Origin of the sequence: Alteromonas sp. MTD1, assembly GCF_042848195.1 — a bacterium.
GTDB lineage: Bacteria > Pseudomonadota > Gammaproteobacteria > Enterobacterales > Alteromonadaceae > Alteromonas.
Map to the genome: position 1 here is coordinate 115344 of NZ_BTGG01000004.1, position 57671 is coordinate 173014.

47 protein-coding genes (2 of these 47 cut by a window edge) are annotated in these 57671 nt (G+C 43.5%); 28 read left to right on the forward strand and 19 right to left on the reverse strand.

Annotation, left to right across the window (positions count from 1 at the left end):
• The 5 genes in view from ACGHAV_RS06595 to ACGHAV_RS06615 are tightly spaced (at most 4 nt apart) and all read right to left on the reverse strand, a layout consistent with a single transcriptional unit that may run on beyond the window.
• A protein-coding gene (locus tag ACGHAV_RS06595) for a VWA domain-containing protein (RefSeq protein ID WP_390378097.1) crosses the window boundary here: on the reverse strand, window positions 1–309 show its 5' portion. Its footprint begins 1689 nt before the window's first position; the window shows 309 of its 1998 coding nt (coding positions 1–309); it begins with the start codon at window positions 307–309; its stop codon lies off the left edge, out of view.
• Entirely contained in the window at window positions 309–1346 is a 1038-nt protein-coding gene (locus ACGHAV_RS06600; RefSeq protein WP_390378100.1) for a VWA domain-containing protein, read from the reverse strand. The genes ACGHAV_RS06595 and ACGHAV_RS06600 overlap by 1 nt, the downstream gene beginning before the upstream one ends.
• Window positions 1339–1995, reverse strand: coding sequence for a DUF4381 domain-containing protein (locus ACGHAV_RS06605; RefSeq protein ID WP_390378103.1), 657 nt, complete (start codon window positions 1993–1995; stop codon window positions 1339–1341). Before ACGHAV_RS06605 ends, ACGHAV_RS06600 begins: the two co-directional genes overlap by 8 nt.
• Window positions 1995–2957, reverse strand: coding sequence for a DUF58 domain-containing protein (locus ACGHAV_RS06610; RefSeq protein ID WP_390378106.1), 963 nt, complete (start codon window positions 2955–2957; stop codon window positions 1995–1997). Before ACGHAV_RS06610 ends, ACGHAV_RS06605 begins: the two co-directional genes overlap by 1 nt.
• A gap of 4 nt (window positions 2958–2961) precedes the next feature.
• Window positions 2962–3918 (reverse strand): AAA family ATPase, encoded by a 957-nt coding sequence (locus ACGHAV_RS06615; protein ID WP_390378109.1) that lies wholly within the window; start codon window positions 3916–3918, stop codon window positions 2962–2964.
• Between the two features lie 408 nt (window positions 3919–4326).
• Between ACGHAV_RS06615 and fadI the strand changes: the two genes are divergently transcribed.
• The 3 genes from fadI (at window position 4327) to ACGHAV_RS06630 (ending at window position 8200) form a co-directional block, all read left to right on the forward strand.
• Window positions 4327–5637, forward strand: a complete 1311-nt coding sequence (gene fadI / locus ACGHAV_RS06620) for an acetyl-CoA C-acyltransferase FadI (protein ID WP_390378112.1) — start codon at window positions 4327–4329, stop codon at window positions 5635–5637.
• 19 nt (window positions 5638–5656) lie between these two features.
• Entirely contained in the window at window positions 5657–7795 is a 2139-nt protein-coding gene (gene fadJ, locus ACGHAV_RS06625) for a fatty acid oxidation complex subunit alpha FadJ (RefSeq protein WP_390378630.1), read from the forward strand.
• Window positions 7796–8002: 207 nt separating this feature from the next.
• Window positions 8003–8200, forward strand: coding sequence for a hypothetical protein (locus tag ACGHAV_RS06630; protein ID WP_334013016.1), 198 nt, complete (start codon window positions 8003–8005; stop codon window positions 8198–8200).
• A 125-nt stretch (window positions 8201–8325) separates the two neighbouring features.
• Here the strand turns inward: ACGHAV_RS06630 and ACGHAV_RS06635 are convergent, their stop codons facing one another.
• The 3 genes from ACGHAV_RS06635 to ACGHAV_RS06645 form a co-directional block, all read right to left on the reverse strand.
• Entirely contained in the window at window positions 8326–8493 is a 168-nt protein-coding gene (locus ACGHAV_RS06635; protein ID WP_390378116.1) for a hypothetical protein, read from the reverse strand.
• 430 nt (window positions 8494–8923) lie between these two features.
• Window positions 8924–13468, reverse strand: a complete 4545-nt coding sequence (locus tag ACGHAV_RS06640; RefSeq protein WP_390378119.1) for an EAL domain-containing protein — start codon at window positions 13466–13468, stop codon at window positions 8924–8926.
• A 197-nt stretch (window positions 13469–13665) separates the two neighbouring features.
• Window positions 13666–16413 (reverse strand): insulinase family protein, encoded by a 2748-nt coding sequence (locus ACGHAV_RS06645; RefSeq protein ID WP_390378122.1) that lies wholly within the window; start codon window positions 16411–16413, stop codon window positions 13666–13668.
• A gap of 179 nt (window positions 16414–16592) precedes the next feature.
• Here ACGHAV_RS06645 and sixA point away from each other — a divergent pair, with 179 nt between their 5' ends.
• Both sixA and ACGHAV_RS06655 read left to right on the forward strand, forming a co-directional pair.
• A complete protein-coding gene (gene sixA / locus ACGHAV_RS06650; RefSeq protein WP_390378125.1) occupies window positions 16593–17108 on the forward strand; it encodes a phosphohistidine phosphatase SixA in 516 nt (171 codons plus the stop codon).
• A 133-nt stretch (window positions 17109–17241) separates the two neighbouring features.
• Window positions 17242–17427: a hypothetical protein gene (locus tag ACGHAV_RS06655; RefSeq protein ID WP_334013024.1), complete on the forward strand. Its 186-nt coding sequence runs from the start codon at window positions 17242–17244 to the stop codon at window positions 17425–17427.
• 95 nt (window positions 17428–17522) lie between these two features.
• On the opposite strand, the gene ACGHAV_RS06660 is transcribed toward ACGHAV_RS06655, so the two are convergent.
• Complete coding sequence (locus tag ACGHAV_RS06660) at window positions 17523–18815, reverse strand: HlyC/CorC family transporter (protein ID WP_390378128.1); 1293 nt, start codon at window positions 18813–18815, stop codon at window positions 17523–17525.
• A gap of 158 nt (window positions 18816–18973) precedes the next feature.
• Window positions 18974–19765: an inner membrane protein YpjD gene (locus ACGHAV_RS06665; protein ID WP_390378131.1), complete on the reverse strand. Its 792-nt coding sequence runs from the start codon at window positions 19763–19765 to the stop codon at window positions 18974–18976.
• A 252-nt stretch (window positions 19766–20017) separates the two neighbouring features.
• Here ACGHAV_RS06665 and ffh point away from each other — a divergent pair, with 252 nt between their 5' ends.
• The 7 genes from ffh (at window position 20018) to ACGHAV_RS06700 (ending at window position 31594) form a co-directional block, all read left to right on the forward strand.
• A complete protein-coding gene (gene ffh / locus ACGHAV_RS06670; RefSeq protein ID WP_390378134.1) occupies window positions 20018–21448 on the forward strand; it encodes a signal recognition particle protein in 1431 nt (476 codons plus the stop codon).
• A 182-nt stretch (window positions 21449–21630) separates the two neighbouring features.
• Entirely contained in the window at window positions 21631–23715 is a 2085-nt protein-coding gene (locus tag ACGHAV_RS06675) for a hypothetical protein (RefSeq protein WP_390378137.1), read from the forward strand.
• 305 nt (window positions 23716–24020) lie between these two features.
• Window positions 24021–27719, forward strand: a complete 3699-nt coding sequence (locus tag ACGHAV_RS06680; protein WP_390378140.1) for an ATP-binding protein — start codon at window positions 24021–24023, stop codon at window positions 27717–27719.
• Window positions 27716–28351 (forward strand): hypothetical protein, encoded by a 636-nt coding sequence (locus tag ACGHAV_RS06685; RefSeq protein WP_390378143.1) that lies wholly within the window; start codon window positions 27716–27718, stop codon window positions 28349–28351. The genes ACGHAV_RS06680 and ACGHAV_RS06685 overlap by 4 nt, the downstream gene beginning before the upstream one ends.
• Window positions 28348–29565, forward strand: a complete 1218-nt coding sequence (locus ACGHAV_RS06690) for a phosphoenolpyruvate carboxylase (RefSeq protein ID WP_390378146.1) — start codon at window positions 28348–28350, stop codon at window positions 29563–29565. The genes ACGHAV_RS06685 and ACGHAV_RS06690 overlap by 4 nt, the downstream gene beginning before the upstream one ends.
• 359 nt (window positions 29566–29924) lie before the next feature.
• On the forward strand, window positions 29925–30341 hold the full coding sequence (locus ACGHAV_RS06695; protein ID WP_390378148.1) for a TerB family tellurite resistance protein: 417 nt from the start codon (window positions 29925–29927) through the stop codon (window positions 30339–30341).
• 38 nt (window positions 30342–30379) lie between these two features.
• A complete protein-coding gene (locus ACGHAV_RS06700; protein ID WP_390378151.1) occupies window positions 30380–31594 on the forward strand; it encodes an alpha/beta hydrolase in 1215 nt (404 codons plus the stop codon).
• A 32-nt stretch (window positions 31595–31626) separates the two neighbouring features.
• On the opposite strand, the gene ACGHAV_RS06705 is transcribed toward ACGHAV_RS06700, so the two are convergent.
• From ACGHAV_RS06705 to ACGHAV_RS06725, 5 genes are all read right to left on the reverse strand, one after another.
• The gene (locus ACGHAV_RS06705; RefSeq protein WP_390378154.1) at window positions 31627–34740 is read right to left on the reverse strand and encodes an efflux RND transporter permease subunit; all 3114 of its coding nucleotides are present in this window, start codon (window positions 34738–34740) and stop codon (window positions 31627–31629) included.
• Window positions 34733–35788, reverse strand: a complete 1056-nt coding sequence (locus tag ACGHAV_RS06710; RefSeq protein WP_390378157.1) for an efflux RND transporter periplasmic adaptor subunit — start codon at window positions 35786–35788, stop codon at window positions 34733–34735. Before ACGHAV_RS06710 ends, ACGHAV_RS06705 begins: the two co-directional genes overlap by 8 nt.
• A gap of 91 nt (window positions 35789–35879) precedes the next feature.
• Entirely contained in the window at window positions 35880–37607 is a 1728-nt protein-coding gene (locus ACGHAV_RS06715; RefSeq protein WP_390378633.1) for an ABC transporter transmembrane domain-containing protein, read from the reverse strand.
• A gap of 237 nt (window positions 37608–37844) precedes the next feature.
• Window positions 37845–38330 (reverse strand): hypothetical protein, encoded by a 486-nt coding sequence (locus ACGHAV_RS06720; RefSeq protein WP_390378160.1) that lies wholly within the window; start codon window positions 38328–38330, stop codon window positions 37845–37847.
• 91 nt (window positions 38331–38421) lie between these two features.
• A complete protein-coding gene (locus ACGHAV_RS06725; protein WP_390378163.1) occupies window positions 38422–38916 on the reverse strand; it encodes a hypothetical protein in 495 nt (164 codons plus the stop codon).
• A 300-nt stretch (window positions 38917–39216) separates the two neighbouring features.
• Between ACGHAV_RS06725 and ACGHAV_RS06730 the strand changes: the two genes are divergently transcribed.
• From ACGHAV_RS06730 to rplS, 6 genes are all read left to right on the forward strand, one after another.
• Window positions 39217–39582: a response regulator gene (locus tag ACGHAV_RS06730; RefSeq protein ID WP_390378166.1), complete on the forward strand. Its 366-nt coding sequence runs from the start codon at window positions 39217–39219 to the stop codon at window positions 39580–39582.
• Between the two features lie 27 nt (window positions 39583–39609).
• Window positions 39610–42192, forward strand: coding sequence for an ATP-binding protein (locus tag ACGHAV_RS06735; protein ID WP_390378169.1), 2583 nt, complete (start codon window positions 39610–39612; stop codon window positions 42190–42192).
• A 204-nt stretch (window positions 42193–42396) separates the two neighbouring features.
• Window positions 42397–42648: a 30S ribosomal protein S16 gene (gene rpsP / locus ACGHAV_RS06740; RefSeq protein WP_131095552.1), complete on the forward strand. Its 252-nt coding sequence runs from the start codon at window positions 42397–42399 to the stop codon at window positions 42646–42648.
• Between the two features lie 23 nt (window positions 42649–42671).
• A complete protein-coding gene (rimM, locus tag ACGHAV_RS06745) occupies window positions 42672–43193 on the forward strand; it encodes a ribosome maturation factor RimM (RefSeq protein ID WP_390378173.1) in 522 nt (173 codons plus the stop codon).
• Complete coding sequence (trmD, locus tag ACGHAV_RS06750) at window positions 43194–43955, forward strand: tRNA (guanosine(37)-N1)-methyltransferase TrmD (protein WP_390378176.1); 762 nt, start codon at window positions 43194–43196, stop codon at window positions 43953–43955.
• 18 nt (window positions 43956–43973) lie between these two features.
• Window positions 43974–44333, forward strand: coding sequence for a 50S ribosomal protein L19 (rplS, locus tag ACGHAV_RS06755; protein WP_024015986.1), 360 nt, complete (start codon window positions 43974–43976; stop codon window positions 44331–44333).
• 78 nt (window positions 44334–44411) lie between these two features.
• Here the strand turns inward: rplS and ACGHAV_RS06760 are convergent, their stop codons facing one another.
• Window positions 44412–45296: a hypothetical protein gene (locus tag ACGHAV_RS06760; RefSeq protein WP_390378179.1), complete on the reverse strand. Its 885-nt coding sequence runs from the start codon at window positions 45294–45296 to the stop codon at window positions 44412–44414.
• 422 nt (window positions 45297–45718) lie between these two features.
• Here ACGHAV_RS06760 and ACGHAV_RS06765 point away from each other — a divergent pair, with 422 nt between their 5' ends.
• The 8 genes from ACGHAV_RS06765 to ACGHAV_RS06800 all read left to right on the forward strand — a co-directional run bounded on the left by ACGHAV_RS06765 (window position 45719) and on the right by ACGHAV_RS06800 (window position 53310).
• Entirely contained in the window at window positions 45719–45937 is a 219-nt protein-coding gene (locus ACGHAV_RS06765; RefSeq protein ID WP_390378182.1) for a hypothetical protein, read from the forward strand.
• A 249-nt stretch (window positions 45938–46186) separates the two neighbouring features.
• Complete coding sequence (locus tag ACGHAV_RS06770) at window positions 46187–47275, forward strand: 3-deoxy-7-phosphoheptulonate synthase (RefSeq protein ID WP_390378185.1); 1089 nt, start codon at window positions 46187–46189, stop codon at window positions 47273–47275.
• A gap of 73 nt (window positions 47276–47348) precedes the next feature.
• The gene (gene tyrA, locus ACGHAV_RS06775; RefSeq protein WP_390378188.1) at window positions 47349–48503 is read left to right on the forward strand and encodes a bifunctional chorismate mutase/prephenate dehydrogenase; all 1155 of its coding nucleotides are present in this window, start codon (window positions 47349–47351) and stop codon (window positions 48501–48503) included.
• Window positions 48504–48509: 6 nt separating this feature from the next.
• Window positions 48510–49847 carry a pepsin-like aspartic protease gene (locus tag ACGHAV_RS06780; RefSeq protein ID WP_390378191.1) on the forward strand — a complete coding sequence of 446 codons (1338 nt, stop codon included), beginning with the start codon at window positions 48510–48512 and terminating at the stop codon, window positions 49845–49847.
• Between the two features lie 59 nt (window positions 49848–49906).
• Entirely contained in the window at window positions 49907–50674 is a 768-nt protein-coding gene (locus ACGHAV_RS06785; protein ID WP_390378194.1) for an SAM-dependent methyltransferase, read from the forward strand.
• Between the two features lie 68 nt (window positions 50675–50742).
• Window positions 50743–51192 carry a GNAT family N-acetyltransferase gene (locus tag ACGHAV_RS06790; protein WP_390378197.1) on the forward strand — a complete coding sequence of 150 codons (450 nt, stop codon included), beginning with the start codon at window positions 50743–50745 and terminating at the stop codon, window positions 51190–51192.
• Window positions 51193–51310: 118 nt separating this feature from the next.
• Window positions 51311–51523 carry a hypothetical protein gene (locus ACGHAV_RS06795; protein WP_390378200.1) on the forward strand — a complete coding sequence of 71 codons (213 nt, stop codon included), beginning with the start codon at window positions 51311–51313 and terminating at the stop codon, window positions 51521–51523.
• Between the two features lie 20 nt (window positions 51524–51543).
• Window positions 51544–53310: a diguanylate cyclase gene (locus ACGHAV_RS06800; protein WP_390378203.1), complete on the forward strand. Its 1767-nt coding sequence runs from the start codon at window positions 51544–51546 to the stop codon at window positions 53308–53310.
• 24 nt (window positions 53311–53334) lie between these two features.
• Here the strand turns inward: ACGHAV_RS06800 and pheA are convergent, their stop codons facing one another.
• The 3 genes from pheA to yciH form a co-directional block, all read right to left on the reverse strand.
• Window positions 53335–54516: a prephenate dehydratase gene (gene pheA / locus ACGHAV_RS06805; protein ID WP_390378206.1), complete on the reverse strand. Its 1182-nt coding sequence runs from the start codon at window positions 54514–54516 to the stop codon at window positions 53335–53337.
• A 457-nt stretch (window positions 54517–54973) separates the two neighbouring features.
• On the reverse strand, window positions 54974–55774 hold the full coding sequence (locus ACGHAV_RS06810; RefSeq protein ID WP_390378209.1) for a response regulator: 801 nt from the start codon (window positions 55772–55774) through the stop codon (window positions 54974–54976).
• 49 nt (window positions 55775–55823) lie between these two features.
• Entirely contained in the window at window positions 55824–56156 is a 333-nt protein-coding gene (yciH, locus tag ACGHAV_RS06815) for a stress response translation initiation inhibitor YciH (RefSeq protein ID WP_334013067.1), read from the reverse strand.
• 188 nt (window positions 56157–56344) lie between these two features.
• On the opposite strand from yciH, the gene ACGHAV_RS06820 reads away from it, so the two are divergent.
• Together ACGHAV_RS06820 and ACGHAV_RS06825 are read left to right on the forward strand one after the other, a co-directional pair.
• A complete protein-coding gene (locus tag ACGHAV_RS06820; protein WP_390378212.1) occupies window positions 56345–56650 on the forward strand; it encodes an STAS domain-containing protein in 306 nt (101 codons plus the stop codon).
• 19 nt (window positions 56651–56669) lie between these two features.
• A protein-coding gene (locus tag ACGHAV_RS06825) for a SpoIIE family protein phosphatase (protein WP_390378215.1) crosses the window boundary here: on the forward strand, window positions 56670–57671 show its 5' portion. It continues 672 nt past the right edge of the window; 1002 of the gene's 1674 nt are visible here — the first part of the coding sequence; the start codon lies at window positions 56670–56672; its stop codon lies beyond the right edge, outside the window.

The following is a 57671-nucleotide window of genomic DNA, read 5'->3' on the forward strand; positions in this document are numbered from 1 at the left end:
CCCCATTTTTAATTGATAAACAGGCTGGGGCAAGCGTTCCCATGTTGGCCCTGCTAACGAGATAGTTAGCATTAACCATCCTGTTGCAAGAAGCCAAAAAGGAGGGCGCTTACCTTTTTGTGTTTTACCCACAACCATGTGCTGATATAAGTGAGAAGGGATAACAGATTGCCAGCCAGAGCTATTACTGGCTGTACGTTTCAGCCAGAGATACAAACCCATTAAAGGGATGAGTGCAAGGAACCACTGCGGGCGAATAAAGTGAAATTGCTCAATAAAGGTATCAAGTGAAAATGACGAAAAGTCCATTAAACCTTGGCTCCTTCAGTGGTATTTTTATACTTTAATTTTTTCGCCACACGACTAAGCAGTGGTGACAGAACTGCAACCACTGCCCACAAAATGCTCAGTAACAAAGCAAATGCCGCAGGGTAGAAGTAAAGCGCTGTAAGCGGGCGCATTTTACGTGTCTCACCTTCTATGGGTTCAAGCGCATCTAATTGTTGATAGATGGCTTGAAGTTCCTCTGCATTTCGCGCTCTAAAATATTGCCCACCGGTTGAAGTAGCAATGTCTGTTAACATGCCCTCATCGAGTTCTTGAGACGGGTTTACTTGTCGACTTCCGAAAAAGCTCTGAATAAGCATTTTGTCTGCACCAACACCAATGGTGTAAACCTTTATGCCCTTACTTATAGCCAAACTCTTCGCTTGTTCGGGGGTAATATTTCCAGCGGTATTTTGGCCGTCAGTGAGCAAAATAAGCACATTGTTTGACTGTTCTTTTTCGTCGAAGCGTTTAACTGCCAATCCAATAGCGTCGCCAATAGCGGTTTGTTCACCCACAAGACCTATAACAGCCTCGCGAAGTAGGGTAGATACGGTATCCCTATCGTAAGTAAGAGGGGCCTGTACATAAGCAGTATCAGCAAACAGAATAAGGCCTAGTCTGTCGCCCACACGGCGTTGAATGAAGTCGTAAAGAACTGACTTAGTCATAGTAAGACGATTAACTTGGCGACCGTTTAACTGCATGTCGTCAATTTTCATGCTGCCAGAGAGGTCTACTGCAAGCATCATTTCTCGCCCTTCATTGGGAATGCTAATAGGCTCACCAAGCCATTGTGGCCTGGCGGTAGCACATATCAACAAGATCCAAATAATCGTAGCCACCAACATGGGTATTTTACCATTTTTAGTAATCGATAAATGTTCTGTTTCGTTAGGCTTGAGTCTTGGCACTTTTAACGCTGACATTGCCGTTTCCTGCGCTCTGGACGAAAAAAAGCGAACTAATAGAGGTAGCGGAAGTGCAAAAAATGCCCACCACCATGCAAATTCAAGCACTATGCACCTCCGAACTTACATCCTTATTTGATACCGAATTCATATTCGAGTTTGATTTTTTGTGGAGTGAAAGCCCATGACCTTGCTTTGAATTTTGAATATTGTCTTTTGGAAATGACGTTTTACTTATCCAATACTCCGTAGCGTAGAAACAATCTGCAAATGCGTCATTGTTAACATGTCTTTTATAGAGATTAAGTTGCAATGCATTGAACCCTTTATCAACGCGTTCATTTGCACCGCATTGATTTGTTAAAAACGTAAACCACGCATTGCCATGCAGCGACGCCACGTCACTTTGCGGGTAATAAGATAACGCCACACGTTTTAACAAGGTATTAAGTGATTGTGGCCAATCTTTATCTTCTATCGATATTGTCTTCAGTACTTGAAGGGCATGCTTCTTGGCCTTAGTGTGTTCAATGTGACGATAAATGGCTCTTACAGTAAAAAAAGCAGTAGTGATAACGACGACAATAAGACACCACCACCCCCAGTCGAGAGGCCATGCATTCACATCTGACGGCACGTGAATATCGCGTAATTGTGCAAGAGGGTCCTGCTGTGCAAGAGTACTTGGTACCGAGCTATTAGTTGCAGGATTACTTGATACGGCGTTGCCGTTAGGTGCCCAAGGTTGTAACTGCATTACAGTAGCTCCCTTTGCATACTTTGCAACTGATCATCAAGCATTGCCCCTGCTGAGACGGTATAGCGAGAAATTTTGTTCTTACTAAGCGCTGTACTGATACCGTCATTCTGGGCGGCACGCCACATTGCGTACTCTTGTTGCTCTTTTTTGTCGCCCAATATCCAGCGTTGTTGCGTTACACCGTCAGACACATTTACTGCTTGCACAGCGTTTAACTTTGGCAAGCTATGCTCAATAGGGTCGGTAACCACTATGGCTCTTACCTCACAATGTTTAGTCAAATTATTAAGGTGGCTCAATGCTTGTGAAGAAAGGTTTTGAAAATCTGACACCAAATATACAAGACTACCTGGGCGAGCGAGCCTGCGTGCCCTTGCACAAGCATCGACAAAAGCTGCTTCATCGCGTGCCTTATTCGGCGAAATTTGTAGGCTCTCGCTATGTAGTGACATAAGTTCGTGGCAGACTCTTAAAACCGCTTTTTTTCGGGTAAGCGGTTTTACTTCTTTGTGTTGGGATTGATTGAATATTAATGCGCCTACTTTGTCCCCCCTCGCTGCAGCCGACCAACTTATTAATGAACAAACGTGAGCGGCTTGTACCGCCTTGGTGAGCAGTTTCGTGCCAAATGCCATAGAAGGTGAGTAGTCACAGAATAAGAAAACAGGACGTTCGCGTTCTTCTCGATATACCTTGGTGTGCGTTTTACCCGTTCGCGCAGTTACGCGCCAATCAATGGCGCGTATATCGTCACCATGTTGGTAATGCCTGGCTTCGTCGAATTCCATGCCCCTACCTTTATGCTTGGTCAAATAGCTTCCTGCTAGCCGCGCTTGAGGCGCATGCTTAGGTGCCAAACTAAAAAGTGTTGATAGCTGCTGGTAACGAAGTAGCTCTGCCGTTGACAGCGTCACACCGTCAGTCAGCAGCTTATTCAATTGAGTTTGAATATCTGTCATGATTTTACGGTACTGCGACAGTCGCCACTATTTTGTCGAGTACGTCATTTACCGTAATGCCTTCAGCTTCAGCTTGATAAGACAGAATTATTCGATGACGAAGTACATTATGAGCCACTGCTTGTATATCGTCAGGCCCCACAAAATCACGACCGCTTAACCAAGCATGTGCTCGTGCACATTTATCTAGACTAATGGTGGCCCTTGGGCTAGTCCCCATCGCAATCCACTGGGCTAGGTCTGGACTAAATTGCGCAGGCTGTCTAGTGGCCATAATAAGTTGCACTAGGTATTGCTCTAACTCTGGCGCCATGTACAAAGAAAGGGCTTCTTTGCGAGCGGTGAATATATCGCCTTGAGAGAGAGTAGGGGGCGTTACAGGCGGCTCAGAAAGTGCTTCACCTCTTGTCAGTCTAAGTATTTCTAACTCTGTTTCTGCCCCCGGATAGTCAATATCAACATGCATTAGGAAGCGGTCTAATTGTGCTTCAGGCAGAGGGTAAGTGCCTTCTTGTTCAAGTGGGTTTTGCGTTGCCATTACAAGAAACAGCGGTGGAAGTGGATAGGTTTTGCTTCCGACGGTTATCTGCCGTTCTGCCATTGCCTCTAATAACGCCGACTGAACCTTTGCCGGCGCTCTGTTTATTTCGTCGGCAAGTACTAGGTTGTGAAACAATGGGCCTTTCTGAAATACAAACTCACCCGTTTCAGGGCGATAAATGTCGGTACCTGTTAAGTCGGCAGGAAGTAAATCTGGGGTAAATTGTACTCTATGGAAATCCCCATCAATACCGTTAGCTAGTGCATTGATCGCTCTTGTTTTCGCAAGCCCTGGGGGGCCTTCTACCAATAAATGGCCATCGGCAAGTAGCGCGATTAAAAGGCTTTTGGTTAGCGCACTCTGACCGATAATTTGTTGGTCTAAATACGCATGCAACTGTTGAAACTGCTCTGCTGCCATATTGCAATTTTCCGTTCTAATTCTCGTTTTTGGGGGTGTCAGTGAAACGTATGGCGTTGTATTGAAGCTCATTTTTCAATACACCGAAGCTAGCCGAAATGAACATACACGCTACAACCACGTATTCACTATGACACAAAACAGACTATGATTTTCATATAAGGTTCATTCTACCTTTCTTCAATATCATAATCGGAAAGAAATTGTCTTCGATAGCGTTTTTGGCAAAAACGGGTGTTGACACAGCTTTACTGTTAATTTGCGCAAAATAAATATTACGCTTAACACTCATCTTAAGTGCATTATTTGCTATTTTGTTCATTGTTTGTAAAAATCAGGTGTATTACAGGTCAGACCACTTAATTGGTTTTCAAAGTAAACCAATAGGGTCAATTATTTAGGTGCATTATGGCTACAAAACAATCAGTAACAACCCGAGAGGGTGATCGCATCGCCATTGTCGCGGGGTTACGTACTCCGTTCGCAAAGATGGCGACATATTTTCACGGCGTACCGGCTGTTGATTTAGGTAAGATGGTCGTTAACGAACTTCTTGTTCGTCATGGTGTTCAAAAGGAGTGGGTTGACCAAGTTGTTTATGGTCAGGTTGTTCAAATGCCAGAAGCGCCAAATATTGCTCGTGAAATTGTACTTGGCACCGGTATGAATGTGCATACAGATGCTTACAGCGTATCTCGCGCGTGTGCAACGAGCTTCCAGTCTACAGTTAACGTTGCCGAGAGTATGATGGCAGGTACTGTTCAGGTGGGTATTGCTGGTGGAGCTGACTCTACTTCTGTTTCTCCAATAGGTGTTTCTAAAAACCTTGCAAGGGCGTTAGTTGACCTGCAAAAGACAAAAACGTTGGGTCAAAAGCTTAATATCTTTAAGCGCCTAAGCTTGAAAGACTTAGCGCCTGTTCCGCCAGCGGTTGCGGAATATTCTACTGGTTTGTCTATGGGGCAAACTGCAGAGCAAATGGCAAAAACACACCAAATCTCTCGTGAAGAGCAAGACAAACTAGCACATCGCTCGCATAGCCTTGCAGCTGAAAGCTGGGAAGGCGGTAAGTTAGCTGACGAAGTTATGACTGCATATGCGGAACCTTACAAAGGTGCGCTTGAGCGCGACAATAACGTGCGTTTCGACTCTAAGTTAGAAGGCTACGCCAAGCTACGTCCAGTATTTGATAAAAAATACGGCTCGGTAACAGCAGCTAATGCAACACCTCTTACCGACGGTGCATCAGCCGTGCTAATGATGACAGAAAGCCGCGCTAAAGAGCTAGGATATAAGCCGTTAGGTTACATTCGCAGCTATGCATTCTCTGCAATCGATGTATGGGAAGATATGCTAATGGGGCCATCTTACGCCACACCAATTGCACTAGACCGTGCGGGTATGACGCTTAATGACCTTACGCTTATCGAAATGCACGAAGCCTTCGCGGCACAAACCTTGGCAAACGTGAAAATGTTTGCAAGCGATAAATTTGCGCAAGAAAAGCTAGGCAGAAGCAAAGCAACGGGCGAAATAGATATGGACAAGTTCAATGTAATGGGTAGCTCGATTGCTTACGGTCACCCGTTTGCAGCAACAGGTACGCGAATGATCACGCAAATGCTTAACGAACTAAATCGTCGTGGTGGTGGTACTGGCCTTCTAACAGCTTGTGCTGCTGGTGGTCTGGGTGCTGCAATGATTGTGGAGACAGAATAATATGAGTCAGGAACAAGAAATGACAAATGACGTTCAGCCAACATCAGGCGCATTTACGTTAACCAAACAAGATAACGGCGTCGCTATACTAAGTATGGACGTACCAGGCGAGAGCATGAACACGCTTAAGGCTGAGTTTGGTGATGAAATCTCTGCCATGCTTGATGACATCGAGCGTGATAACAGCATCAAAGGTGTTGTGTTAACTAGCGGCAAACCTAGTTCTTTTGTTGCTGGTGCTGACATTACGATGCTAGCTGCCTGCAAAACTGCCGAAGATGCAACAACCATAGCGGCAGGCGGCCAAGCTATTTTCGACAGAATTGAAAACATGAAGGCTACATTCGTAGCAGCAATTCATGGTCCGGCATTAGGTGGTGGTTTAGAGTTAGCGTTGGCGTGTCACTATCGCGTATGTACTGATTCACCAAGCACACAAGTTGGTTTGCCTGAGGTTCAACTAGGCCTACTGCCTGGCAGTGGCGGCACACAGCGCTTACCTCGATTGATTGGTATTCAGCAAGCAATGAAGATGATGCTTACTGGTGCGCCGGCGCGTGCAAAACAAGCCAAAAAGTACGGTATTGTTGACGATGTAGTTCCTCAAAGTGTTTTACTTAAAGTAGCAGAACAGTTTGCCCTTAAACGCAAACCTGAGCGCGATGCACCACAAAAAGGTGTGATGAACAAAATGCTTGAAAACACCGGCCCAGGCCGAGGTATGCTGTTCAAGAAAGCACGTGAAGCGACGTTTGCGAAAACAAAGGGTAATTATCCAGCGCCTGGCTACATTATTGATGTTATTGAAACTGGCATGAACGATGGCATGAAAGCGGGCTTAAAAGCTGAAGCAGAAGCATTTGGTAAGCTGGTAATGACACCTGAGTCTTTCCAATTACGTCAAATTTTCTTCGCAACTACCGAAATGAAAAAAGAAAACGGTGTTGAAGGTGTTAAGCCGGAAAAAATGAAGAAAGTAGGCGTGCTAGGTGGCGGCTTAATGGGCGGCGGTATTGCGTTTGTTACCTCTACAAAAGCAGGTGTGCCGGTGCGTATTAAAGACGTACGCGCAGAAGGTATTGCTAATGCGATGAAGTACAGTTACGACATCTTAAACAAGAAGGTGAAGAAACGCTTTATTCGCAACAGTGAAATGCAAAAGCAGCTTGCATTGTTAACAGGAACATTAGACTACAGCGGCTATCAAGACGCTGACATTGTCGTTGAAGCGGTCTTTGAAGACTTAGATCTTAAACAAAAAATGGTTGCTGATATTGAAGCGAATTGCAAAGAAAGCACAATTTTCGCTTCAAATACATCATCAATTCCAATTACGCAGATTGCTGCAAAGGCTGAACGCCCAGAGAATGTAATAGGTCTACATTACTTCTCGCCGGTAGATAAAATGCCGTTGGCTGAAGTAATTGCGCATGAGAATACGTCGGACCAAGTTATCTCTTCAACAGTAGAGTTTGCCAAGAAACAAGGTAAAACGCCTGTAGTAGTGAAAGACGGTGCTGGTTTCTACGTCAATCGTATTTTGGCGCCATACATGAACGAAGCGGCAAACCTTATTTTGGACGGCGAGCCGATTGAACATATCGATAAGTCTTTAGTGAAGTTTGGCTTCCCTGTAGGCCCTGTGAAGCTACTTGATGAAGTAGGTATTGATGTTGGTACTAAGATCATCCCATTCCTTGTAGAAGCGTTTGGAGAGCGGTTTACTGCTCCAAGTGCGTTTGACAAAGTACTTGCCGATGGCCGTAAAGGTAAAAAGAACCAAAAAGGTTTCTATCTTTACGAAGGTAAGAAACCGGGTAAAGAGGTAGATGAAAGCATCTACTCACTTCTTGGCTTAACACCTTCAGCCAAGCTAAGTGAAAAAGAAGTTGCTGAGCGTTGCGTACTGATGATGCTTAACGAGGCTGCACGCTGTCTTGATGAAGGCGTAATTCGAAATGCGCGTGACGGTGATATTGGCGCTATTTTCGGTATAGGCTTCCCGCCTTTCCTTGGCGGTCCATTCCGTTACATGGATACCCTTGGTATCAAGTACGTGGTTGAACGTTTGAATCACTTCGCTACTGCTGTTGGCGACAAATTTGCACCAGCTGAAGTACTTGTAAAAATGGCTGATTCTGAGCAGACGTTTTACTAAAATGTAAATTTAATGTTAAAAGCCGGGCTTTGCCCGGTTTTTTTGTATGTAATGTTTATTTTTGCTGGTTTATTGCGCAATTTTAGGTAAAATTCGTGCCGCTGATTTATTGAACAGTGTTCAGCGGTTGCGCAAAATCAATAGGTTGCATCTTAAAACACCTATTTAAGTCGTTTTGCGTAGATATCGAGTTCTCTTGGAGGTAACGTGATTTCCCTTTTACTACTTAGCATTGTATTTTCTATCTACTTCTATGTTGAAGCTTTTAAGTGGGGTATGCATGCAAAGAAATGGGCTGTTGCAGGCTTAGTTTTGGGGCCTATTTTGTTACCCATGTTTTCTATTGCACGGCATGTTCACTGGCGTAATGCAGTAGGGTTTAATAACCTCTATATAGCAGCGTAGGCCTCAAATACTGCATAAAAAAGCTATTTCTCATACCGGACCGATGCCGGATTAAAAAAACTTCTTTTCTTTAGGCGAAAAAAAAGAGAGCACATGGCTCTCCTTTTGGGAAATTTGGTTAGCGCTTATTTGCCAGTACCTAAAGAGCCATAACCAGTTTTTGGTCGATGTGTTTTCATCTCAGTTATCGTCTCTTTTTGAGACTCAGGTGCCTTCTTTGCACCTTCTTGGCTATCAGCAGCTACTGGAGTGGCGGTAGAAAGTACTAGTGCAACAGCGTACTCTTTTAACATGTTATTTTCCTCTAATTTTTGAACGAACAAACAAAACCGATATATAGTTATTGTTATCGGTATTAATGTTATTGCTAGTAGCGTGCCAACTTTAAATATTTGTTATAAATCAATGGTTTATGGTTGTTTTTCATTGTTGTGACATTTGTTTGACGTTAGCAGCAGATAAGTTATTGTTTAACGGCAACTTTCCGACGCTTTTGTTAACTTTGAGCGCATGAGGCGTTTGTCTTAATTGGTTATGTGTAAGGCGACTCAAATGAGTAACGCAGCACTTATAGGGGTTATTTGGTAATTAGAGGGCAAAGCAAAAGGGGGGCGTCTTCGCTAGTAGTTTATTTATGGTTGGGTAGAGACTTCACTAGCATAAAATGTGTTGATGACTTACATCTGAACTCATGTCTTAAAAGGACGGTATGGACGCGCTACGCTAAACGCTAGACTGGCTCAGAATAGTATGAAGCTGCTGGTTTTCGGTGAGTAGTTTTTCAAAGCGTTCTGCATTTAGCGGACGGCTATACAAGAAACCTTGCAGCATTTCACAATCGTACCGTCTCAGAATATCAAGCTGGGCTTCTTCTTCTACACCTTCAGCAACAACTTTTAAACCAAGATTGTGAGCAATGTTGATGATGGCTGCCGCCATGTGTCTATCTACATTGCTAACAGCAATATCGTCAATAAATGCTTTATCAATTTTAAGCGTATTTAGCGGAAAGCGCTTTAAATATGCAAGTGATGAATAGCCCGTTCCAAAATCATCTAACGCTAAGTGAATACCTCGCTCACGGAGCCTATTCATCATCTGTAGGCCATTTTCAGGGCTTTCCATTAGTGTGCCCTCAGTAATCTCGCATTCTAGGTGAAGAGGGGAGAGGCCCACTTCGCTGAGGATACGGTTAATGCGATCATCAAGGTCTGGTAATTCAAACTGTTTTGCAGAAATATTAACAGCAACACGGCCACTGAAAAGCCCCTGACTAACCCAACGTTTAGTATCAGCACAAGCTTTTCGCAGTACTTGCTCACCAATTTCAATTATCTGACCGGTTTGCTCAGCAAGTGGAATAAATTGCCCTGGGCTAACGATGCCTTTTTGCGGGTGTTCAAAGCGCACTAAGGCTTCCATGCTCACAAGCTTACCAGTAGCAATATCTACTTTAGGTTGATAGTAAACCGTAAACAGGTCTTCTTTGATGCCTTGCCTAATCAAGTTTTCAATTTGCAGCTGGCGAACCGCATTTTGATTCATCTCACCACTAAAGAACTGGTAGCTATTACCGCCATTGTTCTTGGCAAAATACATTGCAGTATCGGCATTTTTCAGCATTTCTTGTGGTGAGTTACCATCATCTGGATAAAAGGCTATGCCGATACTGGCGCCCAATACAAACTCTTGCTTATTAATGATAAAAGGGCGAGAAAGTGTATCTAACAAGCTTTGAGCGTAGTGAGTAACGGTGTGAACGTCAGCATTATCGTCCATCAATATACTGAATTCATCACCACCTAAGCGGTAACAGGTTGCACTTTTACCTGTTGTTCGCTGTAGACGCTTCGCAATCTGTTTAATAAGGATGTCGCCAGTTTGATGGCCTAGTGAATCGTTTATTTTCTTGAAGTTGTCCATATCCAGGCAAAGTAAAGTGTGTTGTGCGCCCTTACGAACTAAATTCTGGTGGCTAGCTTGGAAGAATGAACGGTTAGGTAATTCGGTAAGCGGGTCAGTATTTGCAAGTTTAAGGAGTTCCTTCTCGGTATTTTTACGAGAAGTAATGTCGCTGAATACGCCCACAAAGTGGCTAATTTTTCCATCTTCGTCGTGAACGGCATCGATGTTTAATTCCATCTCATAACGCTCTCCGTTAACGCGAACACTTTCAACTTCACCAGACCAATTACCTTTTGATTTAAGCGTTTTTTTAATCTCTTCGGTGAATGCATCTGGATATAAATGGAAATGCATGTAGCTAGCTAATGCTTGATCTCGCGTTTCGCCCGTGTAACCGCAATACGCATTATTAACACTGATAAACTTAAACTGTGTATTGGTAATGAACACACCTTCAGAGATGTTTTCAATAGAGCGTTTAAATAGGTTAAGCTGTTCTTCTGCCTCTTTAAGGTGGTGTATGTTTTTCAGCGTACCCGTCATTCGAACAGGTTGTTCATTGTGGTCGCGCTCTACCACTTTGCCGCGGTCTAGGATCCAAATCCACTGGTTATTAAATGTCTTTGCACGATACGCCAGTTCGTAGAAGTCGCTTTTTCCCTCTAAGTGTTCACGTAACGAGTCTTTCACTCGTGTAATATCGTTTGGATGAATATTGGCGTCATAAGCGCCTGTGGTACGAATATCGTCTTGTGGGAAATCTAGCGTGCCCCACGTGTTTGCGCGATAAACCTGACCGCGATATACATCCCAGTCCCATAGCTCATCACCTGAACTCCACAAAGTGAGTTTTAGGCGCTCTTCTGATTCTTTAATAGCTAATTGACTGGCATTTCGAATTTGATACTGGCGCACAATGAAAGCTAAGAACGCCAATGCAATAATACAATAAAAAACGAGAGCTACTGTATGTAACCAAGGGGGGCGTGCAACGTTAATATTAAGAAGCTTTGACGCAGACCATGACTTTTGCGGCTCTTTAGCTTGCACTTCAAAAATATAGCTACCGAATTTTATGTTATTGAATTGAGCTGTTCGTTCGATATTTGTATAAGTCCAGTTTTCATCAAAGCCTTGAAGTCTATATCGATAAATTGTTTGCGTTGGGTAAATGGCATTAAGTAAGTAAAAAGCCACACTAAATCTAGACTCATCATAATCTAGATTAATCTTTTCTTTGATACTTGTTGCGTGTCGAGTGTTATTTTCTACGCCTATCTTTTTATGGAACTGTCTATCATCTTGAATATAGCTCTCTTGTGATCCAAATACCCTAAACTCTTCAATCTCGGGCGGAAGCGTTGCAGAGTCTAATTTGATTTGCCCAAGTTGGTTGTTATTCACCCTGTTGTACCCTTCCATTCCACCGAAATAAATGTAGCCTTTGGAAGAAGCGAATACAGAGCTCTCTCCAAGAGAGTTATAATTTAGTTCAGAGTTTGGGATAAGTAATGTCTCAGCAAGGTCGGGAAGTGACAACTGGTGTACGCCAGCTGAGTCGACATACCAGATACTATCGTTAACACCTACGGACGATATAATCTGACTCGCGCCTTCTGGTCTCTTTTGAATTTTTCTAACCTCGAGGGAGTTTTTATCGACCATCACAATTCCGTTTGATCTTGTGGTTATCCACAGTGCTTCACTGGTTTCGTAGATACCATAAGCCATGAAATTGATTCCATCGCTCGAGGAGAACTCCTTGATAGTTTTCTTTTTCCCAAGGTCAAATATTTTTAATCCGTCATCTTTTCTAAGCCAAAGCCTATTGTAACTGTCCTTGAAAATGGGGATTAACCTCTCTGCTACAGATGCTTTCTCTATAGAACTGAGATTTACCTCATCACCAGAGTGGTTCAGCTTTATGGTTCCATTATTCTCACTCCAAAGCCAAACGTCATTGTCTTCGAGGTAAAAAAAGTCGATAAAGTTACCCTCAAAAATGTGGTCGACTATCTGAAGGTTATCGTTAATGAGTTGTAGTAAATAAATACCGTTAGATGACGCAAGCCAGAAAAAGCCGTTTTCATCTATCTCCAAATCCCAGTAGGTAATGTCTGCTGGTAATTTTTCGAAAATATCAAAAAACGCAACGTCTGATGTATCTGTCTGTATAAGGCCAATACCACGTTGCTGAGAGACAAGGTAAACTCGGCTATCACTATCTTCTGCAAAACCCCAAATAGCAGAGTGGTCATTTTCTAAGTTTTTTCCAGAATTGAAAACGGGCTTGTATTTGCTCTTTGCGTATGCAGGATGGAACTTGTAAGTACCCTTCTTCAAGGACCCAAGCCAGACTACATTCATTCTGTCTACAAAGATTTTGGTAATATCTGCCAAGGGCAGCATTGTTGTCTCTTGGGTAATTTGGTCAAGGTATATGTAGTCTATTTTAGTAAAAGCGTTTATTTCTTCACTCAAAAGGTCTTTTAAGATAAACGTGCCTTCACTAGTACCAACCCAAATATTGTTGTCTATTTCCTTAATTGCTTTGATTTGTTGCTTAGACGTGTTGTTGAAAACCTCATCGCCTATATGTTTGATAAGCTGTCCAGATGCGGATACTATTTTTATACCATTATTTGTGGCAAGCCAATAATTACCATTAATGACCTGCAACGCATTTAATGTGGAAATATCTAATGATATGCCCCATGGGTTTACTTTAGTTGTGTGATACAGCTCATTTGAATGCTTATCGAGTATTGATATACCACTGCCCTTAGAGCCTATCCAAATACGGTTAGTTTCATCGCGAATAACGCCAGTTATGCTAGGTACATCAAAAACCTTTTTAATTAGCTCAATCCGTTGATTTGAAAAAGAGTACCTGTAAAGGTTTTTAGGGTCAGTGAATAAGATATCGCCTTCAGAAGATTCGCTAATGCCTGTAATTATATCTGTCTTAAGTACGGAGTTGTCTTTATCAAAAACTTCGAAGTCATCACTTTCAGGTCGATATCTCGCTAACCCAGAGTGAGTAGCAACCCACAGGTTCTGTTGTGAATCAAAAAGGAGCTTATAAATGTAACCTGACGGAATCGAGTTGGAGTTTGTGTCTGATGGGTGATATTGCTTAACGTTGTATCCCGAATATCTATTTAACCCGTTTGCGGTGGCGATCCAAATGTACCCTTTATCGTCTTCGACAATATCCAGTACGGCGTTATCGGAAAGTCCTTCAGGTTTTCCGACCTCTTTGAATTTTAGATCAGAAATCTCTATCGCTTTTGCCTGAACGCAAACGAGTCCTGGCAAAACCAACATAAGAAAATAGATTGTAAATATTAGGGTTGAGCGCACCTAAACACCTTTGGCTTACACCATTTTATTATTTTTTTATTATTACTGGTAGCATCCCTAACAACCAGAATAATAAATATGCCGAATTAACGTAGCCTCTACAAGGATTTTTTAACTTTAAAGGGATGATGGTTTACTTCTTGAGCAAACTTTGTGGCGTATATCACTATATACGTATGGTGCGGCGCATTTTCAGGCTAATAGTAGGGGATGAGCTGTTTAAATTCTGAAATGCTATTGATCGTTCTTTTCGCGTTTGTTGTCATCGCCTCAAACTTGCCTTTTGAGTACAATACCAGTTCGCCACAACGCTCTCTTTTTGCTAACTCTCCAGCAAAAGCTTGTACCTCTTCAAACGTTAAAGACTTTATTCTCTCGGCCAGTTTTGCGTTTCTTTTAAAGGAAAGATCTTGTGTCCCTAAACTCACCCAAAGCCGCTGCGATTTCATCGATAACGTAAGGTCACGCTCTTCCAGTTGTTTTATCAAATTTTGCTGAATAGTTGGCCAATAAAAACGGTAAAACTCTAATTCGTGAAGCTGTTGAAACAAGAATGTAGTTATTGCATCAAGAAGTTGCTTTGGGCTGCATTGAGGGCTTTGGATATAAAAAGCCATACCTGGATGCTGATTATGCGGAACGAAACCAGTACCCACAATATAACCCAATTGTTGTTCAGTTCTCAGCGCGTTGAAAAACGGTGCTGCTAGCATTTGTTCAATGACCATGCATAAAACGGTATCGGTAAGTTCTTGCGATGGCGCTTGTAAGTAGAGTACTACGGCAGAATCATCATGATTACAGGTTACTTCGTGGTATAGCGTTTCGCCAATCGGTAACTTTGATACCGACCTAGATAGAGGTTGGCTATTCGCATTCGCGCAGTGTTCTTTTATTTGATTGCAAAATGAGCCCGCATCTTTACTTGTCCAATTACCGTGCATAAAGGCTTCGACAAAATATTGACTAAAAGCGGCCGACTTAAACTCAAGCAATTGTGAATATGAGATGTTGTCAATTACATCTAGTAGCTCAACCGGCGCTTGCGTATTTCGTTGAATAAGTACACTTAGTCGAGAGAACAAACGGTTAGTGGGTTTGTTTAGTAATGAGTTATGAAGGCTTTGCATCTGCAGCGCTTTGTGATGCTCAAAGTCTCTTTCAGAAGGAGTAAAGTTAATAGCAGCATCAAGCAGTTGATTAGCGAGCAACGTTTGTTGATTAGTAAAGCCTCGCGTGTGCAAGGTAAAGCCCGCTTGATGACCATAAATTCGATAATGTAACCCTGCAATTTCAGCGCGATAATATCTTGCCTGAAGGTGATCGTTCAACGCGCCTAGCCATATGCGCTTCGCCGCTACCGCTGGCAATGAATCCGAAAAGTCAGCAGAATCGAAAGAAACGTAGATATCGCCCTTAGGGCTGTGAAATTGTTGATCTTGTGCAAACCAAAACCTAAAGCCTGACTCTTCGTGCATCTTGTTAGGTGTATCAAAGGAAGTTTCAGGTAAAACAAGTTGATACTCGTTGCCCAAATAAGGGTTTGCAGGAGGCAAATGCAAAGCTTCAATTTTTGAGGGAGAGCGAAAAGCGCTTAATTCCCTCTCGTCAACGGCTTCAACACTGTATTCGGCATTATAAAACGCACATACCTTTGTTGTTTTGACGTCTTTTGAAATCAGTTTGATGCGCAAGTTATCCGGTGTGAAGAAAGACAGCGCATGCTCTAAAACCGCTTTATCGTAACTACCTATTGTGGCGCGAAGCTCGTTAAGTTGCATAGGAGTGAAAAGAAATTGATGTTGAGCATATTCTGTTACAAGACTGAGTGATTTGACGTTTTCTTCATGTTCAAGTGCGAGCGCATTAAGCTTGGCTTTTTCTTTGTATCGCCATGCCTCACCTGACGACTGTCTTATGAGAGCGATGTAACTAAAAAGCGCCTCTACAACGCGGTATCGGTTTTCTAGCCCTTTTTGAGTAAGCTGAAAACTGACATTGAAATCTTTAAATGCGTCACCTTCAATTCCAGAACCGGCTATGAGATTTAGCGCCCATTCTTTCTGTTTTAGATACGCTAATAAACTTCCTTCTCCTTCATCGCCAATTAAATGACTAATGTAATTCAACGGCTTACATTTGTAGTCATTTTGTAATGCTGGCAATGCAAAGGTTACGATCATTCGCTTTGCCGCTTGCAGCGGATGAATGTTTATCTGCACACCTAGCTCATTGTCTGTGTACAAGCTTGGCCAATTATCACTGGCGAGTTCGCCAGCTTTCAAAGAACCAAAACACTGATGTACTAATGCCTCTAGTTGTTGAATAGGCATGGGACACGAAATACATAACCTCATATTCTGTGCACAATACAGCGCACCGTGCATTGTTTTAAGTCGTGACTTTAATTCAGTGCTTGAATGCTTTGAAAAGGTATCGCTGTTTCCTACTGAAAATTTGGCAAACGGGTGCTCTGGATTACAGGTTTCTTTGTGAATTTGATAAAGCCGGCGTAAATCATCTTTTTTCTTAAATTCAAATTCAGCGTGAATATTTTTTATTTCATTACACAACGACGCTTCTTCAAAAAGCGGTTGGCGGAGCATGTCTGCGAAGGCGGGAAGGGTTTGTGCAACCGCGTCGCCTGAACATTGGTAATGGTAGTTGGCATACTCAGTGCCTGTCCAAGCATTTATATTGCCGCCATGTTGCTCTATGAACCCATTAATAGCGTTGGGTTTTGGTAAGTGCCTGCTGCCCATAAACAGCATATGTTCTAATAGGTGTGCAAGCCCGTGACAGTCGTCGGGGTCATAAAAGTGACCGGCTCTAATCGACATCGACACATTCGTTTCGTTGAGATTCGGTGTGTGACACACCATCACGCGCAAACCATTGGGTAGGCTGAAGTGATGCGCGTTTTCGAAGTCGATGGTGTTATTCACATTTTCTCGCTATTTGGCAGTCAATGATAAATTGAGAACTGTGTGACGATTGTTTAGAAATATCTGATGTACAAAACCAATAATAGCTAAAAATTTCTATAATTCACCGTTTATTACTATGCGTATTATCAGCACTTTGATATCGTAACAATTCTTTCACTAATAGTATGCGCAATGTTATGTCAGGTCAAAGTAGCAACGACGACATCTATCTTTTTATCATGCGTCATGGAGAGGCTGAAGCACCACGATTGGACGATAAAAGCCGTCAGTTAACCGCGCTCGGAAGAGAGCAATCTGCGCTTGCTGCACAGTGGTTGAAAGCGCACTACTGCAACAATGGTGCTGTAGACTTGGCATTGGTTAGTCCATACCGCAGAGCGCGTCAAACCCACGACATGGTTTCGTTAGACATTATTGCAAATAAAATCGAAAACAATGATGACATTGTACCTGATGGTTCACCGCGTCTTGTTAGCGACTACATCGATGCAAGAGTGCATGCTGCTGTTAATGCGAAAAAGCCAATTAAATCAATGCTCGTAGTAAGCCATATGCCATTGGTTAGCTACTTAGTCGACGAGCTTTGCCAGTCGTATACCACCAGTCTATTTTCGACAGCGTCCATTGCTGTCATAAAATACTCACTCAAAGACCATAAAGGTACGCTAGTTACACACTATCAAGGTGTATAGTCGCTCTATTTTCTGTTTCAGCACTTCTTAGTTATTTGTTTAATATTTTTCAGCAAAAAACGTTAAGTAAATAGTTTCTCGGTCGATACTTTCTTTGAGAGTGTCAAAGTTTATTCTATTGAAGGGTTGGGAAATGGACAGCAAATCTATTCCTGAGCTCCTTAAGCGTTCGTTGCAGTCGCATATGGCGGAGGCAGATTTGCGTGAAGATGAGGAGACGCAGGATATAATTGCGAAGCTATCTGTTTTATCAGACAAGGTAGCGGCTGCAAAAGCGAAAGCGTTAGCCAAACGGGCTGAGCGCGCTAGTACGAAATAAGTGATAACTAATTCTCAGGCCACTAGCGCACAGATTGTCGCTACGCGACACAATCTATGCTTACTAGTTCTTTCAATGTCTTACAGCGCCGGTTTCTAATCTAACCCACCATCTTTAGGCGCAACATAAAACTCAGGCATTATTCTTACGGTTTTAATCATGTTTTCCGTAATGTCCACTATCTCAAGCGGATAGCCCGCTAAACGCACGCTTATCTTGTTTTCCGGAATATCTTCTAAATACTCCAACAATAATCCATTTAGTGTCTTAGGCCCTTCGGTTGGTAAGTTCCAATCCATTTCTTTGTTTAATTCACGTATGTTGGCACTGCCATCAACTAATACTGAGCCGTCTTGCTGTACGTGGGCTTCTTTGCTGTGATCTGGCACCATGCTTGTGGTAAAGTCACCAATAATTTCTTCTAGAATGTCTTCTAGCGTGACCAGCCCCATAATGTCGCCATACTCATCGACCACTAAAGCAATACGCTCTTTTTCCGCCTGGAATTTATACATTAAGGTATGCAATGGCGTAGATTCTGGCGTGTAGTAAATTTCACGAACCGCTCGAAGCAAACTTGATTTAGTAAATTGGTCTTTAGAAAGTAGTCGTAGTGCATCACGAACATGAACAAAACCAACCGCATCGTCGATACTGTCTCTGTAAAGTAAAACGCGCGTATGCTGGGCATGGGTCAGCGACTTTTGTATTTTCTTCCAGTCATCATTAATGTCGATAGCAAAAATATCCGCCCTCGGCACCATGATGTCTTCAGCGGTAACGCTTTCTAAATCAAGAATACTCACCAGCATATCTTGGTGTTTTTTAGGTATCATCGTACCAGCTTCAAACACCACGGTTCTAAGTTCCTCTCTGCTTAGTGAGTCATCATTACCGTTAGCTGGGCTAATACGAAGCATAGCTAATATGCCGTTGGTAATGCCATTAATAGCAGCTACGAAAGGGTACATTAACGTTAGCAGCGGCAATAAAATAATTGAGCTTGGAAAGGCGACTTTTTCTGGATATAAGGCAGCAAGCGTTTTAGGGGTTACTTCGGCGAATATTAGAAGAACCAGCGTTAAACCAAATGTTGCCGCGAATAAGCCCCAGTAATCACCGAAAAGGCGAATGCATAATATAGTGGCAAGTGACGATGCGGCAATGTTGACTAAATTATTACCAATTAGAATTAAGCCTATCAGGCGGTCAGGGCGGTCAAGCAGCTTTGCAACGCGAATAGCTGAGCGGTTTCCTTCACCTTGAAGGTGTTTAAGGCGATATCGATTAATCGACATCATTCCAGTTTCAGAACTGGAAAAATACGCTGATAATAATATGAGTACGCCGAGCGCGATAAACAGCGTACTCGTTGATATGTCGTCCAAGTATGGGGTTCCTGTCTTTAATTAGCCTTCAAATGTAGTTTTTTGAGCAGCGGGTTTCAAGCGAAATGTGCTGAAATGTAACAATGCTAGGCGAGTTTTCAAAAATTTAGCCTTCTATGGATCAGCATGAATGCTATGAGGCGTGTTCTTTGATGGGGTTAGAGAATAAGTTCCCTTACTAATTTGCTACCGAAATACGCTAATGACAGCAAGATCACGCCAACAATAGTTAGCACAATAACTTGCTTTCCGCGCCACCCTTTTATCTTTTGGCCTGCTAACAATATAACAAACACAACGAGTGCCGCGATAGACAGAGCGGTTTTATGCGCATACGCCTTACTAAACATGTCATCTAAGAAAAGAAAGCCGCTTAGCAATGAGACAGTAAGCAGTGTGGTTCCAGCAAGCAACAGTTTAAAAAGGATGCCCTCTACTAACATAAGCGGCGGTAGCGACGAGTGTAACAATGCGGCCCCTTTCTCTTTTAGGCGGTACGTTATGTAGGACATTTGCAGAGCATACAAAAAGGCTATTACAAGCGTACAATAAGCGAATAACGACAAGCTGATATGGATGACCAGTCCAGGCTGCAGTTCAATATGCACAATGTAGCTTACAGGAATAAATTTCGACACCAGCACAGAGAAGCTAGCGAAACTAAATACAACGGGTAGTAGAATTAAGTTTGGGATAGCGCGAGCAAAAAGCAGCATTGAAACGGTTATGATCCAAGACACTAAGGAGAGTACATTAGTAACACTCATGTCTTGCCCTGGAGCTCCCATAATGGCATTGGTCAAGTACGCAATGTGCGCAATAACACCCACACTGGCCAAAGATAATCCAAGCTTTTTATTAGGACCATCTTGATGGACAAACTTGCCAATTAACACTGCGGCTGCAAGTGCGTAGAGAAGAGCGGCAGAAATGGCGAAAAGGGTGTTCATGTTGCTTCCTGTATTGCAATGGTGAGTAGGTTCACCTGCTAAGTCGGTATTGATACTTCAACTTGCACGTAAATTCAACCATCTCCTTGATTTTGTTTGTTTCGTGCCCACTTTCACTGTATGCAAATTATGCGTGTAGCCAAGCTATTAATTCATTGAATGTAAAAATTAACCGTGTTTACGGGTACGTTAGCCAAACCTTTTACGTTACAATGTACGCATTACGTCTGAAATAAAAAGAAGTTTCATACTATGTTTGAGAATTTATCAGAACGCTTAGGCCAAACATTAAGAAATGTTAGCGGCAAAGGGCGTCTTACAGAAGACAATATCAAAGAAACACTTCGCGAAGTGCGCATGGCTTTACTTGAGGCCGACGTTGCACTACCTGTTGTAAAAGCGTTTGTTGCACAGGTGAAAGAGCGCGCAGTAGGCACTGAAGTAACAAAGAGCCTTAAGCCCGGTCAAGTTTTCATAAAAATTGTTCAGTCTGAACTTGAGTCAGTAATGGGTGAAGCAAATGAAAAGCTGAACCTTGCAACGCAACCACCGGCTGTAGTGCTTATGGCAGGTCTTCAAGGTGCGGGTAAAACGACCTCTGTCGGTAAACTTGCTAAATACCTTACCGAGCGCGAAAAGAAAAAAGTAATGGTAGTGAGTGCTGACGTTTATCGACCAGCCGCTATAAAACAGCTAGAAACCCTTGCGGGTGAAGTGGATGTTGCATTCCACCCATCAACAATTCTTCAACAGCCAGTTGATATTGTTAATGATGCAATTGCAGAAGCAAAGAAAAACTTCTTTGACGTGCTGCTTGTAGATACAGCAGGTCGTTTACATGTCGACAATGACATGATGGACGAAATTAAAGAGCTTCATGCTGCCGTTAAACCCGTTGAAACCTTGTTCGTAGTAGACGCTATGACGGGTCAGGATGCCGCGAATACCGCTAAAGCATTTAACGATGCGCTGCCGCTAACGGGCGTGATCCTTACGAAAGCTGATGGTGACGCCAGAGGTGGTGCTGCGCTTTCGGTACGTCACATTACTGGCAAGCCGATTAAGTTTATCGGTATGGGCGAGAAAGTTGATGCGCTAGAGCCATTCCATCCTGAGCGTATTGCCTCGCGTATTCTTGGTATGGGTGATGTGCTTAGCTTAATTGAAGAAGTTGAGCGCAAGGTTGATAAATCAAAAGCCGAAAAGCTTGCGAAGAAAGTTCAAAAGGGTAAAGGATTTGACCTTCAGGACTTTAAAGATCAGCTTGAGCAAATGAAAAACATGGGCGGGATGATGGGAATGCTAGATAAGCTTCCTGGCATGGGCGGCATGACGGATAAAATTAAAGACCAAGCCAACGACAAACAGTTTAATCAGATGGAAGCCATCATTAATTCGATGACGCCAGCAGAGCGCGCACGCCCAGATATGATTAAAGGGTCGCGCAAACGCCGCATAGCCGCGGGTTCTGGCACACAAATTCAAGATGTAAACCGTTTGCTTAAACAATTCACGCAGATGCAGAAAATGATGAAAAAAATGTCGGGCGGCGGCATGAAGAAAATGATGCGTCAAATGAAAGGCATGATGCCTCCAGGTGGCGGCTTCGGAGGGCCTGGTGGCCCAGGCAGCTTCGGAGGCCCAGGCGGTTTTGGCGGAGGCGGTGGTTTCCCACCTCGCTAAAAGGTAGCAGTCCTACAGCTATAATTAAAGCCTCAACGTGTTTAACGTTGGGGCTTTTTTATTTTCTGCATCTAATTCAAATTTTGGAACGTACGGCTTTGTGAAATAAATGTTTTCGTAATGTATGGAAGTTGTTGCGAACGGGTTTTGTATATGAACAAAGAAATTGTATAGAGACAAATATGAATATAAGTAAAGCTTCACAACAAAAATTTAAGGTTTCACTTCTTGCATCGTTTATGGTTTTGGTATTGGGCGCATGTGATGGTGATGATGGTATCAACGGTCTTGATGGTGCTAATGGGGTTGACGGTGCTGACGGCGCTCCGGGGCAAGATGGCGCGCCTGGACAAGATGGTAGTCCGGGTTTTGATGCTGCAACATTTTTAGTTGCTAATAACGGAGACACTAATCGAAACACGGTTAGTTCGGTGGATCAAAACGCAAATGTGTTGACCAATGTTACTACGGGAGCAAACCAAGGCGTTGTGTTTACTCAAAACAGTACGCTCGTTCAGGCCGGAGACAGCGACTTGCCGCTTTTACGCAGTATGTGTAACTTCGATGCACAGGATGGCTTTTCAGCAACAACGGGTCACGAAATAACAGGCGCTGCCACTGGGCTGGTTAATCCGAAAGGTATTGCATTTGCTGAAGAAGCTGGCTTGATTATGATAGCTGACTTTAACGGGCAGAAAGTAAGTGTATTCGGCGGACAAGCAGCTGGAGACGTAGCCCCTGTCGCTGAAATTATGACGTCTGCTAGACCTTGGGATGTGGCATACGACGAGCAAAGTGATAGGTTATTTGTAGCATTAACAGATGGAACGTTGGCGGTATACGATGACGTTGCACAATCTGGGTTTGCGCCAACGGTAATGCGTTCCGTTGTGCCTTCAGATGCTGATGGCAATCAGATATCAGTGAATCTTCACGGCATCTCTTATGAACCAATGTCTAATCGAATGATTTTATCAGATGTCGGGGACGCCGCAGTTGCAGATGATGGACAGATCTTCGTTATCGAGAATGTTTCTATGGCGGATGGTGCCGTAGAGCCTGCAAGAGTAATCGCTGGCCCAGCAACACAGCTTGGTAACCCTGTTGATATTGTACTCACTGGCTCAGACTTGCGAGTAGCAGAAAAATCGAATGACGCAATTTTAGTCTTCTCAAATATTTTCAGTGGCGCCAGTGGCGATATTGCTCCTTCGCTTGCAACACCTTCCATTAAGCCCGAATCACTTACAGAATTTGCAGATGTTGACGCTATTGTCGATGCATCAGACGATGGCTTGACCACAGTTCCAATCATGGGGCTAGCAGTATCAAGTAACCCTTCAACAGACGGGCCAACAACCGGGGAAGTTACACAATACAGCGCACTACTATCAAGTCAAACAAGTAGTTTTAATGCTGGAATGAGTATCGAAAGTGCCGCATTTACGGGAAGTGGTGACGGTGTTATTACCTTTGATGATCCAACCACATCAACTGGCGGGTTGATTGTTGTTAACCGTATTAAAACCATGCGTGATGGAATGATGTACAACGAAAGCATGGACCACATGATAGCAGGTAGTTCAACGGGACTAATTGCCCCTAAAGGCTTAGATATCTCCTCAAATGATGGTGTGGTATTCGTGGCCGACGTGAACGCTACCACACCAGCTGTACGCGTTTTCTCGCCTTGTGCCTCAGGCGATGTTGAACCACTGCTTACCTTGGAGGCTGCTAATGGCGGTAGACCATGGGACGTTGACTACGACCCAGCTACCGATACAGCGTACCTTGCACTAACCAATGGTACGATTGCAGTATTCGAAGAAGTGATCCGCCGAATGAACGGTGGGGAAACCGTTCTTACAGGTGAAGACAGGCTGATTATACCTGCAAGTGCTGATACTGCGTTTGCTGCACCCACTAATCTTCATGGTATAGACTATGATGTGCAGAGCGATAGCTTAGTGGTTTCTGATGTGGGAAGTGCAGCAGATGCGACTGATGGTAAATTGTATGTCATTCCAGGTGCTAGTCGCGCTGATGGACTGACTAACGTATCAGTAAACATCGCTGGCCCTAATTCGATGTTAGGTAATCCAGTTGACCTAATGATGAGCAATGGTCATGTGTATGTTGCCGAGAAGTCTAACGGTATGATTTTACGCTTCGACAATATCTTAAACTCTCCTTCTGGTGATATTGCAGCAACATATAGCGCTATGTATCCTGCGCCGGAATCGGTTCAAGTGTTGTCAATTAAGTAACGCTCAATCCGTAACATAAACATTGAGGTACGCTGCCTTTTTTGCACTTTCCTCAATGTTTTACACACCCTTTTAAACTTCTCTTTGCGCCATTTTAAATCTTCAGCATATTTGATTTAGCATGCTTTGTAGTCAACTAACAACGTGACATCTGTGCAAATTCCTCAATTCATAATACACTGACCGGCTAGGTATTCAGCGCGTACTAACAGTAGCACTACTATGCTGCCAGAAGCATAATAAAATCAGTGCGTTGTAGTACTGTATGAAGGTTCATACAGCAGATTAAACAATACAGGAACACTATGGCAGGCTTAAAACGTATAATTCTTATCGACACGCATTTGCCAGGCGTGGTTGAGCTAAAGCTTGATGGCCACACCAATATTTGTGGAACAAATGCATCGGGTAAGACCACTCTGCAGCGTCTTATTCCCGTGTTTTATGGTGAATACCCAAGCCGAGTGGTTCCTGCAACACGAGATAGCTTTGAACGTTGGTACTTACCTCGTTTATCAAGTTTTATTATATATGAATATACGCGTGCAGAAGGTGATCTGTGCCAAGCTGTGCTTAGCTCGAATGGTACGGGTGTAAATTACCGTTTAATTGGTAAGCCTTTTGACATTGCCGATTACCTAATTGAACAAAAAAGTGGGAAACATACCAGCGTGAGTAGTGCAGAGCTAGCGCGCGCCATGAAGCGTAGCAACGTCATGGTAACGAGCCTGCTAAACACAAAAGATTTTCGCGCTATCGTGCAAAACGACCACGGTGTGCTAAATCAAAGCAACAATGCGCGAGAATTGCTTGGCTACGCAAAAATATTCAGCTTGTGCGAGCCATCAAAGCACATGCGCCATATAGAAAAACTCGCTAAAGCGGTGCATTCAAAAGAAGGCAAGATGGAAACCATCAAAGCCATGATTGCTGCAATTTTAGAGGAAGATGGCGTAACACCACCAACCTCTGGCCTTAGCCGACATCGCGTGGATGATTGGATTAAAGAGTGCCATTTAATAAAACAATTCGACAAGATTCGCCCAGAGTTCTCAAAACTTGAACAGGCTGACATGGCGTTAACGTCAACAGAGAAAGTGCTTGCTAACCTTAAACACAGTTTTGAACTTGATAAAACCTACCTTGCTGCGCGTGTTGAAACCACGAAGAATGAACTTGACGAAAACAGTTTTCAGCGCAAGCAAACTGACAGTGAGTGGGGCGATACTCGTGATCACTTAAATCAAGTTATTTCTGCTGCCCGCGCCGATGTTGAAAAATTTACCAGCGAGCTCGACACTGTTGAGCAAGAATTCGATAAGTGGCAAGACGAAAATATAGAGCAGCTTAAAGAAGATGTTGCCAACTTATCGCAGTGGCAGAATGAAAAGTCGCTGACAGAAAGCCGGTATATTCTGCTTACTGAAAAGCACCAAGACATCGAGTCTGCATACAATAAGCGTTTAGCTGAGCTTGGCGAAAAGTTATCTATCTCTTTAGAAGAAATGTCGGCTGCTCGCCAAGAAGCTGCCGAGAACAAGGCAGAGCAGCAGCAAAATGAAAGAGAAGCGTTAAGTCGTATTCAAGATGACTACAATAGTCAGCTGAATGCGCTTAACAACGATTATCAAAACAGCTTAAGCGAATTAAAGGTAGCTGAAGCTGAGCTTAAAGCGTCGCTAAGCAATGCTGGCTACAACGAATTCGAGCAATCTCAGCTAGATATTTTAGATGCGGCAATAAAAGAAGCATCGGTTAACGAAGATACGGCTAGGGCAGAGCTTCGACAGTCTCAGCAAGCACATAATAAAGCCGTTGAATTTCGCAAAGAGTGCTCCAACGCACTTGATAAAGCACGCGGGGCATTTCAGCTAGAAGAAAAGGCGGTTAACAAGATAAATGCCTTGTTATACCCAGGTGAAGGCTCATTGCTTGAGTTCTTACGCGCCAATGTTGACGACTGGGAGCTTTCTCTAGGTAAAGTTATTCGCCCAGAATTACTAGAACGTAGCGACCTTTCTCCTGAAATGGGCAACGCAACCGATACGTTTATGGGTATTAAGCTGGCGCTTGGTGAGCTTGATACGCCAGATTATGCCTATACCGAGCAAGCGCTTAAACAGCAACTTCAGGAAGCTGAAATACGTCAGGCGGCCTCACTTGCTGCGCAGAACGAATGCGAACAACGACTCGCAAAAGCAAATGAAGACGTACGCAATGCCGAGCTTGTGGTAACGCAAAAAGACAATGCAGTTAAAAGTGCTGAGGCTTCTCGGAAACGAGCCCAACAAGACAGAGATACTGTACTCAGTGAATATCAACAAGCGTTGTCTGCAAGAAAGCAAAAAGCAAAAGCAAAACTTGAAAGTAATCAGCAGGCGCAAAAACAACAAAAAGCCCAGTTCGAGCTGAGTCGAGACGAAATAAAAGATCAGCAACGCGAAGCGCAAACCGAACATAAATTTCACTGGCAACAGCTTATCGCAGACAGTGAAGCGCGGGTGTCACAGCTAGATAATGACATGCGCAAAGCGAAAGAAAGCGCTGCGAAAGACCGCCAAGACATGCAAGACTGGCTTGAAAGTGAATTAAATAATCGAGGCGTAGATGTTGACGAAATAGGCCAGTTGAAAAAAACAATCAACAAGCTTAAAGAAGAAATCGCTCGTACCGAAACACATCGTCACAAAGTGGCCGATTACGAGCGCTGGTACACTAATGTGTTTACAAAGCAAAAAGTGGTGTGGCAAGAAGGTCTATCGAAATCTCGTAAATTACTTGGGGAGTCTGAGCGTAGCCTAGCAAGCAAACAAAGTACGTATAAAGCTATTCGCGAACAGCTGCAAGAACAGCATGCCCAGCTTGAAGCAACGTTAAAAACCTCAACTGAGCACTTGGAACAAGTTAGAACCTTAAGTAAGTCTTTGGCAAAACTCTCGCTTCACGCAGGTGATGAAAGCTTAGAAATTAAGCACGATGATGTAAGTATTGGCCAGCGTATTTCAGAGGTTCAGAGTCAGCTACAAGAGCGTGAAAATTTACTCAGTGATATACGCGCTTATGTTGAGCGTTTCGATCAGCTAATTGCTGCTCAGGCGGGCACGGGGTTATCAGACACGTGGGAACGCGCGCGTGAGGAATGTGCAACGCTAAATGCGCATGGAGTGAAAAGTTTTGATCATCGCCGTATGGTGTCGCATCTTGCTCAATTGCTTAACGTTATCGTGCCCCAAAAGCTACAGGGGTTACGTGAGCAAGGCCGTATTTTTGGTGCTGACCTCTCACAATACTACTTCGTTCTAGCCGATATCGATAAGCGCATTGTGTCGCAAAGCCGTCGTATCACCCAAGAGGTTGATGGCGACTTATCGCTTGACGGTGTTTCAGATTCAGCAGTGAAAATTCGCTCTCGTATTAGCGAACTTGAATTTTGGCCCGAACTTGAGCAATTCAGAAAGCTTTATGAACACTGGATGGAAGAGGGCGCGAACGAATTGCCTGAAGAAGAGTACGGCCAAAGCATGCGTCGAGTGCTAGATATTCTTGGGCGCGCCGCGCTTACCGGAGGTATCAGTAAGCTGCTTGATATCGAACTACATCTTCGTGAAGGTAATAGCGACCTTGTTATTCGTACCGACCGTCAGCTTAATGAATCCTCGAGTCACGGTATGGCATACCTTATTTTATGTAAGTTCTTATTGGCCTTTACTCGTCTTCTTCGTGGTGATGCCGATGCCACAGTGCACTGGCCTATCGATGAATTAGGTACGCTTCACCAAAACAACGTGAAGAAAATTTTCGAAGCATGTCAGAACAACAACATAAGCGTAGTGGGGGCATTCCCTAACCCAGAGTCGGAAGTGCTTACGCTGTTTGAGAACCGTTATTTAATTGACAAAGTCACGCGTCAATTGCAGGTGGTGCAGCCAAAAGCAAGCACTATAGCAGCCAGAATTAAAGCAAGAAAAAGCGGTGAAGTAGCCGGTGAGGAGACATCAGCATGATGACAGAACAAGGCCGTGTGCTAAGTGCACTTTTACAGGGCGCGTTTATTTGTCAGATAACCGACGAAGAAGGCTGGCGATTTTTAAAAAGCAGAGACAATGCCGCGCAACTAGAACCTCACCTTACGCTGTTAAACCGAACACTTTCTACTACCGCTGAAGGTGACGTATTTTTTGCTAGTTACCTCACTATAGGCGAAAGCGAAAGAAAGGTACTTACGCAACAGTTTCAAGATACGGCGTCAAACCTTGTTCCTTTGGTTGAATGGCTTCTTCTTGTGCAGCAAGCGAACGAGTCAGACATGCCTATCACTATGGGCAGTGCAATTCGTTTGAACGAGCTGCAAACCACGATTGAGGATACGCCAGCATATGCCGAACAGCTTGAGAAAATTTCTCGCTATCGCATGTTTGGCTCTACCAGCGTTAATTTAGATGGCCAGTTAAAGCAGGTATTCAAGCGTTTAACAGAAATGGGGTATTTAATTAAACCCAATCCAGATAAACAGATTTATCTGGGCACAGGTAAAATTGAACACCTTTATGAGATGCTGCGCTTTATTGACGAAACCGAGGCGCTTAGTTTATCCGAACAGGCGGAGGCCGCTATTTCGCAAGGTAGCCTGATATGAGCCAAGTGTTAATACAGGCCGGCACCAAACTGCTTAATGCGTTAGGTCGCCATAGCGACTTAATAATGCAGGCGTATGTTAATGGTTCGGTAAAAGAGCGTGATTACAGCCCTAAAGTGCTAGAGCAGTTAGTACAGTTAGGCGTGCTGTGGCGCCCAGAAGCGCAAAGCGAGCTACGTCTAAAAAGTGCGGTAAGAACCTTACTTGAAGGAAGCTTACAAGACGAGCGAAATCGCACCATTAACGCCAATATTGGTGCATCGTTAGCAAGTTTAAAAACACTTACCGAACACTACAAAGAAGCGCTACATTACAACAAATACAACGAAGCGGCAGCCCATATGGGCGATTTAACCGAGCACGTTTATCAGCTATCTGAGTCGTTGAGCAATAGCGTACGTGTAATGTTTAGCCGCATAAATAACGAATTTGGTTATGTATCGTCGGTTGAGGCAAAAATTCGTGAAAACGAATTGGCGCAAGGGCAGGTAACAGACTTGCTTGCGCAACTTGAGTGCTTTCGCTTTGACGAGCTTAGTGAACTTGCCGGCTCTAACCGTGAACTTCGTCATTTGCTTGTTGTTTCGCTACAACAGCGTTTTGCAAAAGCAGCGCAAGAGCTTTCAGTGGTTCAAGCTCGCTTGCTTGACTTACTAGGTCGCTTTAGAGAGTTTCAAGGGCGCACTCGATTGCTTAAAGGCTTTTTGCTGCATATGGAGCAACAGCCCGACTTTGCCCCAGGCAATTATGCCAACCTTACTAACGTACCGGTATTGTTTAATCAGTCTACATCAACTATTTCGACTGCTGCGGCAAATGTAAATAACGTTGAACACGAAGTTGATTATCAACAAATAGTGGCATCACTTACACATGTCCATAAACGCAAAGTGAAGCACGAAGACACCAAGCCTGTTGATATTGACGTAACCGAACAGTCTACGGTGTCGCTAGAAAAAGATCCGCTGCAAAAAGCGGTGGAAGCTTATTTCTGCGACGTCATTGATTCAGGGCAGCCAAAAACTGCATTAGATTATTATGAAGAACAGTCACTTGAGTTCGATCCTGAAGTATGGATTTATCAGGTTATTGGTGGCTATCAGGCTTTGGACGACCAGGATAAGCAGTTTTTTGCATTAGAACCGCATGGTAATAACGATAAAGTCTATACCGGCAATTTTTACATCAGTGATATCACGCTTGGATTGAGATAACGGTAAAGTTATTTAAAATCAGGAAATTAGAAAGCTCGTCTGCATGATGTCTTTTTTGTAAAGTAAAGAGTGTTATGCATAGCGGGCTTTTTTTGTGCCAATTATCAAAAATATTTGAGTATTACGCGCTTGGCTGATGTCTAAAAGTCGATATAATGCCATGGGTGTTTACACTTATTTAACATTTGAGCTTTAACGTTCACGAAGACGTAACTCTTCTGTCAATTTAACGGTCTAAGTTAGTACAAGTGCCAAAACACAGCTGAAGCAGCTTTCAATAGGGCTGCATGTAGAAGTGTTCTGCAGGATGCGGAACAAGCAGTGGTACTGCCGCGTACGGTACGAAGAGGAAGAATACTATGCAATTATCAGATCAACAGAGCTTCAACCAAGCCCTTATCAAACTGTCTGTTTTACTGTATCAGGTCGATGGAATGGTAACTCTATCAGAACAAGACTATCTTAACGACATGGTCGACTCTCTAGATTGGCAAAGCCCTATCTGTCCCGAAGCATTTTTAAACGACACGATTTATCAAACTCGAAAAGCCATCGATACGGGTGACGCAATAACCTACCTTCGTAGCTTAAAGGACGATTTAGCTTTTAACGCTGAAAAAACCATGGAAGTTGCTATGGCAATAACGGGCGTTGATGGAGAGCGCAGCGAAGAAGAAACAGAGCTACTTTCGCTTCTTACGCATAAATTGCTTGCGAAAGCGTTAGTGTCGGGTACGCATTCGTCAGCTGCTAGCACTCAGGAAACGCTACAATAAACATTCGGTTGTAGCACATAGCAAAACGAACTCATCCATTGACTCTATTTTCATTTTTTAAATGGGCGACACGAACCAGCATTGCCCTTGGGAGTGTTGCTGTGCTTTCAGCCTGTCATTCTTCTTATAGCGCACAATTTACTGCTGGTAGCGCTACATTCCCTATCCAAACTGCGCCTTACAGTGAGTATTTGCGCCAAGTTAAACAATATATTGAAGCTAACAGAGCTTTTATCGGCAGTGATCAAGCCTCTGAAGTGACGATGAATATGCCTTTTGAGTGCGGCGAACAAAATAATGACGTTGGGCTACTATTGGTTCATGGCTTGGGAGACTCCCCTTATTTCTTTAGAGATATTGCTGATGCTATGTGTGCTCAAGGTATTCATGTGCGAACTTTGTTGCTAAAAGGGCACGGCACTAAGCCCGGTGATATGTTGACGGTTAGTTATGAGCAGTGGCAAAACGAAACAAATTTTCATGTTGAGTTGTTTTCAAGAGAAGTCGACACACTATTTATTGGCGGCTTTTCTACAGGTGCTAATTTAACGACTTTAACGGCATTTAATCGCAATGATATCGCAGGTTTAGTTCATTTCTCACCTGCCTTCAAATCACGATTTTTTGTCTCGCGCTTAGCGCCTTACATAGGCACGCTGTTCCCATGGCCTAATGTTGAGGAAGAAGATAACCCCACGCGTTATAACTCCACAGCTATGCCGGGTTTTGCCGCCTACCAAGAAAGCGTAAATGCGTTGCAAGCGCGTTTTAACAACAAAGATGAAAGTAAGCGAACACTACACGTTCCGGTGTTAATGGTCGTAGCCGAAGACGACAGCGTTGTAGATACGAAGACCGTTGCTAAACAATATCGCGATAACTTTACGCACCCCAAGAAGTGTTTGTTATGGCAAGGTGGAAGTGCACCTAATGTAATGCCTCAGCAGCTGAAGATGCAGTCTATGGAATTGCCCGAGCAACAAATTAGCGCGGCATCCCATATGAGCCCGCTTTTTTCAAAAGGTAATGCTTTCTATGGTACACAGAGCGCGTTTCGTATCTGCGACAATGGGCAAGGGGCAGATAAAGAAGCAATATGCAAAGCGGGCGGCGATATTTGGTATGGCCCGTGGGGTTATAAAGAAGAGGGGAAGGTACACGCTCGTTTAACGTATAACCCATACTTTGAAGAGCTTGTGTCGCAGTTAGTCGCGTTTACGCATATCGAGAAAACCAATGCGCTTTGCCATTAAGCAAAGCGCATAACGCGTTCAAAGTAATATTTCTATTGCTGTGCTTGCGCCTCTTCCATCTCTCTTTCTAAACGAGCGCTTTCATCTGCACGAGGTTTAGTGAAGCGGGCTAAGGCAAGATATAGCACAGGCGTAAGATATAGTGTAAACACTACTGCAATACCTAACCCACCGAATACTACCCATCCAATAGCATTACGTGCTTCAGCTCCAGCTCCGGTAGACAATATAAGAGGAAGCCCGCCTAAAATAGTGGAGACTAACGTCATCATAATAGGGCGGAGACGCACTTTACCGGCTTCTACAATGGCCTCGAAAATGTCGTATCCTTTGTCTCGAAGTTGGTCAGCAAACTCAATAAGTAGAATAGCGTTTTTGGCTAACAGACCAATTAGCATCACCAAACCAATTTGCGAGTAGATGTTAATACTAGTGCCCGTTAGAAACAGAGCATACACTGCCGCGGCAATACCAAATGGCACGGTGAGCATAACCACTATTGCACTGTTCACACTTTCAAACTGTGCGGCGAGCACCAACAGTACAATAATAAATGCAAGCACATAGGTCATTGCTACTTGCTTAGATGTTTCTTCGAAGGTCTGCGCTTCACCCAAAAAGACTAAACCAATACCGTCTGGAAGGCTCTCTTGTGCCAATTGTCGAATAGTGTCAACCATGTCGCTCAACGCGGCATTTTCAGGTAGCTCCATCTCAATTTTTATAGCGCGACGTTGTGCTTGTCTTTCTAGCTCTGCAGCCACACCTTCTTCGCTAATAAAAGCCACACTGGAAAGCGGCACTAAGTTTCCATCATCGCTCTTTACATACAGGCTTGTTAGGTCTGAAGGGTTAAGGGTACTGCGATTACTGGTTTGTAGCATGATAGGAATAGACTGGTCACCTACATTTAAGTCTGCAATGTCATCACCATTTACCGCAGCACGCAGTGTGCTTGCAATGTCAGCCAGCGGAACGCCGAGTTCTTCGGCACGACGTCTATCGATGTTAACGCGCATTTGGGGCTGAGTAGGATCGTAACCTATACGAGGTCTTCCTAATTCAGGAAGCGCGTCTTCAATGACTTTCGCAAAGTCTTGTGTTGCGGCGAAAATATTCTCGTAGGTGTCTCCGGTAAGTGCGAGCTCAAGCCCACCACCTTGGCCTCGAAGATTGAGACTGTTTCCACCAAACGCATTGCCTGGTGCACCAGGAATTTGTCGAAGCTGAGGACGTATTTCATTCACCACATCTTGCAATGATTGGTCTCGCTCGTCCCAGTGCTTCAATGGTGCAGTAATAAAAACAATATTTGGATCCCAGCGACCTACAATTGTGTACATAGAATCAATGGTGCCGTTTTCTACATAGGGCAGCAGCAGCTCTTCCATTTTTTCTGCTTGCTTGTCCATGAAGTTCAGCCCAGCTCCGTCTGGACCTCTAGCAAAAATCCGAATGGTGCCGCGATCTTCACTTGGCAGTAATTCATTATCTATATTTTTCGACAAAATATAGGCGCCACCGCCAGCGGCAAGGCTTAAAACACCTATTAGCCAGCCATATTTTAACGCCTTTAATAGTGAGGCCTGATATAGCGACAGGCACTTATTACCAAAGCGACCGAAGGTTTTACTGAACAAGCCGTTTTTATTGTTTTGCTTTACCTTTAGCCTTGCGGTCAATGCTGGTACTAGCGATAGTGCGACAAACGACGAAATAACTACGGCACCTGCTAATACGCCACCAAATTCTCTAAATAGACGGCCTGCAGTTGAGGGCAAAAAGGCAATGGGAATAAACACAGAAGCAAGCACAGCGGTAGTGGCTACCACAGCAAAAAATACTTCCCTTGTACCGATAACGGCAGCGGCTCGCGCGCCGAGGCCCATCGCTCTTCGTCGTTGAATGTTTTCAGATACCACGATGGCGTCATCAACAATCATACCTGTGGCTAGCACAAGCGCTAGCAGAGTAAGAATATTTACCGAAAAGCCCATTCCCCAGATTATGGCAAGTGCGCCGGCAAGTGACACTGGAATCGATAGGGCAGGGACAATGGTTGCGCGCCAAGAGCCTATAAATACCAACAATGTAACGATTACAAGTGAGACAGTAAGGCTTAAGCTAACTACTACCTCTCGTACCGAGTCACGAATGAACTCGGCATCGTCTGACGTTACTACAATATTCATGTCAGTAAATCGTTTGTCTAGATCGCTCACCATAGCAAGGACTTCGTCAGAAATTTCTATCGTGTTTGAGCTGGCCTGACGAATGACGCCCACACCTATAACAGGCGTCCCATCTAAGCGGACCATGCTGGTGGTATCGGCTGGTCCAAAATACACGCTTGCTACATCGTTTATACGAATATCACCCGCCACAACAATGTTGCCAACATCTTCTGCGGTCACCGATGTAGCATCGGCTCGCACAATTAAGGCCTGTTCAGCTGACTGAATACTGCCAGCAGGTACATCAAAAGGGGCAAGCGCAAGTGCGTTGGCAATATCGCGCATCGACAACCCGAAGCTGGTAAGGCGGAGTGGGTCAACTGACACGCGAAGAACGCGCTCTCTGTCACCATTGAGAGTAACGTCTGCTACGCCTGGTATACTCAGAAATAATGGAGCTACATCGGTATCTACACGCTCGGTAAGGGTTTCCATATCAAGTGTGTCACTTGATATGGCAAGACTGACAACTGCCTGCGCATCGCTGTCAGCACGAATAATCGCCACTTGTTCCACATCTTCAGGAAGCTGACGCTGGACACGGCTGACCGATTCACGAACTTCGTTTGCGGCATCTTCTAGGTTAACCCCAGGACGAAACTCAACGCGGACTCTTGCTGAATTCTCTTCACTTTGCGCGTAAATACTTTTCACGCCGCTCACGCGCGCAACAGCACCTTCTAAACGGCCTGTTACTTCAGCGTCAACCGTCTCTGGTGAAGCTCCAGGAAAGTTTGCCGTTACCGTAACGCGTGGTGTATCAACGTCGGGAAGCTCTCGTACTTCTAAACCGCTTAAAGCAGCAAGACCCGCAATAGCGATAAGCAGGTTTAAAACCACAATAAGTACAGGTCGACGAATAGATAATGATGGAAGATCGCTGGTAGAGGTAGAAAGCTGAGGATCACTCACCGGTTGGCCCTCCAGCCAATTCTGTTGTTATTGCTTGGCCGTTTCTTAATCGTTGAACGCCCTCTGCAATGAGAGTATCACCTTCTTGAATCTCACCTGACACCAATATAGTGCCCCTAAGGCGCTGGTGAACATTTACGTCAACCTTCTGCGCTTTACCATCTTTGGCAAGCCAGATATAAGCCCCGGTTGCTCCCCATAACAATGCCGCTTCTGGCACAGCCGCAAAACGGTCGCCTTCGATGCTTAAGTTCACTCTAAAACTCATTCCTGGGCGAAATGCATCGTTTGAATTGTCTAGGACTGCACGGGCTCGAAGCGTTCTGTCTGTCTCACTTATGCGCGTATCTACCTGCGCTATCTCTGCGCTCACGCGCTTTTCTTTATCACTCCAAGGCTCAAGCGTTACCTCTGTTGCGTTCATTAAAACTCGAAGGGCTGCCTCGGGGGCCTTAAAATTGATAAACAACTTGCTTCTGTTATCAAGCGTAGTAATGACGGTTTGCTCATTTATACGATCGCCCACTTCAACATCAGTTATGCCCACAATACCATCGAAAGGCGCAATAATATGCCTGTCTTCTAGGTCTGCTTTAGCATCTTCTAATGCAACTTCAGCAAGATCACGCTGCGTTCTAGCGATGTCTAATTCGCTGACGGGAACAGCCCCAGTTTTGTAGCTTTGTGCAAGCCTTTCAACAGTGCGCTGGGCGTCGGCAAGAGTGAGCTCTGCACGTTTAAGCGCCGTTTGTTGCCTGCGATCATCTAGCTTCACCAACACTTTGCCCTTTTCCACAAATTGGCCAGGAACAAAGTTTATTTGTGTCACTTCATCAGATACGGCAGGATAAAGCACAATAGAGCGAACAGCCTCTGCACTGCCTACGGCCTCGACCTTTCGTGTTTCGTTAACAAAGGTGATGGGTTTAGTGACAACTAGTTTTGCCTGACGATCACCAAAAAACTGTGCATGTGCGGTAGGCACAATTAAACTCAACACAACAAGACTCATCCATGTCTTGATGTATGTAGGTACAAACTTCTTCATTATTTACCCATGCGATATTTTGTTATGTGTGTTGCTTATAAAACAGACATATTTAGGAATGTCTTTAATACCGCGTAGCATCGCATGTGGTTCAGCTAAGTAGTTGCAGTTCAGCGTATTCCCTATACAGGGTGTCGCTTTTCATCAACTCATTATGGGTACCACTACCAACAACCTGACCGTTATCCATCACAATAATGCGGTCAGCGTGCTGAACGGTGGCAAGTCTGTGTGCAATTACAATACTTGTTTTGCCTATCATCAGTCTGTCGATGGCTTGCTGAACCATACGTTCACTCATGGCGTCAAGTGCACTGGTGGCTTCATCAAGTAACAAAATGGGGCGGTCCGCCAATATCGCTCTTGCAATGGCAATACGCTGCTTTTGCCCTCCAGAAAGTTTTATGCCGCGTTCACCAAGCTGTGTCTGGTATCGCTCGTCTAATTTATCAATAAACTCGTGCGCAAATGCCTGCTTTGCTGCATTAATAACATCCTCATCACTCGCTTCTGGTTTGCCATAGCGAATGTTTTCCATAACCGTATTGGCAAACACTACGGGCTCTTGTGTAACTACTGCGATATGTTGGCGAAGGTAGGCAAGAGAAAGCGTATTAATAGGCTTACCGTCAAAGTAAATAGTGCCTTCTTGTGGATCGTAAAATCGAAGAAGAAGTTGAAAGAGCGTTGTTTTCCCGGCACCACTAGGTCCAACTAAAGCAAGTCTTTCTCCGGCGTTAATCACGATATTTAAGTTGTCGAAGAGTAGCTTGTCGTCAGAGTATCCAAAGTTAACCTTTGAAATATCGATACGTGGAGCATTGGGCAGCACCTGCAGAGCGTTTACTTCCGTGTTGATTGAAGGTGAATCGATAGCCGAACGGGCGTTGAGTAACTCGTATAACCTCTCACTTGCACCAACGCCTCGCTGCACTTCGCCAATAACTTCACTGATGGTGGCAACACTTCCGCCGGCCATTACCGCGTAAAACAAAAAGGCCGACAGTTCACCTACTGTCATGCTTCCTGAAAGCACTTGTCTTGCACCAACCCAAGCGATAAATATGATGGCGGACATACTAATACACATAATGCAGCCGATTAGTGATGAACGATAGTGAATACGTCTTTCTGCAGCCTTCATGGCACTTTCCACTTTTTTCGAAAAGTGCATACGCTCACTCTCTTCTGCCGTGTAGGCCTGCACTGTCATGATCTCGTGTAGGCTTTCGTCAATTCGAGCGCCTAAATCGGCCACCTTATCTTGGCTTTCCTTGGCAAATCTACGAACTTGTGGCGCAAGTACCTTTATCGGTATGAGTACTGCAGGTACAGCGACAATGACGCAAAACGTCAATAGGGGGCTTGAAAACATCATGAGCGCAAGTGCGCCAACAAACGTAACGATAGAGCGGAGGGTCATCGACAAACTCATGCCCACCACAGTTTGGATAATGGTTGTGTCGCTGGTAAAACGAGAAATGACCTCGCCAGTGCGTAACTCTGCAAAAAACGATGGCGTAAGAGACAGTAAGTGTGAGTAAACCTGATTTCGAATATCGGCACTGACACGCTCGCCCAGCCATGTCATTAAATAAAAACGTGCATAGGTGGCCAAACAGGCCACAAACGTGATAGCTAACACTAGTACCATTGCATTGTTGAGTGTTTGCGAGGCTTTTTCTATAAAACCATTGTCGATGGCGTATTTAATGCCTTGGCCTAGCAATAGCCATGCTAGTGCTGCAACGAACAATGCGATGATCGCACCAAGCACCTTGGTTTTATAGTTTAAAAGGTGCGCTAAAATCCATTTCATCACCTGTTTGGTCGACACTGCCTGTACTGCTTTATTCACTGCGGCCTCTTATGAGCAATTAACTACGCGTGCCAGCTTGTCAAAGTTACAGCATTAGCTCACACGAGAATGTGGTTCTAGTATACGGACAATTGGCTGCGAATGATTAAAGTTTACGATTACGTAAAGGGGATTTAAGGCAGGCAGCGTTACCCAAATTATGCAAATGGTATAACGCTGCGAAAAGGACTGTAGAAGCTATACTGTACCTTCTTGGCATTGTTTCCTTCTTAAATTACCCACCGCACTGGCAAGGTTTACTGTTGTTGATACTTTATTTGATACGATAAGTCCTGAGTCTGCTTCCTGAAGCCATAACTCAACGCTATCTCCCTCACGTGTCTGATTGAGCATATAGCGTTTACCACCCTCTAAGTTTACATCAAAGCGCACTACAGCTTCTCGCACGTTTTTGAATAGTAGGTTCGAGTTGATCACGCTGGATTTTACATAAAGTACGTGTTCACCTGCTTGTATATCAAGCACCTCTATTTCCGAGTTCGGACGGTGGTTTTCACACATCAAATGGACAAAGTCTCGTTCGCGATCGGTTCGCTGAACGTAAAAGTCGACACGTGCCTCGTCTGGTTGGATAGTGGCTTGGTCATTTACAACATCTACAACGGAAGTACAGGCAAAAAGCGGGACTGTAGCGGCCATACACAAAAGTGTTTTAAGTTTCATCTGATTATTCCTTATCTGATTGACTTTCAGCATGGTGTGCACAAAAAACGAATTTGTTTACGCCATTTGCTATGAGTTTAGGTGTCGAACGCTAAACCGTGCCTTCTCGGCATTGTTCAAGGCGCAAGTCGCCTACAAATTCAGGGTACTCCACACGCGTGCTAACAATTTCAGAAACCGGTTTTCCCGATTTATATTCTTCAAGCCATACTTTCATATCGTGATTATCGCGTACCTGATTTAGCGAATACCGTTTACCGCCCTCTAAATTCACGTTTAAGCGAACAATTGCTTCTCGTTTGTTGCCAATGGGTAAATCATTATTAATTACGCTAGCGCGAACAAACAGTACGTGCTCACCTTGCTGAACATCCCTTACGACTAACGCCCCATCAGGCCTGTTGTTAAAACACATAAGAGTGACGAATTCACGCTGGTTATCAAATGCCTCACCGCGATTGGCGAAGAAATCGATGCGAGATTGATCTGATTGAACATCAGTTTGTTGGTCGATGACGTCTACCACTGACGTGCATGCAACTAGCGGGAGGAGAGCGGTGGCAAACAAAGCCGAAGATATTTTCATTTATACATTCCTTTTTTAAATACCTTGTACTTCTAAATAGGCTTAATTACCTATAACAAGTGGGAGTGTTTCCCTTAAAGAGAAGAAGCATTTTTTAATTCCATAAGGGCTTAAAGTTTAAACATTCAAAGCCCTAAAATAAATCTACATCATTTAGCGTAAATAGAAAGTCGTTTTGGTTAAATAGGTCTAAAACATAAGGTTTTATTTATGTATTATCAAAACGCTAAAAATATTTTTTGACCTTTATCTTTGACTCAACGTAATCTATATTGCTTAAAAAACAAACAGGTTCGGGTTATGGATAAGCAGGTCTATTATTTAGAGGACAATGACGTCAATTACCAAGTGGCGGAGGCTATGTTTGAACTAATTGGCGTGACCAAACTAACGCGATTTTCCACTCTTGAAGAGCTAGATACATTTACCGGGTCAGCTGCCAGCAATTCCGCCGATTTGCTAGTGCTCGATATCATGCTACCCGATGGAAATTCGGTATCATTATTACCTAAGCTTAAATCGCATTTTTCTTGCCCCATAGTTGCATTTACCGCGAAATCAGCGCCTGCAGAGATAGAAGCGTTACTTGACGCAGGCTTTGTAGATGTTTTTACCAAGCCTGTTGATTTTGATTTCTTTGAGAGAAAGGTACGTCATTTACTTTAATAACGAGGATGCAAAAGGAAGTGTGTAATGACCGTAAGCAATTTGAAATATGCGAAAGAGTTTGAACCGTGTGAGCAAGAAAACTTAAGGAAAACAGGTGCATTCCAATATGGTATGTACATTCTTGTTTTTAAGGGCAATGAGCTCGTAGCTTTCTCTGAGGGTGTAAGCATTGGAATCAAAAAGCGAGCAACCTCTGTATTGCATTTAGCAGGCGAACGGGTGGTAGGCGGCCCTCATGAGGTAGTCGAAGAAGCGGATGGCAATATTTGGCTTCGACACGAAAACCAAGGCTATACATTTTTAGAATTAAGCGACAGTAAGACCGCTTCATCATTTTCACACAATACATATAACAACGAGTTAGCAGAACTAAACATCCCCAATGTTTGGAAGTGCGCGGAACAAGTCTGTCAGTTTGTGTCAAAAAGTATAAATGCCGAGCGAGTGATGGTGTATCAGTTTCACGAAGACTGGTCAGGTGAAGTCATAAGTGAACGCATTGGTGCAGACACTGAAAGTTTCCTTGGGCTACGCTACCCACCAACCGATATTCCTAAAGTAGCTAGAACACTTTATTTAGAATTGAAAACTCGCCACCTATTTAATGTGAAAACGCCTACACCGCTCATTGTTGAAGCTAAAGACGTCGAGGAAACAGATATTGACTTGTCTCATTGTCTTTCTCGCAGCGTTTCCCCTTTCCACGTTGAATATTTAAACAATATGGGGTCTGCAAGCACGCTTTCTTGCGCCATCATTGTAGAAAATAAACTTTGGGGCTTGTTGTCGCTTCACTTCTCCGAAAAGCGGCTCGTTGATATACATGAGTTTGTTTTTTTTCAGAAGCTTAGCATTGATATAAGCGCTGCGTTTAGCTGGGCAATATCATCTCAAAGGGAAATGCTAGTCACGCGCAGTCAAAATGCGGTTAATCGATTGATGCAGAGATTAGAAGAGGAGGTAGAGCCTTTTCAAACGTTAATATTGTCAGATGTAGCGCTGCATAAAATATCTGGTGGCCAAGGTATTTCGTTATTTATTGGTAGTGAAGTTTCCAGTATAGGGCTGGTGCCATCTCAAGAAGACCTAGTAAAAATTCGGGAGAACTTGTCGTCCAATTTCGATGTGGGAAATCACTTTTGCGAGATGTCTCCTTTTGATTTTACTCTTTCAAACAATGTTGCTGGAATGGCTATTTGCATAATCAGTAAAGCGCCTTTCTGCGCTATCATTATTTTTCGAAAGGGGCTCGATCAGACAGTGGCTTGGGGCGGTGATCCCAGGAATTATTCAATCAGTGAAGGGGAGGTATTGCGCTACACTCCCAGAAAAAGTTTCGAAAAGTGGATTGAAAACGTTGAAGGGTGTTCTGCACCCTGGAGTGAACAACATAAAAGCGCGATAGAAAGTACCTTTTCGAGTGTGAAAGCATTTTTGGAGGTTGATAACGCAGAGCTCGCGATATTACTGAGAAGTGGAATGCGTCGAGCGCTGAAAAAGAAAGAAAATTTACGGTCTGTAGCGACTGACGTTATCGACAGTATAACATCGGGTATTGCTATTGGTATTGAGCAGGGGGCTACTGCCTCCAATTCTGTTGTGGCTATAAATAACGTAACAGCCGAATCGTTTAATATAAGCCACTCTGACTTTCTAGGTGCTTCATTTACTGACTTCTCTGCGTCAATTGGCATCGACTGGGAAACAAGTGCTGGCAGTGATAAACCTATTACTATTAATACCGTTACCAACGGCATAAGGGACGTTAAAGTACGCCAAGGCTTACTCTTTGAATATTTCGATATTGGCCGAATCAAAGACAGTTTTATGCGTTTGGTCATCTATGAATTTATTGATATCACAGAAGCAACTCGCATAAAGAACTCTCTAATTGCAGCGAGAGAAAAAGCGATATCTGAAAATAACCTTCGAAATGAGATGATGGCGAAGCTTTTTCACGAACTTAAAACACCTCTTCATGGTTTGTTGGGGCTCTCCGAAATATTACGCAGACGCTTTGAAGTCATTGATGACATAAAAAATAAAACGTTGATTGACTCTCTGTATCAATCAGCTTCTTTAATGCGAGATGTGGTGGAGTATTCCCTTAGCACTTCATCGCTTGTTGATACGGTTGATGAGCAAAACTTCAGAAAAATTTCTGTTAACAAGCTAATTACCGAGGTAGTTGCTTTGGTTCAGCCTTTAGCTGACAAAAAACAAGTTACGCTGGAACTTGCTTTAATGGGTGACGTAGAAATATATGCGGAACCTCGAGGTATTCGCCAAGTGCTGATCAACCTGATTGAAAATGGCATAAAGTACAATGTCGAAAATGGTTCAGTAACGATTAGAACTGAACTTTCTGACTACGGGCGTATATCGATGGTTGTCGAGGACAGCGGTGCGGGAATGACTGCCGAGCAAATCGCTAAATGTACTCAACCCTATCAGCGATTCTCAAATCTAGATGGTTCAGGATTGGGGCTATCTATTGCTGAGGCCCTGATGCGAAATATGGGGGGGCAATTTGAGATATCTTCTAAAGTAGGCGTTGGTACAAAAATAACAATTTCAATGGGCGCGGAAACTGAAATCGCGGCATAGCACTTCTATTTTTTTTAATCCACTAAAGAATGCGCTGAGTGAAACAGAAGCTTAGCGCGCTCTCTATGTTATTACAACACATATAAAACTTGCAATTTACCAGTGTATCCGTATAATTCGGCGGCCTTCTAATTGGTGTCTAATTTTTAGTCGTCAAACGAAGGCTTAAGTTAACGGTAACGCTACAACGAGTTTGAGGCATTTATGGTTACTATTCGTTTACAGCGTGGTGGCGCGAAAAAGCGTCCATTTTATCAACTAGTGGTGGCTGATAGCCGTCGTGCAAGAAACGGTCGTTTCATTGAAAACATCGGTTTCTTCAACCCAACTGCACAAGGTCAAGCGGAACGCCTTCGCATCGACCTAGAGCGTGTTGAATACTGGGTTGGCGTAGGCGCGAGCTTATCAGATCGCGTTTCTAGCTTGGTAAAAGAAGCTAAAAAATCTGCAGCGTAAGCTGTTATTAACTGGTGGTATAGATGAGTCTAGCGTCTGACAAATTGATTGTTGGCAAAATTGGCGCACCGTATGGTGTTAAAGGTTGGGTCAAAATCAACAGCTATACAGAAACACCAGAAGGCATTTTTGAGTATGCGCCATGGTTTATTGGCGAAGAAAAAGAATACCAAATTGACCAGTGGCGACCGCACGGTAAAAGCCTAGTTGCAAAAATTGTGGGCGTTGAGAACCGAGATGATGCAGAACGCATTAAAAACTTGGATATCAACATAAATGCTTCACAGCTGCCTGATTTAGGTGATGAAGGTGTTTATTGGCGTGAGCTCACCGGCATGAAAGTGGTAACAACGCAAGGTTACGACTTAGGTGTGGTGAAAGAAGTGTTTAATACAGGTGCTAACGACGTGATTCACGTTAAAGCGAATGTAGGCGACGCTTTCGGTCAAAAAGAAAGACTTATACCTTTTGTGTTCGACGATGTCGTACAAGAGGTAAATAAGGAAGCGAAGGTCATTGAAGTTGACTGGGACCCGGGGTTTTAAGTGACACCGGAAAAGTGGTTTGGTGTTGTTAGCCTGTTTCCAGATATGTTCGGCCCATTCACCCAACAAGGTGTAATTAGCAGGGCAGTTAAGTCAGGAACAGTAACGGTTGATACATTCAACCCCCGCGACTTTACTCATGATCGCCATCGTACAGTAGACGACCGCCCCTACGGAGGCGGACCCGGTATGCTGATGATGGTAAAACCGCTTACCGACGCAATACAAGCCGCCAAGAAAGTAGGTGGCGAAAAAAGTAAGGTGATCTACTTATCACCACAAGGGAAACCCCTTGACCAAGCAGGCGTACAACGCCTTGCTAACATTGACCGCACAATTTTAATTTGTGGTCGATATGAAGGCATCGACGAGCGAGTAATCGAAAGCCATGTAGATGAAGAAGTCTCTATTGGTGATTACGTATTAAGCGGCGGTGAGCTGCCAGCAATGGTCCTTATGGACGCGGTTGCTCGTTTAGTTCCCGGTGTGTTGGGGCACAAAGCCTCAGCAGTTGAAGATTCCTTCACTGACGGTCTTTTGGATTGTCCGCACTATACGCGGCCCGAAATACTCGATGGTCAAAAGGTACCTGATGTGTTGTTAAGTGGGGACCATGAAAAAATTAGGCAGTGGCGATTGATGCAATCATTAGGTAGAACCTGGCAGCGTCGCCCTGAATTGTTAAATCACCTAGCTCTGACTGAGGAGCAGCAGCGTTTGCTTGAATTATTCCAAGCGCAACTGCAGCAAGATGACAGTTAACTAGGACGAGAGGATATGATGAGCAAAGTCAGTCAAGATATCATCAAAAAAATCGAAGAAGCACAGCTAAAAACTGATGTTCCTGCGTTTGGTCCAGGTGACACAGTAGTTGTTAAAGTTCGCGTTACCGAAGGTGACAAAGAGCGTCTTCAGGCTTATGAAGGTGTTGTTATCGCTAAACGTAACCGTGGTCTGCACTCGTCTTTTACCGTGCGTAAAATTTCTAGCGGCGAAGGCGTTGAGCGTGTGTTCCAGACACACAGCCCGGCAGTTTCTTCAATTGAAGTGAAACGTCGCGGTGCGGTTCGTCGTGCTAAGCTTTACTATCTACGTGAGCGTTCAGGTAAATCTGCACGTATCAAAGAGAAGCTTAACTAAGATTACTAATCCTTGCGTTATTGTTAACTTCGAAAAAGCCCGCATCAAGCGGGCTTTTTTGTGTCTGCGTTTTTTAGCCTAGTACAGTTCTAATATGTACTTTGTCATATCGTTCATTGGAGTTGGATTTTTAAGCGGTATGTGGTCGCCAAGGTCAGGAAGTTTCTGAACCCCTTTAATTAAGCGCTTTGCCAAAGCACACTGTTCTAAGAGCTCTTTAGAAATCGTAACTAACTGCCTACTAATCCCTATTTTGGGATGATTGAACGACCAGCTAATTTCATCACCTATTTGGTACAGATCATGTTTCATTATCATTGGTACAGTTGGAAGTGCAGGGTATAGCCTTTGGGTTATACCTTGTAACCCTGTTGAGTCATCAAAGATTAGATATTTTATACCTAACTTTTTTGCGCTAATTATACGATTAGCTGAATCAATATGATCGTCGAAATAAACTAGTGTATTTTGTGGTACTCCGTCTATTTTTAACTCAGAGAAGTCTTTATCACCTACAAGTTCAAATTTACTGTTGTTTGAAATAGAAAGCTTCAGTTTTGACAGGTCAGGGTCTATCGCGATTACTTTTTTAAGAGCAATGTTGTCTAAAAAAGCATGTAAAGAGCTACCTATGAAAACACCAGATTCTATATAACAACTTGGATTTAAAACTTGGCTTAAACACCAAAAGTTCAAATGGTCCTTTTCTCTCACACCACCTTGCTCGAACAAACCAATTTCTTTTGCTTCTAAATAGTGGCGTTTATATTTTGAACCCAGTTGATGAAAGTCGAATGTGTCTATATCAACGTCTAAAAATGTTATGTAAAAATTAAGTGCTTCCTTGATTGCTCCACAGATTAAACGGTTTAAAAGCTCATCGTTTATAACAGTTTCTCGAGCATATTTTTCAGCCACTCTTGAAATCCAAGGGCTGTTTTCCATGAGGAATTGTTTTTTCATCAGTTAGGTACGTTTTACTTGTTATGAATTGACTATCGGCAAAAAAAGTAATTGCTTAACCAATTTACCTCATTTCAATACTAAAAATGAAAAGAATACTTGAAGCAAAATACAACATCGATACGGTGCAATACAGCCAGTCGGACAGTTATTCAAATCGACAAATTTTAGTAACTTGTCATTACTCTCAGGATTGGTTGAGAGTAATTACACAGGGCTTTAACGATGTAAATGAAGATAATCTTTTTACTAATGGATATAGTTATGGATTTAATTGAATTAACACAAGATGAGCTGGATGAAGTAAATGGTGCTTTCCTACATGTAGCTGCATTAGGTGCTGGCGTTTACCTTCTCGGCTCGGCTTTTAATGGTGGTTTCTAATAGGGATGGCTTGCTTTCCTTTTGAAGGAACTATTCCAATGAAAAAATTGTACTTAACGTTTATCTTCACCCAACTTGGTTTAACCACGCCGATGTTTATAATGTGGTGGCTTGTTGGGGGGATTGAGAATGCAAGAGAGATGCTATTTGTGATCTCTGTTTTAGCGAGCGCTATGGCAGGTAATGTTCTGATGGCTGACGCTTATGAAAAAGGCTTGCAAGCACGGCATATTGTAAAGAATAAAAGCGAACCTTAATAAACCTCACTTCTGGTTAAATTTTATTCTTCATTACCCTTTTATTGCCAATACGTCATGCTCCATCGCTTCGAATCTATTCTAGATTAAAGTATTATGTGTTTATACTTGCGTTGTCATTCGTGAGTTGTTAAAAAGTCAATGACGTTAAAGAAATATAGAAAAAGCTGGTTGTACAATAAGGTTTACATGCAGATTGCAAACTCTTTTAACGTTTTCTTCTTCAATTTTTAAGTTAAGAGAGCCCTCATGATCAAGGACACTGTCAATAACGTTCACGTCAGTACAGAAGACGTACTCATCACGCCGGAAGCGTTGAGCGCTGAACTTCCCGTATCAGACAAAGCGCTAGAAGCTATTTCAGCGTCGCGCAAAATTGTGTCTGATATTATTCATCGCCGCGACCATCGCATGCTAGTAGTGTGCGGCCCATGTTCAATTCACGATGTTAAAGCTGCAAAAGAATACGCGCTTAAACTTAAAGAACTCCACGAATCTTGCAAAGACACGCTATTTATCGTGATGCGTGTTTATTTTGAAAAGCCGCGCACAACCACAGGTTGGAAAGGCTTAATTAACGACCCTCATATCGACGGAAGCTTCGATATTGAAGCAGGGCTTAGAAAAGCTCGAGAGCTACTAATCTGGCTTGCAGAATTAGAATTACCGGTAGCGACTGAAGCGCTAGACCCTATTAGCCCGCAGTATCTTGCTGAACTTTTCAGCTGGGCTGCAATTGGTGCACGTACTTCTGAATCACAAACACACCGTGAAATGGCAAGTGGTCTGTCTATGCCGGTTGGTTTTAAAAATGGTACAGACGGAAGCTTAGATATTGCCATCAATGCACTTAAATCTGCGGCTTCAAGTCACCGATTTATGGGTATTAACAAGCAAGGACAAGTAAGCATTATCGGTACAAGCGGTAACCCTGATGGGCATATTATTTTGCGTGGCGGAAAGCAGCCAAATTACGATTCGGTTTGTGTGTCTGAATGTGAGATTGAACTAGAACAAGCGGGCTTAACCGCTGGATTGGTGGTAGATTGCAGTCATGCCAATTCGTCAAAAGACTATCGCCGTCAGCCACTGGTTGCGCAAAATGTGGTAAACCAAATTTTAGAGGGTAATCAATCAATTATTGGCCTAATGCTGGAAAGCCATCTTAAGCCTGGCAATCAGAAGTCTGATGGCAAAAAACCGGAAGACCTAGAATACGGTGTGTCTATTACCGATGGTTGTATTGACTGGGAAACAACAGAAAATTTGATTGCTCAAACCAGAGATAAGTTAATAACTGTGTTACCCTTACGTCAAAACAAACGCACGGTGGCATAGTTAACGATAAAGCTAAATATAACGCTAATTAACTAAAACGCCCCGAGTCATTTGATTCAAGGAACAAGAGAAAATGACTGATTCTTCGCAGCATTTAAAAGAATTAGAAGAGCTGCGTGAAGGTATTGACGAGCTGGACACCCAGCTTGTCGACATACTTGCCAAACGCAACAAAATAACCGCTCAAGTAGGCCAGATAAAAGCTGAAGCTGGTATGCCAGTTTATGTACCTGAGCGCGAAAAAGCGTTAATTGCTTCAAGACGCCAACAGGCTGATGCCCTTGGCGTGTCTCCCGATCTTACCGAAGATTTACTTCGCAGGGTAATGCGAGAGTCGTATCACACTCAAAATAACAAGTATCGTTGTGTTAGACCGGAAATCGACAATGTTGTTGTAATTGGTGGTGCAGGTGCGTTAGGACGCGTTTTTGTCAGCTTGTTTGAACGTAGTAACTACAACGTGTCTGTGGTTGAACGAGACGATTGGGAAAACGGGTACGCAGAGTCAGTGCTTCGAACAGCGTCACTGGTTATTGTTTCTGTGCCAATTAACTTAACCGAATCGGTTATAGCCAAACTTACCATGTTGCCCGAAAACTGCGTGTTAGCGGATATCACCAGTATTAAGGCCAAGCCACTTGAAGCGATGCTTGCGGTTCATAATGGACCCGTAGTAGGGCTGCACCCTATGTTTGGCCCTGATGCTCCGGGCATGATTAAGCAAGTTGTGGTGGTGTGTGAAGGCCGAGGCAGCGAAAAATATGCATGGCTTATTGAGCAGATGCGTATTTGGGGAGCAACCATTCACGACTCGTCGGCAAAAGAACATGATGAAGCTATGGCCTATATTCAGGTTATGCGACATTTCAATACCTTCGTGTATGGTCAGCATTTAAAAGGCGAAAACCCAGATTTAGAATCGTTAACCATGTTCAGTTCGCCTATCTATCGCCTAGAGCTTGCAATGGTAGGGCGTTTGTTCGCACAGTCTCCGCAGCTTTATGCAGATATTATCTTCAATAACCCTAATAATTTTGCCTTACTACGACGTTTTTATGAGCGCTTCGGCCTAGCGCTGTCGTTACTTGAAAGTGGCGATAAAAAGGGATTTGTTGAGCAGTTTATGAAAGTGGGCGGCTGGTTTGGCGATTACGCGAAAAAGTGCCTTGTAGACAGCAAACAACTGCTTTTAAAAGCAGACGACGGCCAATTGCTGCGAGATAAGTAGTTCATTATGGCGCATTCAATTAGACTGGCGTTAACCAATACGCTGGCTGATGGTGGCTACTGTGTGAGAGCACATGTGGGTACGCATCAGTACGCCGTTCACCTCATTTTAGATACTGGTAGTTCAACGCTTGCGGTTAATCACGCCTGTTATCGCCTTGAAAGCGACAATCATGCTGATTTCACCTATTACACCCAATCTATTAATTACGGCGTAGGTAGCTGGCACGGGCCGGTAATTAAAACCCAGGTTAGTCTTGGCATGTTCGGTCATAGTGTTACTCTGCCTGACGCCTACACGGCTATTGCAGACACGGGGAAGTTCGAGTGTTTTAAGCATGCTGATGGCATTTTAGGACTGGCGTATCGCCCCTTAAATTACGCGCATTATTTATTTGAAGCGGCCGAGACACAAACACCCAAGAAAGACGTATATCAATACATTATGTCAGGCGCAAACGACAACCCTGCATATAAGCAAACGAAGGCGGTCACGTTACCCAGTTTTTTTACGTCACTTGAAAAGCAGGGCGTGGTTTCGGATAAGTTTGCGTTTTGGCTGCACCGCTCAAGTATTTATTACGACAATGGATGCTGCAGAACCAAAGCGTTAGCCCACTGGCAAAATCACGGGCTTTTTGTAATGGGCGAGCCTGTGATGCACCGCGATCTATATCGTGAACCAATGCTGTCAGCGAAAGTATTGCATGATAAGTTTTACAACGTAAACTTGCTGTCAGTTAAAGTGGGTGAAAGAGATGTTCACAGTGCCCCTGTGCTTGCTGAAAAAGACGTTACTCGCTGGTGTTCCAACGCTATTGTCGATACTGGGGCGACGGTAATAGGGTTGCCCGTTTCTTTGTACAACAAAGTGGTTGAAAGCCTCGAAAAATATATTAGCGATTTATCATCAATTCTTGAGCCCTTTAGCGCATTCTCAAGCCAAGAAAAGGGCATTCCGCTAGCATCTTTAACACTATCAAACTGGCCGACTATTGAGTTTTTTCTTGAAGGTGAAAATGGGGAAGATGTGGTGTTAACCTTACCTCCCGAGGCTTATTGGCAAATACACGCTCCCGAGTTCAATAGCGCTTCCTTTAAAATCTTCCCTTTAAAGCATTGGCCGAATCAATGCATTCTAGGGCTACCGTTAATATCGCAGTACTACACAATTTTCGACAGAAGCAAAGGAAATGTTGGCTATGGAGGTAGTGATAAGAAAGAGAGCCATGAGAGCGAGAATGATAAAAAGGCGAACGGAGTGATAACGTTTGCTGAAAAGGTAACGCTTGCCAGTACAGTAAACTCAGTTAAAAGTGCTTTTTCTCATCACTCAAATAAGTAGCTGATGTAGTAACAAGTTGCTTGAAAAAACAGACAAGTGCTAAGTAAAAGGAAAACTCAATGGAACAACCATCACAGGTAGGTAGTTTAGTGTGCGTAGGCACAGGAATGATGGTTGGTGCGCATATGTCGCCACTATGCCAAAGCCATATAGAACAAGCCGATATTGTATTTGTTTGTGTGGCAGAGCATTACATGGAAGCTTGGATCATGTCGCTGAACGTGAACGCCATAAATTTACAGCCCCTATATGACGAGGGCAAGGATAGGCGGCATACCTATCAGCAAATGTGCGATGCTATGCTTGAGCAAGTAAAGCAAGGAAAGAAAGTAGTGGGAGCTTTTTATGGCCACCCGGGTGTGTTTGCAAAAGTACCGCATCAAGCCATTATTGAAGCACGAGAGTTAGGCTTTGAAGCCTACATGTTGCCAGGGATCTCAGCTGAAGCTTGCCTTTATGCAGACTTAAATATCGACCCCGGTCAGTTCGGTTGTCAGCATTACGAAGCGAATCAATTTCTACGCTATAAACGGGTAATCGATACGTCGGGGTATCTTGTGCTTTGGCAAGTAGGTGTTGCCGGTGATTTTTCTACTGCCGTTTTCACATCAACAAAGCAACAGCGCAGCCGTCTTACCGAAAAGCTACTTCAACATTATGACGCCAGTCACACTGTTATTATTTATGAAGCGGCAACCCTGCCTATCGAATCGTTCAGAGCTTCAAAGGTAACACTGGCTACCTTGCACGAACAAGAAATACACCAACACTCAACGCTTGTTGTGCCGCCACAAACGCCTTTAGTTGTTGACGAGTGTTATCAATAATGAAGGGCACGATGTCGTTTTCTACGCCGCGATTTAACAATACATTACTTGATAGTAATCATTCATTTGTGACAGCAGCACTTTATCAAGACAGTAAGATCATGCGACTTATTGGTAATCCGTTATCAGAAGCGAAAAGCAGCGCGGTAGTGTCACAGTTTTTAAAAAACAACCAGAAACCTTGGCCTGTACAAAAAGTATGGGCAATTACCTCTGCAGACTCTAATACGTTTTGCGGTATTCAAATGTTGCGTAAAGAAGCAGGTATAAATGAGGCTGAGATAGGTATAATCTTGCGACGAGAAGCTAACGGGCGGGGCGTAGCTGTCGAAGCTATGGGAGCATTAGCACATTTTGGTCTTAGCACTTTGGGATTGACTGCAATAACAGCAACCTTCGATAAAAAACACCTCGCAACGAAAAGGCTAGTAACCAAATTGGGATTTGAAGAAAGCACATTTGTTGAACCAAAAAAAGCAGATAGCCGTTTTTTTTACTATCACTTGAAAGGTTATTAGCGTTTTTGTACAGATTAATAAAAGTTCTTGAGAAGTCATTAACATCTTTGTAATTACCTGATAGTCTAAAACCTAAATCTTCCAATAACTTATATTCTAATAAGAAGAACAAAAAACTATGAAAGCGCTAAAAGAACTCCTCGCTATCGCTCAAGACGCGTCGAAGCAACGCAATACAGACGTAATTGCACAATTTAAAACCGACCACGCCGATGAACTTCATCAACAAAAAGAAAAGATGTGGTGTTTATTAATGCCTGAAGATGAAAATGGCGAGCAGCCAGATGAAACGCCTGAAGACGACAAAGATAATCAGGTAACTGTACATTAATAACATGCAGTAACGTACTAATGTTGAAACAGTTTTTAATAGGGGCATTAATTAGCCCCTTTTTCGTACTAGCAGTAATGGCTGATGAGTTTGACGACAAGCTTAAAGTGGCTGACGAACTAAGAAGCCAAAACGTCAATGCGTTTCGAGACGCGTTAGATGCGCTGTCGCCTGACGCTAGCAAATTTTCACCAGAGCAAACCCAGTACTTCAATTACTTAAACGCTTATAGTCTGTCTTACGCGGGTAAATTACTAGATGCTATCCCCCTATATGAAGGGGTGTTTGCAAGTTCGTTAGACTATTCGCTCAAACTTAGGGCAAAGAACTCTATTCTTAATAACTACGCTTTAGTGAGAGACTTTCCCAAAGCGCTTCAGCAAATTCCGGATATGGTGCCTTTGCTATCCCGTGCTAACGAGACGGATAAAAACCTCGCCATTCTCACCATCGCGCTTTTTTACAATCAGTTGGAAGATTTTGAACAAAGCTTGGTTTACACAAACCGTGTAGTAAATAGCAACCTTTCTTCACGTAACCGCTGCATGGCTCACAACTTAAGAAGTGAGTCATTACATTACACCGGAAGGTTAGATCTTGAAACGCTACAAACTGCCATTGATATTTGTACCGACAGTAAAGAGCCAATACCGCTAAATTTATCTAAGTTGTGGAAAGCACAGTTAATGCTTGGTGACTCGCAGCAAGCGGCGCAAGCGTTAGACGACCTAATTGCCATTCAGGCGGATGTAGAGGGTATTAACTACCCAAGGTTGACCGCTGAATACTATACAACGCTAGCGCAAGTGTATTTAGCAAACCGTTATTTTAATAATGCTCGCGACAGTGCGCTGAAAGGTGCGGAACTGGCAAAAGGCATGGGGCATTCTAGACCAATGAAGTCGGCCTACTATGTGCTTTTTGAAGCCGCGAAAGCCGAGGGTAATAGTAGCGAAGCATTGAATGCTTACATTCAATACGCGGAAGCAGATAAAGCCTATTTAGATGAACACAACATTAAACAGATGGCTATTCAGCAAGCGAAGTTCGATAGCTTAGAAAAAAATATAGAAATTCAGCTCCTCGACAAAGAGAACAGCTTACTTAAAGCGCAAGCCGATTTATCAAGCGAAGAAAAGCAGAACCATTTGCTATTAATTACGCTTTTAGCCTCAACCACTATTCTTGTTTTGATGTGGGGCATTATTAACCGCAAACTGCATATTGCGCTTCGAGAGAAAGCGCAAACCGATTCGTTAACTAAAATTTCAAACCGACATTACTTTACCGAGCTTGCGCTTAAAGCGTTAAAGCAGGCAAAGGACACAAACGAACCGTTAACCTTTGTAATTTTCGATCTCGACCACTTTAAATCAGTGAACGACACTTATGGTCATCCCGTGGGTGATTGGGTACTTAAAGCGGTTATCGACAGTGTTAAGCCGAATATTCGCAGAGAGGACATCCTTGGTCGCCTTGGTGGTGAAGAGTTTGGACTGTTGCTACCTGGCTGCCCAGAGAGAAGGGCGTTTGAAATTGCTAATGCAATGCGCAAAAAAATTAGCGAGATTAATACTGCCTCGAGTGGCCATGTATTTAATATCAGCGCGAGTTTCGGTATCGCATCTACACTTACTTCCAACCCGCAGTTTGCGTCGTTGTACGCGAATGCCGATGAAGCGCTTTACGAAAGTAAACGCAATGGCCGTAACAAAGTGAGTGTTTATCGGCGTGCTCCAGCAATAGCGGCAGTTGAAAGTAATGCTGCCGCTGTTCTGTCATTGTAAATAGCGGAGTGTGCAGTGCCTTACCTATGTTGTTAGGGCACTTGCCGCGGCAACTTTAGTAGGGCTAATTTCTTCGCTGGGGTAGCACCCAAGCACTTTCACATAACGGGTAATATTACGTAGTGCATCTAGCGCATTCTGCATAGGGCCATCTTCCACATTACCCTCAACATCTATGTAGAACATCTCTTCCCATTGGTTGCCCGGAATAGGGCGAGATTCAAGCTTGGTCATGTTGATATTGTTATCTTTCAATACTAACAACGCCTCAACTAAAGCCCCAGGTTTTTGAATAGTAGACATGACCAACGTAGTTTTTGCTGGTACTTGTAGAGGAACGACTACTGGTTTTCTAGCAACCACAATAAAGCGGCTGTGGTTCTCTTTTTGGTTCGCCAAGTTACTTTTTATGGCCATTAGCCCATAAAGGTTACCGCCCGCTTCACTACCAATAGCAGCTACGTCGTCGCGCTGTAGTTCACTTACCGTCAACATGGCGCTAGATGTGCTGTCCATCGTTTTCACCTCTACATTGCCAAGCTCGGCTAAGAAGTGACTGCACTGGGTGAACACTTGCGGGTGTGCGTACAGCGTTTTGATTTTATCAATACTGGTGTCGGTGCCCACCAGCAAAGTATGGCGAATAGGGTGGGTTAGCTCGCCTATAATACTTAATTGTGTATGCTGAAGTTGGTCGTAAACCTCATTAATGCTGCCAGACGTGGTGTTTTCGATTGGTAAAACAGCATAGTCGGCTTCAGCGTTTTCTACTTTATGAATAATTTCAGCAAAACTTTGGCAACCGATTTCCAAAAGCTCCCCCGGGCGACGAGAGAAATACTTTTGTGTTGCCAAATAAGAGTACGAACCCTTATCACCAAGAAATGCTACTCGGTTCAATGGAAGTGAGCTGCCAGGGTTAGCGCGCTCGGCTAACATTGCCTGCTGATTAAGCACCGAATCTTCAATGATGACGTGAAAAATTTGCGTAACGTAATGAGGATCAAGACCTATGCGTTGGCCTTCTTTTATCAAGCGCACTAACAGTTGTTCTTCACGCTTTTGATCTCTAACGGGAATATGGTGCTTAATTTTCGTCTCTGCAACTTCGTTAGTAAGCTGTCTGCGCTCCGAAAGTAAAGTAAGTAGTTCAGTGTCGAGCATTGTTATCCTCGCTCTTACCGTATCTAAGGCGTTGTCTGACATAATGTTCCCGTGTTCAAGCTTTATATAAGTAATAGTAAGTGTTGGCTATATTTGTGCATGTTCAAGTTAAAAAAAAACCTCCCTGGAGGGAGGTTTTTTCATGCATGCTACTGCGCCTCCCTAATTAAAGGACGTAAACGCAAAAAAGAAAATGGCTGCATGTGATGTAATTTTTTTCATACTTCGACTGTATGCGGAAGTTTGTAGTGTGTCAATCAATTTTTACATTGTTGGGTGGCTTTTTTAATGTCTGGGGGTTGCTAAGTTTTTAGAAATTAATTATGCGCATTCTGTGTGTAATAAAATGAGGCTTGAGTGCGAAGAAATCATGCTCGCGTGTCATTAAACAAAGCAAAAAAAAAGCGTGCATTCACACTGTGAAGCACGCGTTTATATAATTGATATCGTCGCTCATGTAGTAGCGGGTCAACGATACGCTCTTTCAACCTGAGAAACGTTAGTTTCCAAGTAGTGCCGACAGCATTTGTCGCACTTCATTTGGCTCGAAAGGCTTGTCGCATAGTGCGTTAACACCCGTTTGTTGAATGTTTGACATATGCGCGCTATCTGCCGATTCAGACGTTACCATTATAATAGGTATATGCGTTGTTTCTGGATTAAAGCGAATAAACTCAGAAAGCTCACGGCCATCCATTTCAGGCATGTTGTAATCCGTTACTACCAAATCAAAAGACTCTTCTTTAATAAACGTAAGCGCCATTGCACCATTTTCTGCTTCTTTGATACGTTTAAGCCCCATACCTTCCAGAACGCGTCGAATATGGTTTCTGGCAAGCTTACTGTCGTCAACAAGCAAAACGCGAACGTCGTGAACATCGAAAAGCTCAAGCTCCAGTTCGTCGTGGTTGATTAGATCAAGACTTGCGTTTAACGCTCGAGACAGGTGCAACGGCTCAAACGGCTTGGGAAGAATAGCCGCCACGCCTGCTTGCTTAAATTCCTCGAGCTTGCTCATGCGGTTTTCACTTGAAACCAACATAAACGGTATGGTTTTGAAATTCTCGTCTTCTTTGATGAATTTCAACAGCTCAAGTGCAGTACCATCTTCATAATACATGGCACTTACTATAAGGTCGGCGCCATGCGCTTTTACCGCAGAGCGAGCTTCAGCTAGGGTACTGACAGGGTCAATTTCCTTAACGTTCTCTTGAAGCAGTAGCGTGGTGATAATCTTCCTCTGTGTATCAGAAGGCTCCACCAGAATAATATGTAAATCAGAAATTGACAGCTTTTCCATTTCAGACTCTTTTTGTTATACGTTTGTGAAAAAGAGGTAGTTGACTTAATCAACCGCCGGCAAGTTTTACCTTGTAACCTTTCGCTTGTAGTAGGGTGCTTAGTTTCTCTCTATCGTCAGTTTGAACTTCAATCACGCCATCTTTAACGGCGCCACCACAACCACATTTTTTCTTTAGTTCAGATCCCAGCGTCTTCAACGCTGCAGCATCTAAGTCTAGTCCTTTAACTAACGAGACGCCTTTTCCTTTTCGTCCCTTCGTCTCTCTGTGTATTCGCACAACGCCATCACTGGACGTTGAACGTACTTCTTTCTTTGGTTCGGGCTTAACTTTGCCGCTTTCGGTACTGTAAACCAAAAGAGCGTCTTGCCAGTCTTGCATAGAATTTACCCCCAAAACTAAGTACCCAAAAACTCAGTACTTTATCACAAAGCAATTTTTACTCTTGTCACATTCAAAAGTTTAAGACGGCTTTTGTGACATTGCTATTATCTTCAACTAGTATAAAGAATAGCAAAATTAACAGCATCTGATGAAGCATTTAACGCGAGATTTTCCAAGGAGCGCATATGGATATAACGTCTAGCTATCGCAGCCAAGGCGAAATATTGGTTATTGACGTAGGCAATAAGTTCGATTTCAGTAAAGTAGAAGAATTTCGCAATGCCTACGCCGAGCTAAAAGAGGAAACAACACACATAACGGTCGAACTATCTAGAACCGAGTATATGGACAGTTCTGCACTGGGAATGCTACTAAACATGCAAAAATCGCTGAACGAGCGAAAGCTCTCATACAGTATTGAAAACGCAAGACCTCAGGTGGCAAAAATATTGAAAATTTCGCGGTTCGATAAAAAGTTTGAAATCAAGTAAATCACACTAGAGAAAGCTCTTGAAAATACTGATTGTTGATGACGAATTTATTAATCGTTCGCTGCTGTCTAATATGTTGTTCAACGCAGGCTATAAAGACTGCGTAGAAGCGAAAGACGGCGAAGAGGCGATGGAACTTTTCAAGCAGCATAAACCCGATTTAGTGCTGCTTGACGTGGTGATGCCAGGGTTATCTGGCTACGATGTTGCCCCACAAATTCGCGCATTAACCCATGGTCCTTATCTTCCCATCCTTTTTATTACGGCTTTGGAAGATAAGGACAGCTTAGTACAGTGTTTAGAAGTGGGGGGAAATGATTTCGTCACCAAACCCTTCGATAAACATATTCTTACCGCAAAAATCCGCGCGCATTTAAAGATACGTGCATTAAGTTTACATGTTGAACAGCAAAATCAAACGCTTCGACTGTTCAATCAGCGAGTAGCGCGGGAACACGCCATCGTCGAGCATATATTCAGTCACGCCATTGTTAACAGTAGTGACGTACTGTCTCATTTTGACTATTGTTTGAACCCTGCTGAAACATTCAATGGCGATTTATTTCTTTGTGAAGCAAGCCCAAGTGGTGGCATTTATTTTATTGTGGGCGACTTTACCGGTCATGGCTTGGCATCGGCTATTGGTGCGCTGCCAGTTACCCGGGCGTTTCAAGAACTTACTCAGCAAGGCGTATCAGTAAGTGAAATCGTTGCTGAACTAAACACTATTCTTTTGCAATTCCTGCCTAATGATATGTTTATGGCTGCTGTAGTGGGCGAGATAAACGCAAGAGGAAATAGAGTAAATGTTTGGCAAGGCGGAATGCCATCTATCTTTATTCCGTCAAGCAACAACACGTCTTTTCGCCAGCTCCCATCACGGCATATGGCATTAGGTATACTTGAAGACCACGAACTTAATACCGATTACGATTCAATTCAATTAGACGCTGGTGAACAGCTTATTATTTACAGTGACGGTTTAATAGAAAGGACTAACGCAAATAATGACATGCTGCTT

What these genes read in the sequence shown, in the direction of transcription:
- ACGHAV_RS06770 (WP_390378185.1), top strand. Translation starts at nt 46,187, where the DNA reads ATGATCAAGGACACTGTCAATAACGTTCACGTCAGTACAGAAGACGTA.
- ACGHAV_RS06675 (WP_390378137.1), top strand. Translation starts at nt 21,631, where the DNA reads ATGAATATAAGTAAAGCTTCACAACAAAAATTTAAGGTTTCACTTCTT.
- ACGHAV_RS06795 (WP_390378200.1), top strand. Translation starts at nt 51,311, where the DNA reads ATGAAAGCGCTAAAAGAACTCCTCGCTATCGCTCAAGACGCGTCGAAG.
- ACGHAV_RS06725 (WP_390378163.1), bottom strand. Translation starts at nt 38,916, where the DNA reads ATGAAAATATCTTCGGCTTTGTTTGCCACCGCTCTCCTCCCGCTAGTT.
- rplS (WP_024015986.1), top strand. Translation starts at nt 43,974, where the DNA reads ATGAGCAAAGTCAGTCAAGATATCATCAAAAAAATCGAAGAAGCACAG.
- ACGHAV_RS06820 (WP_390378212.1), top strand. Translation starts at nt 56,345, where the DNA reads ATGGATATAACGTCTAGCTATCGCAGCCAAGGCGAAATATTGGTTATT.
- fadI (WP_390378112.1), top strand. Translation starts at nt 4,327, where the DNA reads ATGGCTACAAAACAATCAGTAACAACCCGAGAGGGTGATCGCATCGCC.
- rimM (WP_390378173.1), top strand. Translation starts at nt 42,672, where the DNA reads ATGAGTCTAGCGTCTGACAAATTGATTGTTGGCAAAATTGGCGCACCG.
- ACGHAV_RS06760 (WP_390378179.1), bottom strand. Translation starts at nt 45,296, where the DNA reads ATGAAAAAACAATTCCTCATGGAAAACAGCCCTTGGATTTCAAGAGTG.
- ACGHAV_RS06635 (WP_390378116.1), bottom strand. Translation starts at nt 8,493, where the DNA reads ATGTTAAAAGAGTACGCTGTTGCACTAGTACTTTCTACCGCCACTCCA.
- fadJ (WP_390378630.1), top strand. Translation starts at nt 5,657, where the DNA reads ATGACAAATGACGTTCAGCCAACATCAGGCGCATTTACGTTAACCAAA.
- pheA (WP_390378206.1), bottom strand. Translation starts at nt 54,516, where the DNA reads ATGTCAGACAACGCCTTAGATACGGTAAGAGCGAGGATAACAATGCTC.
- ACGHAV_RS06615 (WP_390378109.1), bottom strand. Translation starts at nt 3,918, where the DNA reads ATGGCAGCAGAGCAGTTTCAACAGTTGCATGCGTATTTAGACCAACAA.
- ACGHAV_RS06765 (WP_390378182.1), top strand. Translation starts at nt 45,719, where the DNA reads ATGAAAAAATTGTACTTAACGTTTATCTTCACCCAACTTGGTTTAACC.
- ACGHAV_RS06730 (WP_390378166.1), top strand. Translation starts at nt 39,217, where the DNA reads ATGGATAAGCAGGTCTATTATTTAGAGGACAATGACGTCAATTACCAA.
- ACGHAV_RS06610 (WP_390378106.1), bottom strand. Translation starts at nt 2,957, where the DNA reads ATGACAGATATTCAAACTCAATTGAATAAGCTGCTGACTGACGGTGTG.
- ACGHAV_RS06810 (WP_390378209.1), bottom strand. Translation starts at nt 55,774, where the DNA reads ATGGAAAAGCTGTCAATTTCTGATTTACATATTATTCTGGTGGAGCCT.
- sixA (WP_390378125.1), top strand. Translation starts at nt 16,593, where the DNA reads ATGTCAGGTCAAAGTAGCAACGACGACATCTATCTTTTTATCATGCGT.
- ACGHAV_RS06690 (WP_390378146.1), top strand. Translation starts at nt 28,348, where the DNA reads ATGAGCCAAGTGTTAATACAGGCCGGCACCAAACTGCTTAATGCGTTA.
- ACGHAV_RS06720 (WP_390378160.1), bottom strand. Translation starts at nt 38,330, where the DNA reads ATGAAACTTAAAACACTTTTGTGTATGGCCGCTACAGTCCCGCTTTTT.
- ACGHAV_RS06710 (WP_390378157.1), bottom strand. Translation starts at nt 35,788, where the DNA reads ATGAAGAAGTTTGTACCTACATACATCAAGACATGGATGAGTCTTGTT.
- ffh (WP_390378134.1), top strand. Translation starts at nt 20,018, where the DNA reads ATGTTTGAGAATTTATCAGAACGCTTAGGCCAAACATTAAGAAATGTT.
- ACGHAV_RS06695 (WP_390378148.1), top strand. Translation starts at nt 29,925, where the DNA reads ATGCAATTATCAGATCAACAGAGCTTCAACCAAGCCCTTATCAAACTG.
- ACGHAV_RS06665 (WP_390378131.1), bottom strand. Translation starts at nt 19,765, where the DNA reads ATGAACACCCTTTTCGCCATTTCTGCCGCTCTTCTCTACGCACTTGCA.
- ACGHAV_RS06680 (WP_390378140.1), top strand. Translation starts at nt 24,021, where the DNA reads ATGGCAGGCTTAAAACGTATAATTCTTATCGACACGCATTTGCCAGGC.
- ACGHAV_RS06780 (WP_390378191.1), top strand. Translation starts at nt 48,510, where the DNA reads ATGGCGCATTCAATTAGACTGGCGTTAACCAATACGCTGGCTGATGGT.
- ACGHAV_RS06685 (WP_390378143.1), top strand. Translation starts at nt 27,716, where the DNA reads ATGATGACAGAACAAGGCCGTGTGCTAAGTGCACTTTTACAGGGCGCG.
- ACGHAV_RS06800 (WP_390378203.1), top strand. Translation starts at nt 51,544, where the DNA reads ATGTTGAAACAGTTTTTAATAGGGGCATTAATTAGCCCCTTTTTCGTA.
- ACGHAV_RS06735 (WP_390378169.1), top strand. Translation starts at nt 39,610, where the DNA reads ATGACCGTAAGCAATTTGAAATATGCGAAAGAGTTTGAACCGTGTGAG.
- yciH (WP_334013067.1), bottom strand. Translation starts at nt 56,156, where the DNA reads ATGCAAGACTGGCAAGACGCTCTTTTGGTTTACAGTACCGAAAGCGGC.
- rpsP (WP_131095552.1), top strand. Translation starts at nt 42,397, where the DNA reads ATGGTTACTATTCGTTTACAGCGTGGTGGCGCGAAAAAGCGTCCATTT.
- ACGHAV_RS06785 (WP_390378194.1), top strand. Translation starts at nt 49,907, where the DNA reads ATGGAACAACCATCACAGGTAGGTAGTTTAGTGTGCGTAGGCACAGGA.
- ACGHAV_RS06655 (WP_334013024.1), top strand. Translation starts at nt 17,242, where the DNA reads ATGGACAGCAAATCTATTCCTGAGCTCCTTAAGCGTTCGTTGCAGTCG.
- tyrA (WP_390378188.1), top strand. Translation starts at nt 47,349, where the DNA reads ATGACTGATTCTTCGCAGCATTTAAAAGAATTAGAAGAGCTGCGTGAA.
- ACGHAV_RS06715 (WP_390378633.1), bottom strand. Translation starts at nt 37,607, where the DNA reads ATGAAATGGATTTTAGCGCACCTTTTAAACTATAAAACCAAGGTGCTT.
- ACGHAV_RS06605 (WP_390378103.1), bottom strand. Translation starts at nt 1,995, where the DNA reads ATGCAGTTACAACCTTGGGCACCTAACGGCAACGCCGTATCAAGTAAT.